This is a genomic window from Streptosporangium sp. NPDC001681 (assembly GCF_040298085.1).
GTDB lineage: Bacteria > Actinomycetota > Actinomycetes > Streptosporangiales > Streptosporangiaceae > Streptosporangium.
Genome location: NZ_JBEOZN010000069.1, coordinates 1 through 50,222, shown reverse-complemented (window position 1 = coordinate 50,222; position 50,222 = coordinate 1). Strand labels below are relative to the sequence as shown.

The 50,222-nt window shown below is 70.3% G+C and carries 45 protein-coding genes and 1 riboswitch; of the genes, 21 read left to right on the top strand and 24 right to left on the bottom strand.

Going from position 1 to position 50,222, the window contains the following annotated elements:
- Positions 1 to 13: 13 nt before the first annotated feature.
- Positions 14 to 1,114, bottom strand: a complete 1,101-nt coding sequence (locus tag ABT130_RS28065; protein ID WP_350960146.1) for a sensor histidine kinase — start codon at positions 1,112 to 1,114, stop codon at positions 14 to 16.
- Between the two features lie 155 nt (positions 1,115 to 1,269).
- On the opposite strand from ABT130_RS28065, the gene ABT130_RS28060 reads away from it, so the two are divergent.
- Both ABT130_RS28060 and ABT130_RS28055 read left to right on the top strand, forming a co-directional pair.
- Positions 1,270 to 1,956 carry an ATP-binding cassette domain-containing protein gene (locus ABT130_RS28060; protein WP_350929042.1) on the top strand — a complete coding sequence of 229 codons (687 nt, stop codon included), beginning with the start codon at positions 1,270 to 1,272 and terminating at the stop codon, positions 1,954 to 1,956.
- A complete protein-coding gene (locus ABT130_RS28055; protein ID WP_350929040.1) occupies positions 1,953 to 2,684 on the top strand; it encodes an ABC transporter permease in 732 nt (243 codons plus the stop codon). The genes ABT130_RS28060 and ABT130_RS28055 overlap by 4 nt, the downstream gene beginning before the upstream one ends.
- Before the next feature lie 42 nt (positions 2,685 to 2,726).
- On the opposite strand, the gene menD is transcribed toward ABT130_RS28055, so the two are convergent.
- Both menD and menB read right to left on the bottom strand, forming a co-directional pair.
- Entirely contained in the window at positions 2,727 to 4,385 is a 1,659-nt protein-coding gene (menD, locus tag ABT130_RS28050; RefSeq protein WP_350929038.1) for a 2-succinyl-5-enolpyruvyl-6-hydroxy-3-cyclohexene-1-carboxylic-acid synthase, read from the bottom strand.
- A 119-nt stretch (positions 4,386 to 4,504) separates the two neighbouring features.
- Positions 4,505 to 5,359 carry a 1,4-dihydroxy-2-naphthoyl-CoA synthase gene (gene menB / locus ABT130_RS28045; RefSeq protein ID WP_350960152.1) on the bottom strand — a complete coding sequence of 285 codons (855 nt, stop codon included), beginning with the start codon at positions 5,357 to 5,359 and terminating at the stop codon, positions 4,505 to 4,507.
- A 116-nt stretch (positions 5,360 to 5,475) separates the two neighbouring features.
- On the opposite strand from menB, the gene ABT130_RS28040 reads away from it, so the two are divergent.
- From ABT130_RS28040 to ABT130_RS28030, 3 genes are all read left to right on the top strand, one after another.
- Positions 5,476 to 6,651 carry an AMP-binding protein gene (locus tag ABT130_RS28040; RefSeq protein ID WP_350960143.1) on the top strand — a complete coding sequence of 392 codons (1,176 nt, stop codon included), beginning with the start codon at positions 5,476 to 5,478 and terminating at the stop codon, positions 6,649 to 6,651.
- Between the two features lie 49 nt (positions 6,652 to 6,700).
- Positions 6,701 to 7,078 carry a hypothetical protein gene (locus ABT130_RS28035; RefSeq protein ID WP_350960140.1) on the top strand — a complete coding sequence of 126 codons (378 nt, stop codon included), beginning with the start codon at positions 6,701 to 6,703 and terminating at the stop codon, positions 7,076 to 7,078.
- A gap of 192 nt (positions 7,079 to 7,270) precedes the next feature.
- A complete protein-coding gene (locus ABT130_RS28030) occupies positions 7,271 to 8,614 on the top strand; it encodes an RNA polymerase sigma factor (protein WP_350929030.1) in 1,344 nt (447 codons plus the stop codon).
- A gap of 123 nt (positions 8,615 to 8,737) precedes the next feature.
- On the opposite strand, the gene ABT130_RS28025 is transcribed toward ABT130_RS28030, so the two are convergent.
- Entirely contained in the window at positions 8,738 to 8,947 is a 210-nt protein-coding gene (locus tag ABT130_RS28025; protein ID WP_350960138.1) for an MbtH family protein, read from the bottom strand.
- 391 nt (positions 8,948 to 9,338) lie between these two features.
- Between ABT130_RS28025 and ABT130_RS28020 the strand changes: the two genes are divergently transcribed.
- The 3 genes from ABT130_RS28020 to ABT130_RS28010 all read left to right on the top strand — a co-directional run bounded on the left by ABT130_RS28020 (position 9,339) and on the right by ABT130_RS28010 (position 12,168).
- A complete protein-coding gene (locus ABT130_RS28020) occupies positions 9,339 to 10,106 on the top strand; it encodes a 2,3-dihydro-2,3-dihydroxybenzoate dehydrogenase (RefSeq protein WP_502992224.1) in 768 nt (255 codons plus the stop codon).
- A gap of 20 nt (positions 10,107 to 10,126) precedes the next feature.
- Complete coding sequence (locus tag ABT130_RS28015; protein WP_350960132.1) at positions 10,127 to 11,293, top strand: isochorismate synthase; 1,167 nt, start codon at positions 10,127 to 10,129, stop codon at positions 11,291 to 11,293.
- Between the two features lie 215 nt (positions 11,294 to 11,508).
- Positions 11,509 to 12,168: an isochorismatase family protein gene (locus ABT130_RS28010; protein WP_350960129.1), complete on the top strand. Its 660-nt coding sequence runs from the start codon at positions 11,509 to 11,511 to the stop codon at positions 12,166 to 12,168.
- Between the two features lie 19 nt (positions 12,169 to 12,187).
- On the opposite strand, the gene ABT130_RS28005 is transcribed toward ABT130_RS28010, so the two are convergent.
- Entirely contained in the window at positions 12,188 to 12,586 is a 399-nt protein-coding gene (locus tag ABT130_RS28005) for a hypothetical protein (protein WP_350960127.1), read from the bottom strand.
- Positions 12,587 to 12,799: 213 nt separating this feature from the next.
- Here ABT130_RS28005 and ABT130_RS28000 point away from each other — a divergent pair, with 213 nt between their 5' ends.
- The gene (locus ABT130_RS28000) at positions 12,800 to 13,387 is read left to right on the top strand and encodes a TetR/AcrR family transcriptional regulator C-terminal domain-containing protein (protein ID WP_350960124.1); all 588 of its coding nucleotides are present in this window, start codon (positions 12,800 to 12,802) and stop codon (positions 13,385 to 13,387) included.
- Between the two features lie 405 nt (positions 13,388 to 13,792).
- On the top strand, positions 13,793 to 13,984 hold the full coding sequence (locus tag ABT130_RS27995; protein WP_350929100.1) for a DUF5999 family protein: 192 nt from the start codon (positions 13,793 to 13,795) through the stop codon (positions 13,982 to 13,984).
- A 17-nt stretch (positions 13,985 to 14,001) separates the two neighbouring features.
- Here ABT130_RS27995 and ABT130_RS27990 read toward each other — a convergent pair whose 3' ends face one another.
- On the bottom strand, positions 14,002 to 14,616 hold the full coding sequence (locus ABT130_RS27990) for an alpha/beta hydrolase family protein (RefSeq protein WP_350960149.1): 615 nt from the start codon (positions 14,614 to 14,616) through the stop codon (positions 14,002 to 14,004).
- A gap of 130 nt (positions 14,617 to 14,746) precedes the next feature.
- Between ABT130_RS27990 and ABT130_RS27985 the strand changes: the two genes are divergently transcribed.
- On the top strand, positions 14,747 to 15,067 hold the full coding sequence (locus ABT130_RS27985; protein WP_350960121.1) for a hypothetical protein: 321 nt from the start codon (positions 14,747 to 14,749) through the stop codon (positions 15,065 to 15,067).
- A gap of 117 nt (positions 15,068 to 15,184) precedes the next feature.
- On the opposite strand, the gene ABT130_RS27980 is transcribed toward ABT130_RS27985, so the two are convergent.
- The 9 genes from ABT130_RS27980 to ABT130_RS27940 form a co-directional block, all read right to left on the bottom strand.
- Positions 15,185 to 15,967: a tetratricopeptide repeat protein gene (locus ABT130_RS27980; protein WP_350929014.1), complete on the bottom strand. Its 783-nt coding sequence runs from the start codon at positions 15,965 to 15,967 to the stop codon at positions 15,185 to 15,187.
- A 115-nt stretch (positions 15,968 to 16,082) separates the two neighbouring features.
- Complete coding sequence (gene gcvP, locus ABT130_RS27975) at positions 16,083 to 18,938, bottom strand: aminomethyl-transferring glycine dehydrogenase (RefSeq protein ID WP_350960118.1); 2,856 nt, start codon at positions 18,936 to 18,938, stop codon at positions 16,083 to 16,085.
- 170 nt (positions 18,939 to 19,108) lie between these two features.
- Positions 19,109 to 19,201: riboswitch (glycine riboswitch) on the bottom strand.
- 15 nt (positions 19,202 to 19,216) lie between these two features.
- Positions 19,217 to 19,837 (bottom strand): MerR family transcriptional regulator, encoded by a 621-nt coding sequence (locus ABT130_RS27970; protein ID WP_350929010.1) that lies wholly within the window; start codon positions 19,835 to 19,837, stop codon positions 19,217 to 19,219.
- Positions 19,838 to 19,981: 144 nt separating this feature from the next.
- Positions 19,982 to 20,452, bottom strand: a complete 471-nt coding sequence (locus ABT130_RS27965; protein ID WP_157594447.1) for a bifunctional nuclease family protein — start codon at positions 20,450 to 20,452, stop codon at positions 19,982 to 19,984.
- A gap of 79 nt (positions 20,453 to 20,531) precedes the next feature.
- Positions 20,532 to 21,182, bottom strand: a complete 651-nt coding sequence (gene ftsR, locus ABT130_RS27960) for a transcriptional regulator FtsR (protein WP_386271103.1) — start codon at positions 21,180 to 21,182, stop codon at positions 20,532 to 20,534.
- Between the two features lie 26 nt (positions 21,183 to 21,208).
- Positions 21,209 to 21,721, bottom strand: coding sequence for a double zinc ribbon and FHA domain-containing protein (locus ABT130_RS27955; RefSeq protein WP_343978377.1), 513 nt, complete (start codon positions 21,719 to 21,721; stop codon positions 21,209 to 21,211).
- 227 nt (positions 21,722 to 21,948) lie between these two features.
- On the bottom strand, positions 21,949 to 24,450 hold the full coding sequence (locus ABT130_RS27950) for a sugar phosphate nucleotidyltransferase (protein ID WP_350960116.1): 2,502 nt from the start codon (positions 24,448 to 24,450) through the stop codon (positions 21,949 to 21,951).
- 3 nt (positions 24,451 to 24,453) lie between these two features.
- Complete coding sequence (gene clsA, locus ABT130_RS27945) at positions 24,454 to 25,050, bottom strand: cardiolipin synthase ClsA (RefSeq protein WP_030915014.1); 597 nt, start codon at positions 25,048 to 25,050, stop codon at positions 24,454 to 24,456.
- Between the two features lie 239 nt (positions 25,051 to 25,289).
- Positions 25,290 to 25,709: a hypothetical protein gene (locus ABT130_RS27940; RefSeq protein WP_350929006.1), complete on the bottom strand. Its 420-nt coding sequence runs from the start codon at positions 25,707 to 25,709 to the stop codon at positions 25,290 to 25,292.
- A 217-nt stretch (positions 25,710 to 25,926) separates the two neighbouring features.
- On the opposite strand from ABT130_RS27940, the gene ABT130_RS27935 reads away from it, so the two are divergent.
- Both ABT130_RS27935 and ABT130_RS27930 read left to right on the top strand, forming a co-directional pair.
- Positions 25,927 to 26,535 carry a class I SAM-dependent methyltransferase gene (locus ABT130_RS27935; RefSeq protein ID WP_350960113.1) on the top strand — a complete coding sequence of 203 codons (609 nt, stop codon included), beginning with the start codon at positions 25,927 to 25,929 and terminating at the stop codon, positions 26,533 to 26,535.
- A gap of 80 nt (positions 26,536 to 26,615) precedes the next feature.
- Positions 26,616 to 27,797 (top strand): acyl-CoA dehydrogenase family protein, encoded by a 1,182-nt coding sequence (locus tag ABT130_RS27930; protein ID WP_350960111.1) that lies wholly within the window; start codon positions 26,616 to 26,618, stop codon positions 27,795 to 27,797.
- 45 nt (positions 27,798 to 27,842) lie between these two features.
- Here ABT130_RS27930 and ABT130_RS27925 read toward each other — a convergent pair whose 3' ends face one another.
- Positions 27,843 to 28,757 (bottom strand): alpha/beta hydrolase, encoded by a 915-nt coding sequence (locus ABT130_RS27925; RefSeq protein ID WP_350960108.1) that lies wholly within the window; start codon positions 28,755 to 28,757, stop codon positions 27,843 to 27,845.
- 407 nt (positions 28,758 to 29,164) lie between these two features.
- Between ABT130_RS27925 and ABT130_RS27920 the strand changes: the two genes are divergently transcribed.
- Both ABT130_RS27920 and ABT130_RS27915 read left to right on the top strand, forming a co-directional pair.
- A complete protein-coding gene (locus tag ABT130_RS27920) occupies positions 29,165 to 30,280 on the top strand; it encodes a globin domain-containing protein (RefSeq protein ID WP_350960106.1) in 1,116 nt (371 codons plus the stop codon).
- Between the two features lie 356 nt (positions 30,281 to 30,636).
- Positions 30,637 to 30,966: a ubiquitin family protein gene (locus ABT130_RS27915; RefSeq protein WP_350928996.1), complete on the top strand. Its 330-nt coding sequence runs from the start codon at positions 30,637 to 30,639 to the stop codon at positions 30,964 to 30,966.
- Between the two features lie 73 nt (positions 30,967 to 31,039).
- Here ABT130_RS27915 and thyX read toward each other — a convergent pair whose 3' ends face one another.
- The 3 genes from thyX to ABT130_RS27900 all read right to left on the bottom strand — a co-directional run bounded on the left by thyX (position 31,040) and on the right by ABT130_RS27900 (position 35,591).
- Positions 31,040 to 31,732, bottom strand: a complete 693-nt coding sequence (gene thyX / locus ABT130_RS27910) for an FAD-dependent thymidylate synthase (RefSeq protein ID WP_350928994.1) — start codon at positions 31,730 to 31,732, stop codon at positions 31,040 to 31,042.
- A 126-nt stretch (positions 31,733 to 31,858) separates the two neighbouring features.
- Positions 31,859 to 33,178 (bottom strand): amidohydrolase, encoded by a 1,320-nt coding sequence (locus ABT130_RS27905; RefSeq protein WP_350960103.1) that lies wholly within the window; start codon positions 33,176 to 33,178, stop codon positions 31,859 to 31,861.
- 271 nt (positions 33,179 to 33,449) lie between these two features.
- Entirely contained in the window at positions 33,450 to 35,591 is a 2,142-nt protein-coding gene (locus ABT130_RS27900; protein WP_350960101.1) for an anthranilate synthase component I, read from the bottom strand.
- A 327-nt stretch (positions 35,592 to 35,918) separates the two neighbouring features.
- Here ABT130_RS27900 and ABT130_RS27895 point away from each other — a divergent pair, with 327 nt between their 5' ends.
- A complete protein-coding gene (locus ABT130_RS27895) occupies positions 35,919 to 37,541 on the top strand; it encodes a CocE/NonD family hydrolase (protein ID WP_350960099.1) in 1,623 nt (540 codons plus the stop codon).
- Between the two features lie 145 nt (positions 37,542 to 37,686).
- The gene (locus ABT130_RS27890; RefSeq protein WP_350960096.1) at positions 37,687 to 38,736 is read left to right on the top strand and encodes a helix-turn-helix transcriptional regulator; all 1,050 of its coding nucleotides are present in this window, start codon (positions 37,687 to 37,689) and stop codon (positions 38,734 to 38,736) included.
- A gap of 16 nt (positions 38,737 to 38,752) precedes the next feature.
- On the opposite strand, the gene ABT130_RS27885 is transcribed toward ABT130_RS27890, so the two are convergent.
- Positions 38,753 to 39,667 (bottom strand): SDR family oxidoreductase, encoded by a 915-nt coding sequence (locus ABT130_RS27885; protein WP_350928984.1) that lies wholly within the window; start codon positions 39,665 to 39,667, stop codon positions 38,753 to 38,755.
- Positions 39,668 to 39,812: 145 nt separating this feature from the next.
- Positions 39,813 to 40,844, bottom strand: a complete 1,032-nt coding sequence (locus ABT130_RS27880) for a LacI family DNA-binding transcriptional regulator (protein WP_350960092.1) — start codon at positions 40,842 to 40,844, stop codon at positions 39,813 to 39,815.
- Positions 40,845 to 41,290: 446 nt separating this feature from the next.
- On the opposite strand from ABT130_RS27880, the gene ABT130_RS27875 reads away from it, so the two are divergent.
- From ABT130_RS27875 to mctP, 4 genes are all read left to right on the top strand, one after another.
- Positions 41,291 to 41,845: a VOC family protein gene (locus tag ABT130_RS27875; protein ID WP_350928980.1), complete on the top strand. Its 555-nt coding sequence runs from the start codon at positions 41,291 to 41,293 to the stop codon at positions 41,843 to 41,845.
- Complete coding sequence (locus ABT130_RS27870) at positions 41,845 to 42,486, top strand: carboxymuconolactone decarboxylase family protein (RefSeq protein WP_350928978.1); 642 nt, start codon at positions 41,845 to 41,847, stop codon at positions 42,484 to 42,486. The genes ABT130_RS27875 and ABT130_RS27870 overlap by 1 nt, the downstream gene beginning before the upstream one ends.
- Before the next feature lie 134 nt (positions 42,487 to 42,620).
- Positions 42,621 to 42,830: a DUF3311 domain-containing protein gene (locus ABT130_RS27865; RefSeq protein ID WP_350928976.1), complete on the top strand. Its 210-nt coding sequence runs from the start codon at positions 42,621 to 42,623 to the stop codon at positions 42,828 to 42,830.
- A 4-nt stretch (positions 42,831 to 42,834) separates the two neighbouring features.
- Positions 42,835 to 44,442 (top strand): monocarboxylate uptake permease MctP, encoded by a 1,608-nt coding sequence (gene mctP / locus ABT130_RS27860; RefSeq protein ID WP_350960089.1) that lies wholly within the window; start codon positions 42,835 to 42,837, stop codon positions 44,440 to 44,442.
- A 56-nt stretch (positions 44,443 to 44,498) separates the two neighbouring features.
- On the opposite strand, the gene ABT130_RS27855 is transcribed toward mctP, so the two are convergent.
- The 3 genes from ABT130_RS27855 to ABT130_RS27845 all read right to left on the bottom strand — a co-directional run bounded on the left by ABT130_RS27855 (position 44,499) and on the right by ABT130_RS27845 (position 50,088).
- On the bottom strand, positions 44,499 to 47,819 hold the full coding sequence (locus ABT130_RS27855; RefSeq protein WP_350960086.1) for a PQQ-dependent sugar dehydrogenase: 3,321 nt from the start codon (positions 47,817 to 47,819) through the stop codon (positions 44,499 to 44,501).
- Positions 47,820 to 47,937: 118 nt separating this feature from the next.
- Positions 47,938 to 49,116, bottom strand: coding sequence for a sugar phosphate isomerase/epimerase family protein (locus ABT130_RS27850; protein WP_350928970.1), 1,179 nt, complete (start codon positions 49,114 to 49,116; stop codon positions 47,938 to 47,940).
- A gap of 621 nt (positions 49,117 to 49,737) precedes the next feature.
- Complete coding sequence (locus tag ABT130_RS27845; protein WP_350960083.1) at positions 49,738 to 50,088, bottom strand: DUF6285 domain-containing protein; 351 nt, start codon at positions 50,086 to 50,088, stop codon at positions 49,738 to 49,740.
- Positions 50,089 to 50,222: the final 134 nt, after the last annotated feature.

Below are 50,222 nucleotides of genomic sequence, written 5' to 3'. Positions count from 1 at the left end.
CGCCGTGGGCGACTCACGCCGGGACCCGCAGGAGGACCCTGAAGCCCTCCGTACCCGGCCTCGCGGCCAGCGACCCGCCGATCAGCTCGGCCCGCTCGCGCATCCCCACCAGCCCGTATCCTCCTCCCGACGACGCCAGCCGGCCCGGCCGGCCACCGGTGTCGCACACCTCCAGCTCACACCAGCCCTCGACGCGGCGCAGCGCCACCGAGACCGCGGCGCCCGGCGCGTGCTTGCGCACGTTCGTCAACGCCTCCTGAGCGGTCCTGGCCACCGCCAGCCGGGCTCCGGCCTCCAGCGAGTCGAGGTTCCCGGTGACCGAGACCGTGCAGGACACCCCGGTCACCGACCGGAACTCCACAGCCAGCCGCTCCAGCCGCTCGGCCAGCGGCAGCTCCTCGCCGCGCAGCGCGTCGAGCGCCCGGCGGGTCTCCTCCAGCCCGGTCCGCGCCAGCCGCACCGCCCGCTCGACCCGGTCGAGCGCCGCCGCCGGATCGTCGCCCCGCTCCAGCAGCAGCCGCGCCCCCTCCAGATGGACGATCTGCGCCGACTGCGAGTGAGCCAGGATGTCGTGGACCTCCCTGGCCAGCCGCGCCCGCTCAGCGAGCACTGCCTCGCCCGCCCGCGCCTCGGCGAGTGCCGCTCCGTGCTCCCTGGTCGTCTTCACATGCCGTAGCAGGAAGACGAAGACCGCGGAGTAGGCGAGCCCGGCGGTGTTGCCCCAGACTTCCCCGGAAGGGATGCCCAGGGCGAAGGAGAGCGCCGTCACGCCGACGAGGTCGGCCGTGACCAGCGTCGCCCCCGGCCAGAAACGAGTCTTGAACGGTGCGACGAAGACGACGACGTACAGGAATCCCATCCCGCTGTAGAGGCTGATCGCGTGCAGGGCAAGCCCCCCGGCCAGGGTGAGGGCGAGCAGCGGGACGTTGCGCCGGAGGTCTTCACCGCACAGCGCCCACAGGCAACAGCCCACGGTGAGAGCGCCGATCGGGATCACCGCGAACAGCCCGGGCGGTCCCACCTCGACGGCGGCGGCCACCGGGCCGAAGAGCAGGTATCCCACCAGCAGGACGGCGAGAAGCCTGCGCACGGGCGGGCTGCGGAGGATGGCCACGACGACAAGCTACCGGTGCCCGCCGGAAGGGACCATGGACCCCAGGGTGGAGATGCCTCCACCCGACCGCACGACGCTCCCCTCCCGGGTGGAGGTTGCCGGCTCCACCTCCGGAACCATGCGCCAGCACCTGCCGACGGGTCATCGTCGAGGCCATGTCAGCAATCAGCGTCACTCATCTCGGGAAGTCGTTCGGTGAGGTGCGCGCCGTGGACGATCTGTCCTTCACCGTGGAGCGAGGAACGCTCACGGCCTTTCTCGGCCCCAACGGGGCGGGCAAGACCACCACCCTGCGCATGATCCTCGGCCTGGTCGCGCCCACCGGCGGCACCGCCACGATCGGCGGCACGGCCTACCGTGACCTGGACCGGCCCGTCGCCACGGTCGGCGCGGTACTGGAGTCGACGGCCTTCCACCCCGGGCTGAGCGCCCGCGCGCACCTGGAGGCGCTCCGCCTCGCCGCGGGACTGGATCCCGCGTGCGTGGCGCACGCGCTGGAGCAGGTCGACCTCACCGCCGCGGCCGACCGCAGGGTACGGGGTTTCTCCCTGGGCATGCGCCAGCGGCTCGCCCTGGCCTCCGCCCTGCTGGGAGACCCGGAGATCCTCATCCTCGACGAGCCCGCCAATGGCCTGGACCCGGCGGGCATGCGCTGGCTGCGGGGCTTCCTGCGGGCCTACACCCATCAGGGCCGCACGGTCCTGGTCTCCACACACGTGCTCGCCGAGATCCGGCAGATCGCCGACCACGTGATCATCCTTACCGCGGGCCGCCTCGCCTGGCAGGGCCCGCTGACCCCGCAGACCGACCTGGAGGAGCTGTACGTGAAGGTGACCGAATGAGCCGCCTGATCCGCGCCGAGCTGTTCAAGGCCCGTGCGAGCCGCGTCACCTGGATCCTCGTCGCCCTGGCGCCCCCGCTGTGCGTGCTCTGGGCGGGGCTGATGGTCGCGCTGGCGGGATCGGGCGGCGCGACGGCGCCGCAGATCGAGAACGTCTACAACATGGCCCAGCAGTCCTATGTCTTCGCCCTGATCCTCGGTGTCCTGGGCATGGCCGGGGAGAACCGCCACCAGACGATCACCTGGCAGTTCCTGGTCACCCCTCGGCGGGAGCGGGTGGTGGGGGCGAAGCTGGCCGCGTACGGGATCGTCGGGCTGCTCGTCGGCGCCGTGTCGGCGCTGGTCACGCTGGCGGCGGGCCTGGTCATGCTCGGCCTGGCCGGTCATCCCGTGTGGACCCCCCGGGTGCCGGTGGTACTGCTCGGCTCGGTGCTCAGCGTCGTCCTGTACGGCCTGCTCGGAGTGGGCCTCGGAGCTCTGGTCCGCAACCAGGTCGCGGCGGTGGCGGTGGCGCTGGTCTGGTTCATGTACGCCGACTACCTGCTCACCATGCTCCTGCCCGGCCTGGGCCGGTGGCTGCCGACCGGGGCGGCCCGCGCCCTGGGCGGCATGCACATGCAGGGCGGTGAGCTGCTGCCCGCCTGGGGGGGCGGGCTGCTGTTCGCCGGCTATGTCGTGGTGATCGTGCTCGCCGCCCGCGCGCTGACGCTCCGCCGCGACATCACCTGACCTCGCCGCACACCGGCACCGGCACCGGCACGGGGGCGGGCGTCAAGACATGACATCGCGGACGGCGGCGTGGGCCGCGTCACGCATCATGCCGTGCAGCGTCGCGTTGGACTCCCGCTCCGTCCGCACCTCGACGATGCGCAGCCCCTCACCGCGCAGCGCCTTCACCAGCTGGCCCGGCTCGTTCACGAAGGTGTACGGCGTGCCGGTGGCGGCTGCCACGTAGCCCAGGTCCACCCCGTGCGCGGTGCCGAAGATCCGCTCGAAGGGGTCGCGGAGCGTGGCCTGGGGAAGCAGCGAGAAGATCCCGCCGCCGTCGTTGTTCACCACGACCAGACAGAGGTCGGGACGGGGCTCGCGAGGGCTGAGGACCAGCCCGTTCTGGTCGTGCAGGAAGGTCAGATCGCCCATCAGGGCGTAGGAGGGACCGTTGTGGGCGAGGGCCGCGCCCATCGCGGCCGACACCACGCCGTCGATTCCCGCCGCTCCCCGGTTGGCCAGGATCCGCAGTCCCCGCCGGGAGCGCATCGCCTGGTCGAGGTCGCGGATCGGCATGGAGGAGCCGGAGAACAGCAGGGACCCGTTGGGCAGCGCGTCCACCAGGTCGCGGGCCAGGCGTGGCTCGCTGAGCCCGGTCCCGTCCAGCACGTCGTCGATCGCGGTCCTGGCCGCCGTCTCGGCGCGGCGCCAGGAGTGCAGCCACGTGTCGTCGCCCGCCGGGATCGGGATCTCCACCACCTGGGCGGCCTGGGTGGCCGAGCGGGTCGGGTCGGGCCAGCGGGTCATGTCGGCGGCGACCACGATGTGCTCGTCCGCGTGCCTCAGCCAGTTGAGCAGCGGCCGTGACAGCCCGGGACGACCCAGGGTGACCACCACGTCCGGCCGGTGCCGGTCGGCGAACTCCGGGGTGCCCAGGAGGAAGTGGTAGGTGGACATCGCGTGGTCGCCGTAGCGGGCGCCGCCGTTGGGCTCCGACAGGACGGGCCACCCGGCCATGCCCGCCGCCGCCACGTATCGGCGCACGTTGGTCGCGCCGTCGCCGACGACGAGCACGCCCCGCCGGGTCGGCGGCAGGTGCAGCGCCACCGACGGGGAGCCCATCCTGGCGCGGATCCACGGCCCTGGCGCGTCGCTCTCCAGGGACTCGCACCAGGAGAGGTCGCCGTCAGGGATCAGTGGTTCCCGGAAGGCCACGTTGAGGTGGACCGGGCCCGGGTCGTACGGGCCCAGCGCGCGCTGGTAGGCGCGACAGGCCAGCGACCGCCAGTAGGCGACCTGCCCCGGCCGTTCCTCGGGCACGCCGACCTCGCTGAACCAGCGGACGGCCGTGCCGTACAGCTTGATCTGGTCGACGGTCTGGCTCGCGCCGGTGTCGCGCAGCTCGGGCGGGCGGTCGGCGGTGAGCACCAGCAGCGGCACCCCCGATTCGTGCGCCTCGATGACGGCCGGATGGAAGTTGGCCGCCGCGGTGCCGGAGGTGCAGATCAGGACGACCGGCCGCTCGCTGCGGCGGGCCAGCCCCACCGCGAGGAAGGAGGCCGAGCGCTCGTCCACCCGCACGTGCAGCCGGATGCGGCTGTCGGCGTGCACGGCCAGGGCGAGCGGCGCCGAGCGCGACCCCGGCGCGAGCACCACGTCCGTGACACCGCAGCGGGCGAGCTCGTCGACCAGCACGGTCGCGAGCGCGGTCGCGGGATTCACCGCATCGCCTCCTTAACTCCGCACCCTGGGGGTAGGTCCATCCCGAGGCGCGCGAAACCGGCCTCGCCTACGCGGGACGGTGCGCCTCGGGACCGAACCCGTTCAGATCTTCGCTGCCCCTAGGGGCGGCGCGGGAACCTGCCGAAGTCGGGGGCGCGCTTCTCCTTGAACGCGTCGCGGCCCTCCTGCGCCTCCTCGCTCATGTAGTAGAGCAGGGTGGCGTCGCCGGCGAACTGCTGCATCCCGGCGGCACCGTCGGTCACCGCGTTCAGCGCGCCCTTGAGCATGCGCAGTGCCAGCGGCGACTTCTCCAGCATCTCCCTGGCCCATCTGACCGTCTCGGCCTCAAGCTCGGCGAGCGGAACGACCGCGTTGACCAGGCCCCAGTTCAGGGCGGTCTGCGCGTCGTACTGGCGGCAGAGATACCAGATCTCGCGAGCCCGCTTCAGGCCCACGGTCTCGGCCAGCAGCCAGGAGCCGTAGCCGCCGTCGAAGGAACCGACCTTGGGACCGGTCTGGCCGAAGACCGCGTTGTCGGCGGCGATGGACAGGTCGCAGCACACGTGCAGCACGTGGCCGCCGCCGATGGCGTAACCGGCGATCATCGCGATGACCGGCTTGGGGCAGCGGCGGATCTGGACCTGCAGGTCCAGAACGTTGAGCCTGCCCACGTGCGGAGTGGACTTGTCGACGTAGCCGTCGTCACCGCGGATCTTCTGGTCGCCGCCGGAGCAGAAGGCCTTGTCGCCCGCACCGGTGAAGATGATCACACCGACCTCGGAGTCCTCCTGAGCGGCGTTGAAGGCCTCCTTGAGCTCGAAGAGCGTGGTCGGACGGAACGCGTTGTGCCGCTCCGGACGGTTGATCGTGATCTTGGCGATGCCCTCGCCGGTCTCGTAGACGATGTCCTCGTACTGACCGGACCTCTTCCAGTCGACCGCACCATCCCGCTCGGGAGTCGTCTCCGCCGCCACCTGCTCGTTCGCGCCCGGCTCGACTCTCTCCGTGCCCACGATTACTTCGCCCCCTCCGCTGCGCCGGGGCCGTCCCCGGCCGTTGTCCGGCTTTCGGCACTAACCTTACGACTGTGATGACCATTCCTGTGCACGAGGAGTGGCTTTCCGTGCAACGAGAACTGCACGCCGTGGTGTCCGCGGCGGGTCCGGAACTGTTCCGGGCCGTCGGCTCGGCACTGGACGGCCAGGGCCCGGCCATCCTGCCTCTCTCCCCCTCCCTGCCCGCCCCCGCACTGCGGGCGACGCTGGAGGCGCTGCGCCCGACCCACGTCGACGGGGTCCGCCGCGAGGACGGCGTCGGCGTGCCCGCCGAGGTGGCGGTGGTCATCGCCACCAGCGGTTCGACCGGCACTCCGAAGGGCGTGCAACTGTCGGCCGAGGCGCTGAGGGCTTCGGCGTCGGCCTCGCTGCGGCGCCTGGACGCCGAGGCGGGCGAGCGCTGGCTCTGCTGCCTGCCCCCCTCCCACGTGTCCGGCCTGCAGGTTCTGGTCAGGTCGCTGCTGGGCGGGACCGAGCCGATCACGCACGAGGGGTTCTCCCCCGAGGCGGTGCTCGCCAGCGGTGCGGACCATGTCTCGCTGGTGCCCACCCAGCTGCGCCGCCTGCTCCACGCGGATCTGTCGGTGTTCAAAACGATCCTGCTCGGCGGTGCCGCCGCTCCCCCCGACCTGCTCGACGCGGCCCGCGCGGCCGGCGCACGGGTGGTCACCACGTACGGCATGAGCGAGACCTGCGGCGGGTGCGTCTACGACGGCGAGCCTCTCGACGGGGTGGGCATCGGCATCGGCGGCGACGGCCGGATCCGCCTGAGCGGGCCGGTGCTGTTCTCCGGCTACCGGCTCCAACGCGGCCTCACCGAGGCCGTGCGCGACGGCGACTGGTTCCTCACCTCGGATCTGGGCACCCTGGACGACGGGCGGCTGCGCGTGCTGGGGCGGGCCGACGACGTCATCAACACCGGGGGCGAGAAGGTCGTCGCCGCGGCGGTGGCCGCCGCGGTGGCCGAGCATCCCGCGATCACCGACGTCGCCGTGGTCGGCCGCCCCGATCCCGAGTGGGGCGAGCGGGTGGTGGCCTTCGTCGTTTCGCAGGCCCCGCCGTCCCTGGCCGAGTTGCGCGCCTTCACCAAGGAGCGGCTACCCGCCTACGCGGCCCCCGCCGAGCTGATCGTAATGACCGAAATACCGCTTTTGGCCAACGGCAAGCCGGACCTGGAAACTCTCCGTTATGGTCGTGACCGGGAACCGTGAAGACGCTGTCACACGTCCAAGGGATAGCCGAAGCAGGAGGACAATCTCGATGAACGTCACCCGGAAGACATGGGTCTCGGCTGGAATCGTGAGCCTGGTCCTGGCCGGTGGCATCTCCGTCACGGCGGCCGCCGCGGCGGGAGGCATCGGGAAGACCGGGAGAACATCAGGCGAGCCGGTGCCGGTCGCTCCGCACGACCCCGCCCCGTCCTCGCCCTGGAGCGGCCCGCCCTCGCAGGTGCCGTCGCCGACGGCACCGCCCCCGTCCTCGGAGGGCTATGTGATCTCCGAGAAGGTCAACCCGGATCCGGAGAAGGTCATCGGCTACTGGACGGAGCACCGCATGGAGGAGGCCGAACCCTTCCCGATGCCCATGGTCGAGGGCCCTCTGGACGTGATCGAGGATTCCTCGGACGTGCCCGAATAGGGCCGTACCAGGCACTCATACGTGGGTGGATCGCCGAGAGGACGGTCCACCCATCATATTTTCCGAGTCAAGTCGGGAACAGAAAGTTCTTGGCTGTGGTTATTGGTACTGGTGCGCCGAGCGGCCCCAGACCGCCCCACCCGACGACTGAAAACCGTAATCAGACGACTCCGTGATGGAGGAGGTGTCCTCATGCCCCCGACCGCCGTGGCGGCCTCATCTGAAGCCCCGACGACCCTCGAACAGCTCATTGACCGAGGGCGAGTTCAGGGCCACCTTTCACTCGCGGAGCTGCGTCACGCCTTCGCCGAGGCGGGCATCAGCCCCACCGAGGGCAGGGCGATCCTGCGAGAGCTCACCGAGGCCGGCGTCAGCCTGGCCGCCGAGAACGAGCCCGTGTCCCCCACTGCCACCGCCAAGGCGGCGAAGACCACCCGCAAGAGCACCGCCCGCAAGGCGAAGCCCGCACCCGCGAAGAAGGCGTCGGCCAAGACCGAGGCCGAGGCCAAGGACAGGGCCAAGGGCAAGGACGCCGCGGCGGAGGCGGACGACGAGTGGAACCCCCCGGAGGAGCCGGAGGCCGAGACGGAGGCCGAGTCGACCCTTGACCTGGACGACCACTCCTCCGTGATGGGCGACTCCGTGCACACCTATCTGAAGTCGATCGGCCGTCGCACCCTGCTCACCGCCGCCCAGGAGGTCGAGCTGGCCAAGCGCATCGAGGCCGGCCTGTACGCCGAGTCCAAGCTGGAGGCCGAGCCGGGCCTGTCCGCGGTCATGCGCGACGACCTGGAGTGGATCGCCGAGGACGGCCGCCGGGCCAAGGACCACATGCTGGAGGCCAACCTCCGCCTGGTCGTCTCCGTGGCGAAGAAGTACACGGACCGGGGCATGGCCCTGCTCGACGTGGTCCAGGAGGGCAACCTCGGCCTGATCCGCGCGGTGGAGAAGTTCGACTACACCAAGGGCTACAAGTTCTCCACCTACGCCATGTGGTGGATCCGCCAGGCCATCCAGCGCGGCTTCGCCGACTCGGCCCGCACCATCAGGCTGCCGGTGCACGTGCTGGAGATGCTCTCCAAGCTGTCGCGCATCGAGCGCGACATGCACCAGCGCCTGGGCCGCGAGCCCACGCCGGACGAGCTTGCCGTGGAGCTGGACAAGACTCCCGACCAGATCGAGGAGCTGCTGCGCACCAGCCGCCAGCCGATCAGCCTCAACGCCACCATCGGCGAGGACGGCGAGACCACCATCGGTGACCTCATCGAGGACATCGACTCGCCAGAGGCCTCGGAGGTCGTCGACCGCCAGCTGCTGGGCGAGCAGTTGCGCGGTGTGCTCGGCAACCTCTCCCCACGGGAAGCCAAGATCATGGCCTTGCGCTTCGGTCTCATCGACGGTAAGCCCCACACTCTCGACGAGATCGGCAAGCACCTCGGCCTGACCCGCGAGCGCATCCGCCAGCTGGAGAAGGAGTCGCTCTCCAAGCTCCGCCACCCCAGCAACACACGCCCGCTGCTCGACTGGGCCAGCTGACCCGCCTCGAAGGGCGCCCCGCGAGACCTCCCGGTCCGTGAGGGCGCCCTTCGCCGTCTCCTGGACCGCCGCGAGGGCCCTCGCGACCCCGAGGATCGCACGGGGCCGCGAAGGGGCCGGAGCTCAGCCGCCCATCGCGCTGACAAGGCTCCTGGGGCGCATGTCGGTCCAGGAGCCTTCGACGTAGGCCAGGCACCCGGCGCGAGAGTCCTCACCGTGGGCGACCTCCCAGCCCCCGGGGACGTCGGCGAACGCGGGCCACAGCGAGTGCTGTCCCTCCGCGTTCACCAGCACCAGGAACGGCGCGCTCTCGTCGTCGAACGGATTGGTCATCGAATACCTCCAGCGGGAACATCCCGGGCAGCCGGCCCGGGGATCGGAATCGTGTGCCCCTCTCAGGGAGGGGAGGCGAGCGACGCGCACGGAGGTCACCTGCCGGATGGACACGTGACGACCGTCGCTCCCCTCCCGGATCCAGGCATCCGGGGGCGCGGATGAAGGATCACTCGGCACTCTCGGAGGAAGACCTGGCCACGGCGCCGAACGAGTGACCGGAGAGACCCCTGAGACAGGTTTTAATTAGGCAAGGCTCACCTAAGATTCCCCTTATTGACGCCGACGTCAAGAGGCATATCATCATGACCAGATCACCTTCCATGCCCACCTGACCTACTCCTGACACACGATGCAAGTAAGGTAAGGCTAACCTAAACATTTTAGTGAGGTGTATGTGACCAACAGGCAAGACCATCCCGGCCTCCCCGGGGCGGTGGCCCTTGTCACGGGCGCCGCGGGAGGCATCGGAGCCGCCGTCGCGACGGCTCTCGCCCGTGCCGGGATGATCGTGGCCGGAGTCGATGTGCGCGACGAGCCCTGGGAGAGCCGGCCAGAGCCGATCGCCCGCCACCTGGCCGACGTCAGGGACCCCGGCCAGGTTGACGCCGTCGTCAGCAGGGTCGAGAACGAACTGGGACCGATCGGCCTCCTGGTCAACGTCGCGGGCGTGCTGCGTACCGGCGCGGTGACCGATCTGAGCACCGATGACTGGGAGCACGTGTTCGCGGTGAACGCCGGCGGGGTCTTCCACGCCGTCCGCGCCGTGACCCGCCGCATGATCCCCCGCGGTCGCGGGACGGTCGTCACCGTGGCCTCCAACGCCGCAGGCGTGCCGCGCGTCGGCATGGCGGCATACGCGGCCTCCAAGGCCGCCGCGGTCATGTTCACCCGATGCGCCGGACTGGAACTCGCCCGCCACGGCATCCGCTGCAACGTGGTCTCGCCCGGATCGACGGACACCGCGATGCAGGCGGGGCTCGACCCCCGCAGCGTGCTTGAGGGAGATCCGTCCTCCTACCGCGTGGGCATTCCGCTGGGCCGGCTGGCCGATCCCTCGGACATCGCCGAGGCGGTGCTGTTCCTCGCCTCGGACCGTGCCCGGCACATCACCATGCAAGACCTGTACGTGGACGGCGGCGCCACGCTCCGGGCATGAGATCCCCCGAAAGGTCAGCTTTGACTATCGCATACGAGGCGGTCAGCGCCACCGAGCTTCTCGACGAGTACCGGCCAGGCTCCTCATCGATCTTCTCCTCCCCCCGGCACACCCTCCTCGCCGGAGGCGTCGCCGCCGTGCTGCCACCCGTGCGCACCCTGCGGGAACTGGCCCAGAGCGTACGCGGACACGGCGACCTGATCCTCGGTGCGGTCCCGTTCGACGACCCCGCCTCGGCGCACCTGGTCACTCCCCTGCGCACCCGCTGGGCCGACCCCTTCCTGCCCGGCGAGCCGCCACGCAGGGAGAGCACCCGGCCATGGCGGATCACCCCCGTCCCCACACCCGCGGGCCACCTGGAAGGCGTCCGGCGGGTACTGGAACTGCTCCGCACCGGATCGGTGGAGAAGGTGGTGCTGGCCAGGTCCCTGGAGCTGACGAGGCCCGAGCCCGCCGACGTCGCCTCGATGGTCCGGCGCCTGGCGGTGCGCGATCCGCACGGCCACGTCTTCGCCATCGACCTGCCGGGCGGACGGACCCTGGTGGGCGCCAGCCCGGAACTACTGGTCTCCAGGGACGGTCCCGCCGTCGTCGCCAACCCGCTGGCCGGCTCGGCCGCGCGCAGCGCCGACCCCGCGGAGGACCGCCGCCGTGCGGCGGCGCTCCTCTGCTCGGCCAAGGACCAGCATGAGCACGCGGTCGTGGTCCAGGCCGTGGCCGCCGCGCTCGCCCCACACTGCCGGGCACTGAGCGTCCCGTCCGAGCCGTCACTGATCTGCACCTCGACCATGTGGCACCTGTCCAGCAGGATCACCGGCCGGCTCGCCGACCCCCGGACCACCGCGCTCGACCTGGCCGTCGCCCTGCACCCGACCCCCGCGGTCTGCGGCACCCCCACCGCCGCGGCGCGCGCCGCGATCACCGGTATCGAACCCTTCGACCGGGGCTTCTACAGCGGCATGGTCGGCTGGTGCGACACCTCGGGCAACGGCGAGTGGGCGGTGGCGATCCGCTGCGCCGAGGTGACCGGCGCGGGCATCCGGCTGTTCGCCGGCGGCGGGATCGTGGCGGGCTCGGTCCCCGAAGAGGAACTGGCCGAAACCTCCGCCAAGTTCCGTACCCTCCTGCACGCCCTCGGCCTGGACCTGGATGCCGACCCCCGCCCCGGAGAGAGACCGGAGACGTGACGGGGGCGACCGGGCCGCCCGGCGCCGGTCATCCGGCCGCGCCGAAACCCCTCCTTCCGAGGCGGGACCGGCCGCAGGTGAGATCCCCGACCGGCTCCCGCTCGCGAAGACCCAGCCGAACCACCACCGCCAAGGCCCACAGGACGTACTCACGCCCCCGGCGACCCCCCGTACACGCCGGGACGCCGAGCACAAGGTAAGAAGGAGAGGCAGCCGTGGCCATACCAACCATCACCCCCTATCCGATGCCCCGTGAGGACGAGATGCCGGTCAACCGCGTCTCCTGGACACCGGACGCCCGCCGGGCGGTGCTGCTCGTCCACGACATGCAGAACTACTTCGTCAACGCGTTCGCGCCGGGAACCTCGCCGATCGTGGAGCTGGTCTCGGCGATCATCGGTCTCCGCGAGACGGCCTGGCAGCTCGGTGTCCCGGTGGTCTACTCGGCCCAGCCGGGCGGACAGACCTCGGCACAGCGTGGTCTGCTGGAGGACTTCTGGGGAGCAGGAGTGGGTGCCGACCCCGGCGCCCAGGAGATCGTCACCGCGCTCGCCCCAGGCCCGGCCGACATCCGGCTCACCAAGTGGCGCTACAGCGCCTTCCACCGCACCCCGCTCCGTGATCTGCTCGCCGAGCAGGGCCGCGACCAGCTCATCGTCACCGGTATCTACGCCCATATCGGCTGCCTGATGACGGCCTGCGATGCCTTCATGGGGGACGTGGAGGTGTTCTTCGTCGCCGACGGGGTGGCCGACTTCTCCGCCGAACACCACAGGATGGCCCAGACCTACGCGGCCGAGCGGTGCGCGGCGGTCCTGGCCGCCGTTCGCGTCCGGCGGCTGCTCACCGCCTCCGCCGCGCACGCCGCCCGCTGAGCCGGGCGGTGCGCCCGGCTCAGCGGGCGGCGGCGACCGGGCGCGGGACCCGGGGGATGCCGGTCAGCCGGTTCTGCTCACGCAGGGTGCGCAGGCGGTCCACCTCGACGGTCCACTCGGCACCCCGAGGGGTGGCCTTGCCCTTGCGGCGGCGGATCCGGTCGTCGTACGACTTGATGCCGAACGTCGCGCGCTGGTTGGCCTCGGCCGCGCGCAGAGCCTCGGTCAGCGCCCTGTCGAAGGCCAGCCCGGCGGCTCGCAGTTCCTGCACGGGAGCCAGGTCGGCCTGCGCCCGGCGCAGGTCGGCCTCGGCCGCGCGCGCCTTCTCCAGAAGCTCGGGGAAGCCCTTCCCGACCTCCTGGTCAGCGTGGTAGCGAACCTCCGCCTCCCGGCTCACGCTCGGTCGGAAAAACGCCATCTTCTGCCCTCTCTCACCGGTCGCCGGGTCGCCTCCGGCAGGTCACCGGTCGTAGCCTACGCCGTTCATCCCCACCTCACGTACTCGGGATCAGCCGTACCGGGAGCCGGCTCGCGGTACCGGGCGTGCGCGGACCGGTGGTGAGCGGAGCGGATCGATCTGCCCGGCGCGCCCTCCTTTACGCAGTAAGGTCACCAGTGACAGGATGCCCCCATGCCTGCCAAGCGACCACCCGTCCCGCTCTCCAGGGAGCGCATCATCGACGCCGCCCTCCACATCGCCGACGGCCAGGGGCTCCGGCGCCTGACCATGCGACGGCTGGGCGACGCGCTCCAGGTGGAGGCGATGGCCATCTACCACCACCTGCCCCGCGGCAAGGACGCCCTCATGGACGCGCTGGCCGAGCATGTCACCACGGTCCACGTCGAGCCCGGCGAGAGCTGGCAGGAGAGCGCGAGGGCCTGGTGCCGGGCGAGCCGCGCCGCACTCAGGGAGCACCCGGGGGTGCTGGCGCTGGCCCTGACCAAGCCCCCGAGGGGCCGGGCCGCGATCGCGATCAGGGAGCAGACCGACCAGCTGGCCGACGCGGGGCTGACCGACGCGGCCGGAGCGGTGCGGGCGCTGAGGGCCTACGTCTTCGGCGCGGTGGCGGTGGAGGTGCAGCAGTCGGGCTGGGCCGAGCCCTCCGGCGACGAGAACGAGCCGTGGCGCCCTCCTTCGCAGGGAGGCGGCAGCCCCGGGGCGGACGCCGATTTCGAGTACGGGCTGGACGCACTCCTGGCCGGCCTGGGCGCGCGGTAACCGGTAGGACGCGGAGGCCCACATCGACGCACGTCAGGAAGTTGTAACCGATCGTTTACCTGACTCGCGGCGTGTCGCGCTTGGCCGAATATCCTTATATGAGGCATGCTGTGTTATAGGTCACATCCCCTGATAAAGCCCTGACGGACTGGCCCTCTATCAGTTCGTAAACAGTCCTAACGGGCTATGTCGCCGAGGTGCGATCGATCGCACACTTGATCTGCTTGATGTGCGAGCCTCGCTCTATCAGGGCTCGCATGGCCATATGTCAACATTCAGATGCTCGTCCCCCGTCATGCGTGGGAACGGAGACCCATCGGTGACGGTGCCCGCCGGATGTCCGATGCCCATCCCGTACCCGGCGTGACCCGGGCGAGCCGACACGAGAGATCCGGAGGCACGCCGATGTGCCCGCACGAGCCGTCCTGTCCGCCCGCTGAGGCGCTGGACCGCGAAGCCGCCCGCACCATGGCGGCCCACCCCGAGCAGGGCTGGAGCCTGCTCTGCAACGGTGTGGTGCTGTTCGAAGACACCGGCGAGCTCCTCCCCGACGGCGCCGTCATCGAGCCACACCGGCCACTGGCCGGCGTCGTCTGACGGCACCCACGCCGAACTCACACGGGCTCACACGGGCCCGGCCGCATCCTCGCGTCGAGCCATTCGGCGACCACCTCGCCCACCCTGGCGGGGTCCTTCCCGAGGTCATGGCCCTGTCCCGGCAGCACGACCAGGCGCGCGGCATCCGCCGCTTCGGGCACGCCGAACGGATCGCGGTCTCCGTTCACCACCAGCACATCCACACCCGCCGCGCGCAGCTCCCCGGCGCGTGACCGCTCCGGCTTGCCCGACGGGTGCAGCGGGAAGGCCAGTGCGACGACCGCGCGGGCCTCGACCCGCCGGGCCGTACGGCAGGCGACCCTGGCCCCGTTGCTCCTCCCGCCCTGCGCGAGCGGCAGCCCCGGGTAGCGCTCGCGCAGGACGGCCACCAGCGTCTCCCACGCCTCGTCCTGTCTGGCCGCCGAGCCCGGCGCGCGGGCACCGCGCATCCGGAACGGCTGGAGCACCCGCGCGACGGTCCCGCCGGCCGCCGTCACGGCGTCCCGCACCGCCAGCAGGTCGGGGGCGTCCACTCCCCCGGCCGAGCCGTGGGTGAGCACCAGCAGGAAGCGCGGGGAGGCCACCTCGTCGATCTCCACCAGCGCCGGGCCGTGCGGGGTCGCGATCTCCAGTGACGGCACGGTCTCCGGGAGGGACACGGGCTCGGAGGGGGACACGGATCTCGTCCTAACGACTGATGCCTGACGGCCGGTGAAGGAGAACAATCGAAGGGTGCAGGACTACCAAGATATCCGCCAGGACATGCGGGCCACTCTCGAGGCCCGCCGTGATCTCGGGCCGGAGTACGAGACCGCCCTCATCGAGTCGTTCGTGTCGCGCCTGGACGCGACCATCACCCAGCGGGTGCGGGCCGAGATGCACGCCGCCGGGGTAGGCGGGACACCGCCGCGCAAGGCCGGGAACTCCTCGATCCCGATCGCGCTCGGCTCGATGGGCATGGGCATCCCGCTGACCGCCATCGCGGCGTCCGAGGCGGGCAGCGCCGGGTTGCTGCTGGCCTGGGGCGGCATCATCGCGATCAACGTCGCCCACGCCCTGAGCCGCCGGCGGGAGCGCGACTGACCGTTCCGGGCCCCGGAAGGAGCGGCGCGGGTTCCCGGAGCGACCGGCGTCCCGCCGGGTGCGCTCCGGTCACACCGGACACCGCCCCCGAAGCCCTGGCATGGACGTCCCAGGGGTTCAGACGTCGCGGCCCCGGCGGAGGCGGACCTCACCGGCGAGGTCGGCGTCGGCGCTGTCGAGGCCGTAGCGCCAAACGCGCTCGGCGTCCTCGCCGCGTCCTCTGAGCGGGAGCGTGCGGGCCAGGAGCTCGATGGCCAGCGCGCCGGTCTCGACGTCGCCGCCCTCCTCGATCGCACCGGAGAACTCGGCGCACGCCAGCTCCAGGTGGGCGATGCCGAGCATCACCCGCAGCCTCGGCACCTCGGCCGCGTCCGGCACCGAGAGCGCCTCCAGCAGCACCTGGGCGGCCTCCCCCGGTTCCCCCTCCTCGATGAGCGTCTCCGCCAGCCGCTGAGCGGCCCGAGGGGCGACCTCCGGGTCGCCGGTGGCCAGTGCGTCACGCAGCGACCGTTCGGCCTCCTCCGCGTCCGTGGCGAGCCTGGCGAGGGCCATGTGCGCCGACGGGACGTAGGCGGGGTGGCCGACGCCCAGCGCGGCCTGCCAGGCGGCGCGGGCCTGGTCGGCCATCCCCTCCCTTTCGAAGCTCCCCGCGAGCAGGCAGGCGGCCTGGGCGGCGAACTCCGGGTGCCCCGTCGCCAGTGCGGTGCGCGCGGCCGCGCGGGAGCCCGGCACGTCTCCGCGCTCCTGGAGCACCACGGCGAGGCCCACCGCCGCCTGTGCCCGATCGGGCTCGCCGGGGTCGGCGGCCAGCTCCGCGAAGATCACGGCGGCGCCGTCGAGGTCGCCGGACTCGGCCAGTCTTCGCGCGGTGTCCAAGGGACGGGTGTCCACCTCAGGCATGCAGGGTCCTTCCCGGATACGGAGACGCCCCGAGCCTAACGACTCGGGGCGCCGTCCGTCCTCCCGCATTCCCTACGGATACGTGGTTCTCGCGAGACGCGGGCCGCGGTGAGGATCAGTCTTCGTACGCCTCCAGGGGAGGGCAGGAGCACACCAGGTTGCGGTCTCCGTAGGCCTGGTCGATGCGGCGGACCGGCGACCAGTACTTGCCCTCGCGCAGCGAGGGCAGCGGGTAGGCCGCCTCGGTGCGGGTGTAAGGGTGCTCCCACTCGTCGGCGACGAGGCTGCCGGCCGTGTGCGGGGCGTTGCGCAGCGGGTTGTCGACCCTGTCGTAGGCGCCGGAGGCGACCTTCTCGATCTCACCGCGAATCGCGATCATGGCCTCGCAGAACCGGTCGAGCTCGGCCAGGTCCTCGCTCTCGGTCGGCTCGATCATCAGCGTGCCGGCCACCGGGAAGGACATGGTCGGCGCGTGGAAACCGTAGTCGACGAGGCGCTTGGCCACGTCGTCGACCGTCACCCCGGTCTCCTTGGTGATCTGGCGCAGATCGATGATGCACTCGTGGGCGACGAGGCCGCCGCGGCCGGTGTAGAGAACCGGGTAGTGGGGATCGAGCCTGCGGGCCAGGTAGTTGGCCGACAGGATGGCCTGCTCGGTGGCCGCCTTCAGCCCGTCGGCACCCATCATCCGGATGTAGGCCCAGGAGATGGGCAGGATGCCCGCGGAGCCGTACGGGGCGGCCGAGACCGGGCCGACCGCCGAGCCGCCGCGCAGCGGGTGACCGGGCAGGTAGTCGGCCAGGTGGGCGCGGACCGCGACCGGGCCGACACCGGGGCCGCCGCCACCGTGCGGGATGCAGAAGGTCTTGTGCAGGTTGAGGTGGGAGACGTCCGCCCCGAACTCGCCCGGCCTGGCCAGGCCGACCAGCGCGTTGAGGTTGGCACCGTCGACGTAGACCTGCCCGCCGGCCTCGTGCACCAGCTCGCAGACATCGACGATCGTCTCCTCGTACACGCCGTGCGTGGACGGGTAGGTCACCATGATCGCGGCAAGCCGGTCGCGGTGCTTTTCGATCTTCGCGACGAGGTCGTCGAGGTCCACGTTGCCGTTGTCGTCGCAGGCGACCACGGCGACGCGCATGCCGGCCATCACGGCGCTGGCGGCGTTGGTACCGTGCGCGGACGAGGGGATCAGGCAGACGTCACGATCCGACTCGCCACGCGCCGTGTGGTAGGCGCGGATCGCCAGGAGGCCGGCGAACTCGCCCTGGGAGCCGGCGTTCGGCTGGATCGACACGGCGTCATAACCGGTGACCTCGGCCAGCCAGCGCTCCAGCTCCCCGATCAGCTCGGCGTAGCCCGCCGCCTGGTCCTCCGGCGCGTACGGGTGCAGCCCGGCGAACTCCGGCCAGGTGATCGGCTCCATCTCGGTGGTCGCGTTGAGCTTCATGGTGCAGGAGCCCAGCGGGATCATCGACCGGTCCAGCGCGACGTCCTTGTCCTGGAGCCTGCGCAGGTAGCGCAGCATGGCCGTCTCGGAGCGGTGGCTGTGGAAGACCGGGTGGGTGAGGTAGTCGCCGACCCGCGCCAGCGCGCCGGGCAGCGCGTCGTGCGCGGCGGCGTCCAGGTCGGCCAGCACGGTGCCGCTGACCTCGAAGGCGGCCAGGACCTGCTCCAGATGGAGAACCTCGGTCCTCTCGTCGCAGGTGACGCCCACATGGTCGGCGTCGACCAGGCGCAGGTTGACGCCGTTCTCCCGGGCCGCGGCGACGACTCCGGCGGCACGCCCGGGCACGCGGGCGAGCACGGTGTCGAAGAAGGTGTCGTGGACCACCTCGACGCCGCCCTGGCGCAGCCCCTCGGCGAGCACGACGGCGTGCCGGTGGATGCGGCGGCCGATCCTGCGCAGGCCCTCGGGGCCGTGGTAGACGGCGTACATGCCGGCGATCACGGCGAGCAGCACCTGCGCGGTGCAGATGTTGCTGGTGGCCTTCTCCCGGCGGATGTGCTGCTCGCGGGTCTGGAGCGCGAGCCGGTAGGCGGGACGTCCCTCGACATCCTGGGAGACGCCGACCAGGCGGCCGGGCAGCTGGCGCTGGAGGCCGTCACGGACCGCCATGTAGGCGGCGTGCGGACCGCCGAAGCCGAGGGGGACGCCGAAGCGCTGCGAGGAGCCGACCGCGATGTCGGCGCCGAGCTCGCCCGGCGCGGCCAGGAGGGTGAGGGCGAGCAGGTCGGCGGCGGCGACCACCTGGGCACCGCACGCGTGGGCGGCGTCGGCGATGGCGCGGAAGTCGCGAATCCTGCCGCTGGCGCCGGGGTACTGCACGAGCACGCCGAAGCAGTCGGGGAGCCCTCCGGTGAAGTCGCTCTCGACCAGCTCGATGCCGAGCGGCTCGGCACGGGTGCGCAACACCGCCTTGGTCTGCGGCAGCGCGTCGGCGTCGACCACGAACACCTTCGACGAGGTGCGGCCCGCGCGGCGGGCCAGGGTCATCGCCTCGGCCGCGGCGGTGGCCTCGTCCAGCAGGGAGGCCCCCGCGACGTCGAGGGCGGTCAGGTCGGAGACGACGGTCTGGAAGTTGATCAGGGCCTCCAGCCGGCCCTGGGAGATCTCCGGCTGGTAGGGCGTGTACGCGGTGTACCAGCCCGGGTTCTCCAGGAGGTTGCGGCGGATGACACCCGGGGTGATCGTGTCGTGGTAGCCCAGGCCGATCATCGAGGTGAGCACGGTGTTACGCCCGGCGAGGACCCGCAGCTCGGCGAGGGCCTCGGACTCCCCTGCCGCCGGGGGCAGACCCAGCCGGGCGAAGGAGCGGATCGCCTCGGGCACGGCCACCGCGACCAGGTCGGCGACGGAGGCGAACCCGACCGCCTCCAGCATGCGGGTCTGGTCGGCGTCGTCGGGCCCGATGTGACGGGTCGCGAACGGCGGAGGGGCGAGTTCGCTGAGCGATGACAGATCGGTCATGAGAAGCCTCTCGGGCGGGGTGGAGACCGGTGCTGGGCGCGGGCATATGCCGGTTCTCCCCCTCTGTCATCACGACGTGGTCGCTACCTGAGAGCTTCACCTGCCCTTGCCGGGAGGCTTGCACCGTCGGTGAGACGCACCTGGCGGGCACGTCTGCTTTCCAGAGTTGCCTCGTCCGTGCGGTACAGGGTGCCTGAGAGATTCCGGGGAGGTTGCTCCTTCGGCGCCCCGATCGCGGTCGGGGTCTCTCCCGCACAGGGTCAATGGCGAGTCCGAGTTTACCCGGTTCGTCGTGCTCTGCGACGACGGGCCAACTCATCGGCCTGATGATCGCCTAAAGGGCCCCCGCCCGACTCCGCGCGTTCGCCGGGAAGATCCGCGAGAGAGCCCTCCACCTCCTGCCACACCCGTCCCAGCGCGATACCGAAGACTCCCTGGCCCCCCTGGAGCAGGTCGATGACCTCGTCCGGCGAGGTGCACTCGTAGACGCTCACCCCGTCGCTCATCAGAGTGATCTGGGCCAGGTCGTTGACGCCCCGCTCCCGCAGGTGCTGCACGGCGATGCGGATCTGCTGGAGGGAGACACCGGTGTCGAGAAGGCGCTTGACAACCTTGAGGACCAGAATGTCACGGAAGCCGTACAGCCGCTGGGAGCCGGAGCCGTGGGCGGCTCTCACGGTGGGCTCGACCAGGCCGGTGCGTGCCCAGTAGTCGAGTTGCCGGTAGGTGATTCCTGCCGCCGAACAGGCCGTCGGCCCCCTGTAGCCGATGTCGGCGGGCACTTTCACCGGTTGCCCGTCGAACAGCAGACCCTCTTCACCCGCGCGCTGACGTGCCGACTGGCGCCGTTCCGGGTCATCCTGGTCGGCGTTTCTACCCTCGCCGCTGCTGACCGCCACGCGGACCTCCGGCTTTCTCTCATCCCACGGCCTGATCTGGGGGTTTACGCACGACCGCAGGTTTCACTTGCACCGTAGGACTGGGGCCAAGTCCAGTCAACGACCCCACCCGGCGCGTCGTGAAGCGTAAATGCACCGAAATTCCTACCCCGCGCGGCCGAAGTCCTCGGGCGTGATCGTGTCAAGGAACTCCCTGAACTTCTCCACCTCGTCCTCCTGGTCGTCAGGGATGATCACCCCTGCCTCCCGTACCACATCCTCACTCGCGAAGATACGTGCACCGGTGCGAAGTGCCAAGGCGATCGAGTCGGAAGGACGCGCGCTCACCTCGACCCCGTTGGAGAACACGAGATCCGCGAAGAAGATGCCGTCGCGTAAAGCGACGATGTTGACAGTGTTCAACCTGACTCCGAGCCCTTCGAGCACGTCCCGGAACAGGTCATGGGTAAGTGGCCGGGGTGGTGGTTCCTCGGCCTGGGCCATGGCGATCGCCGTGGCTTCCGTCATGCCGATCCAGATAGGTAGGTAACGCTCCCCATGCGTCTCTTTCAGCAGGACGATCGGCTGGTTGGAGGGCATTTCAACTCGAACGCCCACGACCTCCATCTGCAACACGGGCTGCTCCGTCTTCGCTGGATTCCGACCGGTTTGTTCAACGTAACACTCGTGGGGGTACGAGTGCCTGGTCAGGCTCTCACCGGCCCAGTGCCCCACGGACTCCGGAACGCAGCAACGAGGCGTGCAATTCCAGCAGGAGACCGGAGATCTCCCTCGCCGTCTCGTCCGCCTGGTCGATCGCGCCGGGGCCGCGACGGCGCAGCAGCGGGGCGACGGCCTGTTCCACCAGCCCCGCCTCGCGTTCCGCGGCGGCCTTGACCGCCCGCAGGTGGCGGGCACGCAGGCCGAAGGCGGCCAGGGCGCCCACACTGCGGGCCACGACCAGTGCCTCGGCGTCGTAGTAGCGGGCCACGGCGGCCAGCAGACCGTAGTCCTCCAGCTCGGTGAGGGTCTCCTCGTCGAGCTCGGCGGCGGCGAGGAACTCCTCGCGGGTGAGGCGGACCTCGGGGGGCGCGTCGTCGGGGACGGCGCGCGGCCGGGCCGCCGGGCGCTCCTCGCGGTCGGCCGCCTCCAGATGATCCTTGATCACGCGCAGCGGCAGGTAGCGATCACGCTGCTCGCTGAGGATGTAGCGGAGCCGCTCGACGTCGGCGTAGGTGAACTTGCGATAGCCGGAGGGACTGCGCTCCGGCTCGATCAGCCCCTCGCCCTCCAGGAAGCGAATCTTGGAGATGCTGACGTCGGGGAACTCGCCCTGCAGGAGAGCGAGCACCTCCCCGATGCTCATGTGCGCACGAGCGGCCTGCGAGCTCATCATCCTCCAGCGGCGCCGCGGGTGAGGAAGACGAGGCGGAACTTACCGATCTGCACCTCGTCCCCGCCGTACAGCGGGACCTCCTCGATGCGCTCACGATTGACGTACGTGCCGTTCAGGCTACCGACGTCGCGGACCGTGAAGACACCGCCGCCGCGCCGGTAGAACTCCACGTGACGGCGCGAGACCGTGATGTCGTCGAGGAAGATGTCGCTCTCGGGGTGGCGGCCCACGGTGGTGAGGTCGCTGTCGAGCAGGAACCGACTGCCGGCGTTGGGGCCGCGCATCGCGACCAGCAACGCGGTGCCGGCGGGCAACTGCTCAACGGCCTGCCGCTCGGCGAGAAGCGTCTCACCGGTCTCCGCCTCATAGGCCTCGATCCCGGAGAGGGAGATCGTCGATGTGCTGTCTCCGGGGGTGTCGGACCTGGTAAGCGGCGACCCGCATCGTGAACAGAAACGGGCATCCTCAGGATTGGCATGACCGCACTGCGTGCAGTAGACGCTCGGCATCGATCGGCTCGGCCTCCTACCGCGAAGACGCGGCAACGGTGCTCAGTGATGCGCGCCTCGCTTCTTCGCTTCTCAAGTGTTTTCTCAGACTGCGAATGCCGCAACATACAGTGATGAGGCGCGAAGGTCAAGGTTGACGCTGAACCGCGGGTACGGTCGGTGACAAAGTTACAGGGGACGCTGCCCCTGGTCCATGGCGCCGCGCGGTATTTGTCGCGCGGGCCGCCTCAACCGCCGGCGGCCTCCTCCACCACCCGCGCCCAGCGCTCGATCAGGGTCTGGGCGGAGTCGACGTCGAACCCCTCGGCCCACAGGTGGGTCACCGCCTCGGTCGGGTCGGGCAGCACCAGGGTCCAGCTGCCGTCCTCCGCGACGACCCGCACCCCGTCGGTGGTGTCGATGCGGTGGTGCTCGGCGGCCTCGATGACCGAGCGCATCACCGCCCCCTTGGCCGCCCACGGAGTCGGCACGGTACGGCGCAGCAGCTTGGCCTCGGGTATCCTGGCGTCGATCTGGCTGAGCGAGAGCCGGGTCCTGGCGACCAGCCCGAGCAGGCGCAGGAACACCGCCAGGCCGTCCACCGTGGGGCCGAACTCGGGCACGATGAAACCACCGCGCCCGTCGGCCGCGAAGATCATCTCCGGACCCCTGGCGGCGGCGGTGAGCGCGTCGATCGCGGTGGACGTCCACTCGGCCTGGACCCCGTGGAACCTGCAGACCTGCTCGGCCACCCGGGTGGTGGTGACCGGCAGTGCCACCCTGCCGCCGCGGCGCTCGGCCGCGACCAGGTCGAGCACCACCAGCAGGGCGCGCTCCTCGCTGATCAGCTGGCCCATCTCGTCCACCAGCGCGACCCGCTCCCCCACCGGGTCGAAGCGCACGCCGAAGGCCGCCCTGGAGGAGCTGACGAGCTCTGACAGGCGCTGCAGGTCACGGCGGCGCTCGGCGAGGGTCTCGGTGGGCGAGGCGTCGTCCAGCCGGTTGTTGACGGTCAGCACGTCCACCCCGACCCGGCCGAGCAGGCTGGGCAGCACCAGCGAGGAGGTGCCTCCCGCGCAGTCGACCACGACCTTCATGTCGGCGTCGCGGACCCCGTTGATGTCGACCAGGCGTAGCAACTCGTGCGTGTAGTCCTCCACCGCCCTGGCGGGGAAGCTCAGCTCGGCGATCTCGCCGGGGAAGGCGCGGCGGAACTCCTGCCGGGAGAAGACCCGGTCCAGCTTGCGCTGGGCCGGCGGCGACAGGTCCGCGCCGTGCTCGTCCATGAAGACGATGTCGACGCTCTGCGGGTCGCCGGGGGTGGTGCGCAGCGCGATGCCGCCTACCGCGTTCTCCCTGGCGGTGTGGAAGCGTGCCACGGGGAGCGGGGACGCCTCCAGGTCGAGCACGTTGATCGCGCTGGCGTTGAGGGCGCTGATCACGGCCCGCTTCAGCGCCCGCGCCGCGCGGGAGGAGTCGCGGGAGGTGATGACCGAGGCGCCCTTCTTCAGGGTGGTGGCGTAGGCGCTGGCGAGCCGCACGCACAGCTCGGGGGTGATCTCCACGTTGACCAGCCCCGAGACCCCCCGGGGGCCGAACAGGTTTCGCTGGGCGCGCGGCTCCCAGATGACGCTGTTGTTGATCACCGCCCCGGCCTCGATGGTCTTGAACGGGTAGATCTTGACGCCGGAGGAGATGTACGCCTCGGCCTCGATGATGCACTCGTCGCCGATGACGGCGCCCTCCTCGACCCTGGCCGCGGTCATCAGGTCGGTGTTCTTGCCGATCACGCAGCCGCGCAGGTGGGCGCTGGGCCCGATGTAGACGTTGTCGTGGACGACCGCACGGTGCAGGAAGGCCCCCTCCCTGACCACCGCGTTGCTGCCCAGCACGGTGTACTCGCGCAGCTCGGCCCCCGCCTCGACCTTGGCGTAGTCGCCGACGTAGAGCGGGCCCTTGAGGATGGCGTCGGTGTCGACCGAGGCTCCCTCGGCCACCCAGACGCCCGGCGAGACCTCGAAGGCGTCGATATCGACCTTGACCCGGCCCGACAGGACGTCGGCCTGGGCCTTGAGGTAGCTCTCGTGGGTGCCGACGTCCTCCCAGTAGCCGTCGGCCACGTAGCCGTACAGCGGGGCTCCGCGCTCCAGCAGCCGGGGGAACACGTCTCCCGACCAGTCGACGGACTCCCCCGCCGCGATCTCGTCGAGGACCTCGGGCTCCATCACGTAGATGCCGGTGTTGACGGTGTCGGAGAAGACCTGGCCCCAGGTGGGCTTCTCCAGGAAGCGCTCCACCCGCCCCTGGTCGTCGACGATGACGATGCCGAACTCCAGCGGGTTGGGAACGCGCTTGAGCCCGATCGTGACCATCGCGCCGTTCTCACGGTGGAAGCGGATCATGTCCGTCAGGTCGATGTCCGTCAGCGCGTCGCCGGAGATGACCAGGAAGCGGTCGTCGCGCAGCCGGTCCGCGGCGTTCTTGACGCTGCCCGCGGTGCCGAGCGGTGTGTCCTCGGTGGCGTAGTACAGGCTCATGCCGAGTTCGTCGCCGTCGCCGAAGTAGTTGCGGACCAGGGCCGCCAGGAACTGCACGGTGACCACCGTCTCGGTGAAACCGTGCCGTTTCAGGAGGCGCAGCACGTGCTCCATGATCGGCCGATTGATCACGGGCAGGAGAGGCTTGGGCTGGTTCGCGGTCATCGGCCGGAGCCGTGTACCCTCCCCGCCCGCCATGACGACGGCCTTCACAGATCACCTCTTAAGGCGTTTGGCCTCGCTTGTCAGCTGACGCACCTGTACCCAATACAGCACTCCGGACCACCAGTACAGACCTGTGCCCCAGATGGCCAGGGACCAGCCGACGATCCGGGCGGGATCGGCGTACCAGGCGTCGTGGTGGGCGAGGAAGAGCAGAGGGAAGGCGTAGAGGAGGTTGGCGGTGGCGGCCTTGCCGAGGAAGTGCACGGGCAACGCCGGGCCGTAGCCGAGGCGGCGCAGGATGAGCGGGATGCCCAGCAACATCACGTCGCGCAGCGGGATGGCCAGCGCCAGCCACCAGGGGATGATCTCGCGCATGGCGAGGCCGAACAGGGTGGCCAGGATGTAGAGCCGGTCGGCCAGCGGGTCGAGCAGGCGGCCGAGCCGGCTGGTCTGGTTCCAGGCGCGGGCGATCTTACCGTCGAGCCAGTCGGAGAACCCCGCCAGCATCAGCAGCGCGACGGCCCAGCCGTCGGCCTTCGGGCCCAGCACCAGCCAGAGGAAGACCGGCACCCCCAGAAGCCTGGCCAGGCTCAACGCGTTGGGAACCGTCCAGATTCGATCTTCGGCTCCCGATGCTTCCGGATTCACCGGTCTGTCTCCCTCCCCGTGCCTGATGCCGACCCTACCCGTGCGGAGCTCACACGGACCGTACGGCCGTCCGGCGGGGGCACGGGCGCCGGGCGTCAGGCGCGGGACCAGGGGGCGCCCAGGGGCGCGACAGGGCCCGGGGAGGAGGCGGGAGGAGTGCGGGGAACCACGCCGCCGCGGCCGCGCGGCGGCGTGGTTCCGATCGACGGCGTCACCCGATCCGGGCGGCGCCGTCCAGATCAGGAGCGGCGCACGGCGGCGCCGGGGGACCAGGCCCAGACGAGCACGGCGACGGTCATCCCGAACAGGGCCAGCCCGCTGGGGACGTGGGTGCCGAGCGCCTCCCAGCTGAAGTGCTGTGCCATCCCGACCAGGAAGAGGCCGACGCTGACCAGCGCCGGCCAGCCGGCACCTCGCCCGGGACGCCAGACCATGGCGGCCACGACGATCTGCAGCAGTGCGATCAGATGCACCACCATCCCGGCCAGTACGTGGGTCTCGGCCAGCGCCTCCCCGCCGCGCACCGCCTGGCCGGCGAACGAGGCGGCGGCGATGAGGCCGGCCGCCTGGGCGACGACCAGGATGCGCAGGCCGTACAGCAGGCCCGCGGAGACCAGGCGATCCTCCGTCGGTTTCCGCGGGGAGATGACCTCCTGCATATTATGTGTCCTTACCTTGGATGACTGGTTCGGAACACATCGTGGCCGCGGGGCATCCATCCGGTCGTCACCCTGGGGGCTGACCTCGCCGTCCGCCTCTTGGCGGATTCTCCGTCCGGTGCGCGTTCACCCCTCGGGGGGCACCGCCTCCCGCGCGGCCGAAAATCGTATCGGATGACGCGCGCGACGCCCCGGCGCACCCCTTACGCTTCACAGCATGACCAATGACACCACGCTCTTTCTTGGGCAGTGGATTCGCTCGCCGGGCACCGTCGGAGCGGTGGCGCCGAGCTCGCGGCGGCTTGCCGAGGCGGTGGCCTCGCCGGTCCCCCACCGGGGGGATCCGGTGATCGTCGAACTCGGCCCGGGCACCGGCGTGTTCACCGCGGAGATCCAGCGCAGGCTGGGAGGCCGGGGGCACCACATGGCCGTCGAGATCAACCCCAGGCTGGCCGATTTCCTCGCCGCCAGGAACCCCGGGGTGGACGTCGTGACCGATGACGCGGCACGGCTGCCTCAGTTGCTGCAGGAGCGTGGTCTCGCCAGGGCCGACGTGATCGTGAGCGGGCTCCCCTGGGCCGCGTTCTCCGAGGAGACACAGGGCCGCCTGCTGGACGCGGTCACCGCGATCATGGGTCCGCACACGGCCTTCACCACCTTCGCCTACAGCTTCGCCAAGCGCCTTCCTCCCGCGCGGCGTTTCAGGAAGCGCCTGATCGACACCTTCGAGGAGGTCGTCGCGGGCCGCACGGTGTGGGGCAACCTACCGCCTGCCTTCGTCTACCACACGCGCAGGCCGCGCCTGGACGCCGTCCAGCAGAACTGATCCCCGCGTCCCGGTGGCACTGGAGGCTTACCGAACTTCGTTCTACGATTGCGCGCGCAACTAGAATGGAGTTGGTCACCGTGGACTTCACACTTCCGGAGAGCGCCCTCGCCGTCCAACGCGGCGTCGGCGACATCTGCGCGCGCTACGACCTGGACTACTGGCAGCGGTGCGAGAGCGAGAAACGCTGGCCGGAGGAGGTCTGGCAGGATCTGGCCAAGGGCGGCTGGCTCGGCCTGGCCGTGCCCGAGGAGTACGGAGGCGGCGGTCAGGGCCTGCTGGAGCTGGCCGTGGCCACCGAGACCCTGTCGGCCTCCGGCTCGGCCGGCGGTTCGGCGTTCACCTACGTGCTCACCCCCGGGTTCGGCGCCATGACCCTGGCCAGGCACGGCAGCCCCTGGCAGCGCGACGAACTGCTGCCCAGGCTGGCCACCGGCGAGCTGGAGACCTGTTTCGCGCTGACCGAGCCCGACGCCGGGTCCAACGCCCTGGGCATCTCCACCTCCGCCCGTCGCGACGGGGCGGAGTTCGTCGTCAACGGCCAGAAGATCTGGATCACCGGCGTGCAGCGCGCCACCTGGATGCTTCTGGTCACCCGGACCATCCCGGCCGCCGAGGCCAAGCCCCGCACCAACGGCCTGACCGTCCTGCTGGTGAACGTCCCCGAGGCCGTCGCGGCCGGCCGGCTCTCCTTCCAGCCGATCCCGAAGATGGGCGCCAACACCACCCCGTCCAACATGGTCTTCATAGACGACCTGCGGGTCCCGGAGAGGAACGTGGTCGGTGAGGTCGACCAGGGCGCGCTGGTGCTGTGGGACATCCTCAACCCCGAGCGCGTCCTGCTGGCCGCCTCCGCGCTCGGCGGCGCCGAGGTGGCGCTGCGGGTGGCCGTGCAGTACGCCAAGGAGCGCGAGGTGTTCGGCCGTCCGATCGGCGCCAACCAGGCCATCGCCTTCCCCCTCGCCCAGGTCAAGGCCAAGATCGAGCTGGCCAGGCTGATGCTGTACAAGGCCGCCTGGCTGTTCGACAGGCAGTTGCCCTGCGGCACCGAGGCCAACATCGCCAAGCTGACCGCCTCCCAGGCGGCCTGGGAGGCGGCCGACCACGCGTTCCAGACGCACGGCGGCATGGCCTACTCGCTGGAGTACCCGGTGGCCCGCCTGCTGGCCGACGCCCGCATCGGCAAGGTCGCCCCCGTCACCGAGGAGCTCCTGCTCAACTACCTGGCCACCCAGGTGCTCGGACTTCCCAGGAGCTTCTGACCTGATCGCCGGGTGCGCCCCGCCCGTCCGGAGCCGGGCGCACCCCTATTGGAAAGCCTCCGCGAGACGGGCCGCGGCGTACTCGCGCGCCTCGGTCGCCTGGTCGAAGAAGCCCGGCAGGCCGAAGAAGCCGTGGATCGCCCCCTCGTACCTCCTGACCTCGACCGGCACCCCGGCCGCGGCCAGCTGGGCGGCGTATTCCTCACCCTCGTCACAGAGCGGGTCGCACTCGGCGATGATCACCGTCGCCGGGGCCAGACCGGCCTTGTCGGCCAGCCGGACGGGAGCCAGCCGGGGGTCGACCGGATCACCGCCGTACTGCGCGACGAACCAGGCCATCTCGTCGGCGCCGAGCCCGAAACCGCCGGCGTAGGCGCGGTAACTCCCGGTGTCCATGGCCACGTCGGCTATCGGGTAGACGAGCAGTTGGTGGGCCAGCCTGAGCCCGGCGTCCCTGGCCTGCCAGGCGGCCACGGCGGCCAGGTTGCCCCCGGCGCTGTCGCCGCAGACCGCGATGCGCTCGGGGTCGACCCCGTAGACGCCGGGGCGGCCGAAGACGTCCCGGACGACGCTCCAGGCGTCGTCGGCCGCCGCGGGGAAGGGGTGGTCGGGGGCGAGCCGGTAGTCGACCGAGATCACGACCGCCCCGTTGCGCACCGCGAGGTCACGGCCGAGGGCGTCGTTGCGGTCGACACTGCCGAAGACCCAGCCTCCACCGTGAAAGTAGACGATCCCCGGGAGGGGACGGTCGTCCTCCTCCGGCCGGTAGACGCGGACCGGCACGCCCGCGACGACGTCATCCCTGACCAGCGGGAGCGGGATGATCGGACCACGTTGCTCGGCGAAGGCGTCGAGGGCCCGCATCGCGACGATCGCCTCGGGGGTGAGTGTGGAGAGCGGGACACCGAGGTCCGTCTGGAAAGTCTTCAGGTAGGCCTCGGCCTGCGGGTGCAACGGCATGGTCGGCACTTTACCCGCCGGGTCCGGTCGACCGCGGGAGGCGTCGAGGTGTCGGTGTCGCCCGGCCGCCACGGCGGAGAGGATCACACCTCCGGCGACCCGAAACTCCGGAATGACGGAAAATCTCTCGAACGGCGGGCCCACCACTCAGAACGAACGTGATTATTATTCGCTTACTTTCCTCGCATCATATTGTTCGGTCACACAAAATAACGCTCTAATTACGGATAGTTAGACTTCCCACCGTATTGTCGAGAAACGGTTGTGACGCCTACCTGGTGATGGAAGACTTAAATTTCGAGTGATCAGGTGAGCCGGGGCTACCGGTCGCTCGTCACCCGGAGCCGTCAGGGAGGTGGATCTGCGTGATCGGACTTTGAGCCGATCAATTAGGGTGGGTTCGTTAAATGTCTTTGAATCCGCGTCTCGTCAAGGAAAGCTTCGCCGTCGTCGAACCTGTCGCGGACAAGGCCGCGGCATACTTCTACGGACGTCTGTTCGCCGAGAGCCCGCACCTGCGGACGATGTTCCCTCCGGCGATGGACGTACAGCGCGACCGCCTGTTCGGCGCGCTGACCAGAATCGTCTGGAGCCTGGACAGTCCCGACAGCCTGGCCTCGTTCCTGAGTCAACTCGGCCGCGACCACCGGAAGTACGGCGTGCTCGCCGAGCACTACACCGCGATCGGCAACGCGCTCCTGGCCACGGTCAGGCGCTTCGCCGCCGAGATCTGGACCCCCGAGATAGAGGCGGCATGGACCGCCGCCTACACCGCCGCCGCCAATCTCATGATCGAATCGGCCAAGTCCGACGCGGGGGGGTCCCCCGCCTGGTGGCTGGCCGAGGTGATCGACCACGAACTCCGCACCCCGGACATCGCGGTGATCACCTTACGGCTCGACCAGGACCTGCCCTACCTGCCCGGCCAGTACGTCAGCGTGCAGACCGCACGCTGGCCACGCGTCTGGCGCACGTTCTCCATCGCGAACGCACCCCGGGACGACAACACGATCCGCCTGCACGTCCGCGCGGTCTCCGGCGGCTGGGTCTCCACCACGCTGGTCCAGCGCACCCGGATCGGAGACAACCTGATGCTGGGGCCCCCGATCGGCACCATGGTTCCCACCGACTCCGGACGCGACATCCTGTGCGTGGCCGGCGGCACCGGCCTGGCACCGATCAAGGCCATCCTGGAGCATGTGATCGGCTCCGGTCGCCGCCCCAACATCCACCTGCTCCACGGCGCCCGCACCGCCGGGGAACTCTACGACCTGACCGACCTGCTCCGGATGGCGTCGGCCTTCCCGTGGCTGCGGGTGCTCCCCGTGGTCTCCGGACAACCGGGGTACGACGGCATGCGGGGCCAGGTGGCCGAGGTGATGGAGCGGTTCCACTCCTGGTCCGACCACGAGGCCTACGTCTGCGGCCCGACCGCCATGGTCAACGAGACGGTCCACCGGCTCCAGCGGGGCGGGATGCCCCTGGCCCACATCCACCGGGACATCGCGCAGGGCGAGCCTTGACCGACAATCAGGATTAATCCCCCAAAGTGATCACGCAAATTCCACAGAGCCCGGCGGGACACGGTATGGCATGGCAGCATGAGGCCCAATCCGAAAGGAGATGGTCATGCACGACTGCCCCCCTCACAGCCCGTGCCCCCCTCTCGACCGCCACCCCCGTTCCCCGCACGTCCCCGCCAGAGCCGTCCATCCGCACGAATCCGCCCCCGGTCCCCTCCACCGGCGGCGGACCCTCCGGTGGGCCCTCCACGGCCAGGGCCACGCCCGCCTCCGGCATGCGGCCACCCCCGGCCGCGGCACCCGCCCCTCGGGCGCACCGGCCATGCCCGCCCCGCACCACACGGCGCTCTGAACCGATGGCCAGACCCGTCACGCTGGTGACCTTCATGCTTCCCGCCCCCCTGCGGCACTGGGCCGGCGAGAGCACCGAGGTCCGCGTCTTCGCCGTCGCCGACCATGAGGACGGCGACCCCACGCTGGGTTCCGCCCTCGACACGCTCCGCCGTACGCACCCGTCCCTGGAGCAGCGGCTCCGCGACGACTACGGGAGCATCCGCCGCCACATCAGCATGTTCGTCTGCGGCGAGAACGCCCGGCATCTCGGCGGCCTCGACTGCACGCTGCCCCCGGGGGCCGAGATCCTCGTCCTGCCCACCCTCTCGCGCCGCCAGGAGACCACGAGCTGACCCGCCCGCGTCCCGGACCACGGTCCATGCGAGACCTCAGAGAGCGGGCCGAAGACCCGGCGGGCGGCAGGACCTAGGGCGCGACCCTGCCGCCGGCCACGAAGGCCTCGTGCGTGAGGGGCATCAGCGCCGCCCAGGCGGCCTCCATCTTCTCCGCCACCATCTCGATCTCACGCTGCGGGAACGAGGGCACCTTGGCCTGCTCGTTCTTGGTGCGCAGGGAGAGGAAGTGCATGAGCGAACGGGCATTGCAGGTGGCGTACATCGAGGAGAACAGCCCGACGGGCAGCACCGCCCTGGCCACCTCGCGGGCGATGCCGGCCTCCAGCATCTCCTGGTAGGCGGCGTAGGACTGCCGGTAGGACGCCTCCATCACCTCGGTAACGACCTTGTGCTGCTCGGCGCTGCCCTCGACGAAGACGTACTTACCCGGCCGGCCTTCCTGAACCAGCTTCCGCTCCATCCCCGGAACATAGAAATTGGGCTGAAGCTCACGATAACGCCCGCTTTCCTCGTTATACGACCATCCAACCCTATGGCGGTGAAATTCACGGAAGACGAAGATCGGCGCGCTGACCAGGAAGGTCATCGAGTTGTGCTCGAAGGGGCTGCCGTGCCGGTCGCGCATCAGGAAGTTGATCAGCCCCTTGGACCGCGCGGGATCCTTGCCGACCTCCTCCAAGGACTGTTCCCCCGCGGTCGAGACCCGCGCCGCCCAGAGCACGTCGGAGTCGGAGGCGCTGTGCTTGACCAACTCCACGGTCACGTCGTCAAGAAAACGTGCCTCTGCCTCATCGCCCGTCAACTGAATCCCCCTCATCGCCTCGCCGGTCGCGCATATCGTAAACCGTAACGGCGTGGGGAGCCCCGCCGCCCCGAAGACGGGCACCGCTCACAGCCGGTAGATCCGGCGGGCGTTGCCTGAGCCGATCATCTGGGCCACCCGGACGGCGTCCGAGGCGCTCCACTCGCCGTCCGCCAGTCGCGCGGCGAGCGCCCCGGCCAGTCCTCGCCGGTAGTGCAGGGCTCCAAGGTGGCAGGTCTCCGCCACGCCGTGGCCGCCGGAGCCGAACAACTGCTTGTGGAACGGTGCCAGTTCGAGCAGTTCCGCCATGACCGCGGCCGAGCCCGTGGCGCTGCGGGTCAGTGCCGCGCCCACGTCGACGTAGACATGCGGGAGCACACCGGCGAGGTAGGCCGCCCGGCGGTGGAACGGGTGACAGTGCAACAGGACGACGGGCACACCCACCGGCTGCACGGCCATGATGAAGCCGGTCATCGGTGCCGGACCCGTACCGTACCGGCCGGGGACCGCGCGGCCTTCGACGGCGTCGGGAGTCCCGAAAGCGCCGGCATCCACGCGACCGCCGTGAACCGCAGGACCGCCGCGACCGGCATGGGCCCCCTGGCGCGCGCCGCCGTAGTGGGGGTGACCGGTGTGGAACTGCAGCGGCCGCCCGTACTCCCTGGCCACGTCGACGGCCGTCCAGAGCAGGTGGCGCAGGAGCACCTGATCGATGAGCCGCTCACCCGGGCAGGCCAGCCGCCGGGTGGCCGCCGCGATCACCGCTCCCCGGCTCGGCCTGGCCGGGTCGAGATGGAGCCCGGATCTGTGGGCCGTGACCGACTTCAGCGCGACGGCGCGGACGGCCCGCGCGGCGAGGCTCTGGGCGAGGGCCGAGATGTAGGAGACCCCCGAGACCGCGGTCCTGGCCACCTCCTCCTCGGCCCACTCGATGTGGACGACCCGCGCGGTGCCGGCGCCACCCGCCCGGCCCATCTCGGCCGGTGGCAGCACCTCGGGCCTGCCGAGGTCATCGTCGAGATCACCGTCGAGATCACTGTCCAGGCCGTCGAAGCGGTCGAATCCGTCGAACAGGAAGGTGGCTATCCCCGCGGCGCCCAGCAGTCGCCGGTTCACCTCGGTGGCGCCCAACTCCGCCCTGCGGGCCAGGTACACGGCCGGCGGCACGTGCGGGGCGAGACCGAGGACGGGCGCGCACCAGCGACGGACCGCGGTGCCGACGGGGGTGTCGAAGTGGGTGGTGCCGGGGGGCGCCGGAGTTCCCGCGTCGCTGAGCAGCGTCTCGAACCGGGCCCTGGTCAGGTCATCACGGCGCACGCCGTGACAGTTCTGGTCGACCAGCGGCGCCAGCAGCGCCTCCCGTACGGCGTCGGGCAGCTCGACGGGCAGCACACCGTCCGACCTCATGCCCGCTCCTCCCCCGGTCGCGGGGGCGGCGGCCAGGTCCGGCCGTCACCCCTGCGGTCCCTACGACGGGGAGAACTCTCTGACTCCTCCGCTTCCCGATGGGAGCGGCTCCTCGCCTCCCTCGGCCGAGGTGGGCGACGGCCAGGCTCTGGCCGTTTCGAACCCGAGAACCGTAGCGGAGAAGCGATTCACCTGCCGGGTGAACCCGGCGATCCCCTCGCTGAACATGATGGTCACCCGAGGTGAGGGCCGGGTTCGAAATACCGCTTCTTTACCCGGACGTGCGGCAGAGCCGGAGAACGTTGGCGATGATCTTCGCTCCCGCGCCTCCCTCCGCGGTGAGGATCGACTCGGGGTGGAACTGTACGGCGAAGCGGCGCCGCTGCACGTCCTCGATCGCCATCACCGCGCCGTCGGGGGTGAGCGCGGTAGCGGTGAAACCGGCGACACCCGGCTGCTTGACGTGGACCGAGTGGTAGCGCGCGGCGGTGAACTCCTCGGGGAGCCCGTCGAGCAGGGCGCTGTCGCCCAGCCGCCGGACCCGGCCACGCTTGCCGTGCTCGGGGTAGGACAGCAACTCCAGCGTGCCGCCCGCCTGCTCCACCATGCCCTGCAGTCCGAGGCAGACGCCGAACACCGGCAGGTCGCGCTCGTAGAGGGCGTCGATCAGGGCGGGGAGCCCGAAGTCGGAGGGCCAGCCGGGGCCCGGCGACAGCACCACCAGGGACGGCGCGATCTCGTCGATCATCGTGACGGGGAAGCCGTGCCGGAGCGTGACGACCTCGGCGCCCTGCTGGCGGAAGTAGTCGGCGAGGGTGTTGACGAAGGAGTCCTCGCAGTCGACGAGCAGGATCTTCATCCCGCTTCCCGGCGGCGCCGCGGCCACCTGGGGCTCGGCCTGCTCCTGCGGGGTCACGCCGACCGCCGCCAGAGCGCCCAGCAGGGCGCTGGCCTTGAGCTCGGTCTCCCGCTCCTCGGAGGCGGGGTCGGAGTCGAACAGCAGCGTGGCCCCGGCTCTGACGGTGGCGACCCCGCCGCGGATCTGCGCGGTGCGCAGGGTCAGGCCGGTGTTCATCGAGCCGTCGAAGCCGATGTAGCCGACCGCTCCGCCGTACCAGCGGCGGGTGGTGGCCTCGTGGTCCTCGATGAACTGCATGGCCCAGGTCTTGGGGGCACCGGTGACGGTGACGGCCCACATGTGGGTGAGGAAGGCGTCGAGCGCGTCGAACTCCGGCCGCAGCCGGCCCTCGATGTGGTCGACGGTGTGGATCAGCCTGGAGTACATCTCGATCTGGCGCCGCCCGATGACCTGGACCGTCCCCGGCACACAGATGCGCGACTTGTCGTTGCGGTCCACGTCCGTGCACATGGTCAGCTCCGACTCCTCCTTGACGCTGGACAGGAGGGTGCGGATCGCGTCGGCGTCCTCGACCGGGTTGCTGCCCCTGGCGATGGTGCCGGAGATGGGGCAGGTCTCGACACGGTCGCCGCTGACCCGGACGTACATCTCCGGGGAGGCGCCGACCAGGTGCTCGCCCTCACCGAGGTTGAACAGGAACTCGTACGGTGCCGGATTGACCTGGCGCAGTTCCCGGTAGAAGGCCGCCGGGTCGGCGCAGGGCGCGTGGAAGACCTGACCGGGAACGACCTCGAACAGGTCGCCCCGGACGAACTTCTCCTTGGCCGCGGCCACCACCTGGGCGTAGGAGCCCTTCTCGGGGTCGGCCGGGAGCTCGGACGGCGCGGGGGGCAGCGGTACGACCTCCCCCTCGCGGGCCAGCCCGTGGGTGGAGAGGCCGTCCACCGTGAACTCGTAGCGGAACTCCTTGCTGGTCTCCCGCTTGCGGTCGATCACCATCACCCGGTCGGGCAGGTGCAGCACGAGGTCGCGCTGGTCGGCGCCCCGCGGCAGGACCTGCCTGATCGGCTCGAACTGGAAGGCCAGGTCGTAGCCGAAGGAGCCGTACAGGCCCAGGTGCTCGTCCTCGCCCTTGAACACGGCGATGACCTCGCGGATCGCGGTGAAGACCGTGGGACGGCGGCTGCGCATCTCCTCGGGGAGGATGTCCTCGGACTCCGCCACGTGCACCTCGACGAAATCGCCTGTCGGCTCCTCGACGGGCTTGCCCGCCGCCAGCAGGCAGGACACGACGGCGGGCAGCACCACCCTGCCGCGGGCGTTCAGCGCGCGGGCGGAGATCCTGCGTCCCCTGGCCACGATCTCCAGGCAGGGATCGACGTAGGCGAGGTGCCATCGGCTGTAGCGGCCGGGATACTCCATCCCGGAGGAGAGCACTCCACCACGGCGCTCGCCGAGCGTCGTGACGACGTCCTCAAGCACCGTCTCCGGCACGTCGGACGCGGTGACCTCGATCCCCACGCCGCCGGCGGTGGTATATCGGCTCGTCTCCACTGCGTTATCGCCCCTTTGATTTCCCTGATGCCCAGAGGGAGCGGACGCAGAGAAGGCCGCCTCCCTGGGCGGCCGTCTGTCTGCTCGCGAATGCGAAACCTGCGCCGCCTAGAAGCGGCGCCACCACCGAAGGGCAACCGGGTATCGCATGTCGCCACAGTACCGGCGACGACCGTGATCATGCAACGTGGCCACGCGACGGCCTCGCCCCCGGGCCTCGAACCGGGGCCGAGCACGAGGATGGCGAGCCTCACAGCGATACACCCTGGCCGTCAGAGCCATGTTCTGTTACCAGTTAGTAGGTATGGAGCGGCGTGAGGAGAGCACATGTCGACGATCACATGGCCGCGGCCGGCCGTGCATCGGGTCGCGATCCAGCGCGACCTGCCGGTACCGATGCCCGACGGGGTCACGCTGCTGGCCGACCGCTACGTTCCGACCTGCGCCGTACGGCCGCCTACGATCCTGATCCGCTCGCCGTACGGAAGGCGCGGCGTGTTCGGGCTGGCCTTCGGCCGCGGCTTCGCGCGGCGCGGATTCCAGGTCGTGATCCAGAGCTGCCGGGGCGGGTTCGGCTCCGGTGGCCTGCTCGACCCGCTCGGCGACGAGCACGACGACGGCCTGGCCACGCTGTCCTGGCTGCGCGGCCAGACCTGGTACGGCGGGAACCTGGCCATGCACGGCCCCTCCTACCTGGGCTACGCCCAGTGGGCGATCGCCCCTTTCGCCGGGCCCGACCTCAAGGCCATGGCCACCTCGGTGACCGCCTCCCAGTTCCGGGACGCCGCCTACGTGGGCGGGGCGTTCGCCCTGGAGTCGTCGCTGATGTGGACCACGCTGACCGCCGCCATCGACGGCCCTCTCGGTGGGGCGGGCGCGCTGCTCGCCCCGCGCAGGACGCGGCGCGCGGCCCTGTCGGGGCGCCCGCTCGGGGAGTTGGACAGGCTGTCCACGGGCAGGGGCATGCCGTTCTTTCAGGATCTGCTGGCCCACCACGCCGAGCCCGCGGCCTACTGGGGCAGGCGTGACTTCTCCGCCTCGGTGGGCGAGGTGGAGGCCGCGGTCACCATGGCCGGCGGCTGGTACGACGTCTTCCTGCCGTGGCAGATCAAGGACTACGCGGCGATGCGGGCCGCGGGGCGGCGCCCGTACCTGACGATCGGCCCCTGGTATCACGCGGACGTGCGGCACAGCCGGGTGGCCAACGCCGAGGCGCTCGCCTGGTTTCGGGCGCACCTGCTCGGCGACCCTTCGGGGCTGCGCGAGCAACCGGTCCGGCTGTACGTGACGGGCGCGAACGAGTGGCGCGACTACCCCGACTGGCCGGTTCCCCGGATGCGGGAGCAGCGCTGGCACCTGCGGCCCGGCTTCGCCCTCTCCCCCGGCGGCTCCGGCGGCTCCGGCGACGCCGAACCCGGCCGTTTCCGCTACGACCCCGCGCACCCGACGCCCGCGCAGGGCGGCCCGGTCCTGCTCGGCAACTCCGAGCCGCGCGACAACCGCAGGCTGGAGGGCCGGCGCGACGTGCTCGTCTACACCGGCCCCGAGCTACGGCGGGACACCGAGATGATCGGCCCGGTCTCCGCCGAACTGTACGTCCGCACCGGCAGCGAGCACTGCGACGTGGTGGTCCGGGTCTGCGACGTGCATCCGGACGGTGCCTCCTACAACGTGTGCGAGGGCGTGCGCCGCCTGGTTCCCGGCGCTCCGGTCGCCGGGGATGACGGGATCCGCCGGGTCGGGGTGGACCTGTGGCCGATCGCCCACAGGTTCCGCCGCGGCCACCGGATCCGCCTGCACGTCGCCGGCGGCGCCTATCCCCGGATCGCCCGCAACCTCGGCACCGGCGAGCCCCTGGGCACGGGCAGCGCGATGGTCACGAACGACTACGAGATCTTCCACGACCCGGCCCACCCGTCCGCGGTCGTGCTCCCCCTCGTCCCGGACTGACCTCGCCCGGCCTCACATCACCCGCCGTCGCGGGCGTGCCGCGGCCAGGCTGGTGACCGCCCGCCTTCAACGGGTTCCGCGACGGGGCCCGGTTCCCTCCGAAAGGCCGGTGAGGATCCCCCGGCCCGCGCACTAGGGTCGGGGGATGCGCGCGGCCAGGTTGATGTCGTTGGTGCTGCTGCTCCAGGCTCGGGGCCGGATGACCGCGATGGAGCTCTCCCGGGAGCTGGAGATCTCCGAGCGGACCGTCCACCGTGACGTGCTCGCCCTGTCGGAGGCCGGCGTGCCGGTCTACGCCGACCGGGGGCGGGGCGGCGGCTACCGGCTGCTGGACGGATACCGCACCCGCCTCACCGGGCTGGACCGCGCCGAGGCCGAGGCGCTGTTCCTGTCGGGCGTGCCCGAGGCGCTGCGGGAGATGGGACTGGGCGAGGTGGCCGCCACGGCGCGGCTGAAGGCCTCGGCCGCGCTCTCCCCCGGCCTGCGGGACGCCCCCGCGACCGCCGCGCAACGCTTCCATCTGGACGCCCCCGGCTGGTTCGCGAGCGAGCGGCCTCCCCCTACCGCACTGGCACCGCTGGCCAGGGCCGTGTGGGGCGACCACCCGGTCACCGCCCGTTACCGGCGCGCCGCCCGTTACCGCCCGGCCGAACAGACCGAACAGACCGAACAGACCGGGCAGACCGGAGGGGCCGGGGCCGCCCGGCGGCGTCTGGAGCCGTACGGGCTGGTGCTGAAGGCGGGAGTCTGGTACCTGGCGACCCGGTCCGCGATCTATCGGGTCGATCGCTTCGACGAGGTCGAGCTCCACCCCGCCCTGCGCTTCGAGCGGGACGGCGCCTTCGACCTGGCCGCGTTCTGGAGCGAGAAGTCGGCACGGTTCGCGAACTCCCTGCTCACCACGGACGTCACCGTGAGGCTCAGCCCCGCCGCCCTTCGCCTGCTCCCCGTCATCGCCGATCGGGCGGCCCTCGACGACGCGCTGGCCTCCGCCGGCGAGCCCGACGGACAGGGGTGGGTCACGCTCCGCCTGCCTGTCGAGTCGCTGGAGGTCGCCTACGGCCAGGTCCTCCGCTTCGGTCCGGAGGCCGAGGTCCTCGACCCGCCCGACCTCCGTACCCGCGTCGCCGGTGCCGCCGCCCGCATGCATGACCTGTACGGCTCCTCGGGCGGCAGCGGCGGGTCAGCCGGGTGACCGCTCCCGGCGCCGGTCAGCGGTAGCCGGTGGCGTCGGCGGGCCTGCCCTTGCTCTCGACCTCCTCGATATAGCGCCAGGCGTCGGGCCTGCTGCCGTCGAGGTCGGTGAAGCCGTACACCTGGGCGAGCCGCCCGCTGGAGGTGGACTGCCCCGACCAGCGCATCCTGTCCTCGTCGGCGGCGAGGGCGACGACCGCGCGCCCGGTGTAGGAGGGCGACTCGGAGATCACGAAGTGCGGCTGCTTCGCCGTGGCGTCCCGCCAGTTCTCCTCGGTGACGCCGAAGTTCTCCAGCATGCTCTCCGAGCGGAGCCAGCCGGGGGTCAGCGAGACCGCGCAGCAGCCGTGCGGGCGCAGCTCGTGCGCCTGGGTGAAGGCCAGGCGGTTCACCGAGAGCTTGGCCAGGTCGTAGAAGGCCGAGAGCCGGTAGTTGGCCAGGTTGTACTCCAGGGTGCCGTCGGTCACCTCGACCACCAGGCCGCCGGGGTTCTCGATCAGCAGCGGCAGGGCGTGATGGCTGGTGATCAGGTGGGTGTCGATCGCCAGCCGGAGGATGCGCAGGCCGTCGTCGAGCGAGTGTTTCCAGACGGGGACGTTCCACTCCGCCAGCGGGTCGGCGCCCCAGATGTCGTTGACGAGGAGATCGAGCCTTCCCCGCTCGCGCCGGATCCGCTCCACCAGGGCGCGCACCCGCTCCGGCTCCAGGTGGTCCACCTCGACCGCGATGCCCTGCCCGCCGGCGCGGGTCACGCGCTCGGCCGTCTCCTCGACGGTCTCCGGCCGGTTCATCTCCGAGCGCCGCCGCCGCGTGCTCCTGCCCGTGCAGTAGACCGTGGCGCCCGCGGCGCCCAGTTCCACCGCGATCCCCCGGCCGGTTCCCCTCGTCGCCCCGGCGACCAGGGCAACCTTTCCTTCCAGCGTCCTGTTCATGGGACGAGCGTGGCGCGAAAACAGGACATCCTCTGTCGTGTTTTCGCCGCCTCGCCGTACGAGATCGTCAGCCGGTGACCAGCACCTCCTCCAGCCTGCCCATGAGGTGCGAGCGCCGGCCCCCGATACCGGTCGACTCTGACCGTCAACGCGGGCCGCGGACGGGGCCGGTGCTGCCGCGCGGGATCAGGGTGGCGGGGCGGTCCTCCACCGAGAGGTCGACCGGTTCTCCGGCGATCAGCGCGAGCAGCTGACGGGCGGCACAGGCTCCGTAGGCGGGGATGTCCCGGGTGAGCGCGGTCAGCGGCGGGCGCACGACCTGTGAGAGCGGGGAGTCGTCCCAGGCGACGATCGACAGGTCGGCCGGAACGTCCAGAACCATCTCCTGCGCCACCGACAACCCGGCCACGGCCATTATGTCGTTGTCGTAGACGATGGCGGTGGGCCGCCGGGGCGAGCTGAGCAGCCGCCTGGTCATCCTGGCCCCCTCCTCGCCGGTGTAATCGGTGTGGACGATCAGATGCTCGACGCGCCCCGGGCCCGCGTCCTGGCACGCCTGAACGAAGGCCTGGTCGCGCAGCGTGGTGTGCACGAGCCTGGGCAGCCCCGCGACCCTGGCGATGCTCCGATGCCCCAGCGCCACCAGATACTCCACGGTCTCCTTGATGGCCAGGCCGTCGTCCGACCAGACCGTGCTCAGCGGACCCGCCTGCGAGGGATGCCCGATCACCACGACCGGCATGTTCAGTGACCGCATCGCCTCCACCCGGGCGTCGTCGAGGTGCAGGTCCACCAGAAAGGCGCCGTCGACGCGCCCCTCCCCCCACCAGCGCCGGTACACCTCGATCTCCTGCGCGTGGTCGGTGACCACCTGCAGCATCAACGCGTAGGACCGGTCCGCGAGCTCGGCCTCGATACCGCTGATCAGCTCCATGAAGAACGGTTCCATGCCCAGGGTGCGGGCCGGGCGGAACAGCGCGAGGCCGATGGTGCGGGCGCGGGCACCGTTGAGGGCGCGCGCCGCGCTGTTGGGCTGCCAGCCGAGCTCCTTGGAGATCGCGAGGATGTTGGCGCGGGTGGCCTCCGAGACCCCTGGCTGCCCGTTGAGCGCGTAGGAGACGGCGCCCTTGGACACGCCGGCACGACGGGCGATGTCAGCGATCGTCGGACGTTTCACAGTTCCCCCTGATGAACCGGTTCTTATTCGGCCAAGGATAGCGGGTCGGCTCACTGGGGAGAGAAAGGGGACGCTCTTGCTTCCACCCCGGCGGGACGAGTCAACCCGCTGCTGCCAGCAGGTTCCATGAACGAACCGGAGCCGGGGGATCAAGGGGCAGCACGCCGGTAACGCGGTGCCGGCACCACCGCCGCCTCACACGTAACCTCCCGGTAACTTGCTCGATTCAGTTCTCGGGCTCCGACATTCAGGATCACTCACGGACAGAGCCGCCTAACCATGAGACAATATCGCCCGCCTTTTAAATTAACCGGTTAATGACAGTTGAAGCCCGTACGGAAAGATCCGGTCGGCGCGCGCTCCCCGGCCCCTCAGGAGTGCGCGCCGTCTGCCCGCCTCCACCCTCCTGTGATAAGTAATGAGTTACTCGAAGAGGCGAGGAGAACATGGCGGACAACAGCGAGTTCGAGCTGCGTGGGATCAACCATCTCGCACTGGTGTGCTCGGACATGAAGCAGACGATCGACTTCTACTCCGGCGTCCTGGGCATGCCCCTGATCAAGACGATCGAGTTGCCGATGGGATGGGGACAGCACTTCTTCTTCGACTGCGGCGGGGGAAACGCACTGGCGTTCTTCTGGTTCCCCGACGCACCCGAGGGGATCCCCGGCGTCTCGGCGCCGAAGAACCTGCCGGACCGGGGCGAGATGCTCTCCGCGGTCGGCTCGATGAACCACATCGCCCTCGATGTCGCCCCGGACAAGATAGAGGAGTACCGCGACAGGCTCATCGCCAAGGGCGTGGACGTCGGGGTGATCCTCAACCACGACGACAGCGAGTTCGGGGTGGCGCCCACCATGGGAGAGGGCGTGTTCGTCAGGTCGATCTACTTCAAGGATCCAGACGGCATCCTGGTGGAGTTCGCCGCCTGGACCAGGGAACTGGGCCTGCCCACCGACGTCCGGCACGAACCGAGAACCGCCGCGGAAAGGACCGTGTGATGCCACGCCTGCGCCAGGTCCCCCGCGCGGAGGCCACGGACCCGCTGACGCTCTTCTTCTACGACCGGCTGTTCGGCCCGGACCGGGACCCGGTGGCCGAACCGGGCACCGCGACCGGCTCCCCCGGCGACTGGTGGACCGTCTTCGCACTGGACCCGGTCATCCTGCGGCACTGCGTGAAGGGCTTCCAGCTGTACCGGGAGAGCAAGATAGACCCGGTGCTGCGCGAGCTCGGCCAGTCGCGGGCCGGCTGGGCCCGGGGCAGCCAGTTCGTCTTCTCACAGCACTGCAAGCAGATGCGGGCGCTGGGGGTGCCCGAGGAGAAGGTCCAGGCGGTCGCGCACTGGCAGGTCAGCCCGCACTTCAACGAGCTGGAGCGGGCCGTGCTGGCCTACACCGACGGCCTGGTGCTCGACGGCGGCCGGGTGCACGACGAGATATTCGCGGTCCTGAAGGCGCACCTGCCGGACGAGCAGATCCTGGAGCTGACCTACATCACCTGCCTTTACGAAATGCACGCGACCATGTCAAGGGCACTCCGCCTGGAGTTCGACGACCGGCCGGAACCCGTCGTCGAAGCGGAGGCCCCCGAGGGGTACGGCGCCCGTGACATCGCCGACGACATCGCCGGGCCCGGCTGACCTACCGTTCGTCGCGCCAACCGTTCCACTCGGCGCTCGATGGCCCGCAAGAAACGTCCAGGTAATTACGCTGCCGGTCAACCGATGGGGATGATCCTGCTCGGGCGTCCCCTCTCCAGCCACAGGAGACCGCGTTGACCACACCGAACGGGGACCGAAGCGATCGCAGCCCGTGGAACTGGCTGCTTATCGTGCCGATCATCCTACCTTTACTTCCATTTCTCTACAATTCCGATGAACCCCGGCTTTTGGGCTTTCCGCTCTTCTACTGGCTCCAGCTCGCCTTCATCGCGGTCGGCGTGACCTGCACCTCGATCGTCTACCAGATGACCAAGCGGCGGTGACCGGATGGACGCACACCTGACCGAGATCATCATCTTCACCGTACTGTTCCTGCTCGTCAGCGGCATGGGGTTCGTGGCGGCGCGCTGGCGCCGCCCGGACAGCCTGGCCAGCCTCGACGAGTGGGGCCTGGGCGGCCGCAGCTTCGGCTCGTGGGTCACCTGGTTCCTGGTCGGCGGCGACCTCTACACCGCCTACACCTTCGTGGCCGTGCCCGCCCTGCTCTGGGGCGCGGGCGCGACGGGCTTCTTCGCGGTGCCCTACACGATCGTGGTCTACCCGATCGTCTTCCTGGTACTGGTCCGCCTCTGGTCGGTCTCGCACGTACACGGCTTCGTGACCCCCGCCGACTTCGTCCGGGCCAGGTTCGGCTCGCCCACGCTGGCGCTGCTGGTCGCGATCACCGGCATCGTCGCGACGATGCCCTACATCGCGCTCCAGCTCGTCGGCATCGAGGCGGTGCTGAAGTCGATGGGCGTGACCGGCCACCTGCCGATCGTCATCGCGTTCGCGATCCTGGCCGCGTACACCTACCAGTCGGGCCTGCGCGCCCCGGCGCTGATCGCGTTCGTCAAGGACACGCTGATCTACATCGTGATCCTGGTCGCGATCATCGCGATCCCCGCCCAGCTGGAGGGTGGCTGGTCGGGGATCTTCGACGCCGCCCAGGCCAAGTTCGACGCCACTCCCGCACCCGGCGACGGCTTCCTGCTCAACGCCAACAACCAGCTGCAGTACGTCACGCTGGCCCTGGGGTCGGCGCTCGCGCTCTTCCTCTACCCGCACAGCATCACCGGCGTGCTCGCTTCCAGGAACCGCGGCGTGATCAAGCGGAACATGTCCGCACTCCCGGCCTACAGCCTGCTGCTCGGCCTGATCGCGCTGCTCGGCTTCATGGCCATCGCGGCCGGGATCAAGCCCATCGGCGCGGACAACAACACGATCGTGCCGCAGCTGTTCGACCGGATGTTCCCCGACTGGTTCACCGGCGTCGCCTACGCCGCGATCGGCATCGGCGCGCTGGTCCCCGCGGCGATCATGTCCATCGCCGCGGCGAACCTGTTCACCCGCAACATCTACAAGGAGTACCTGAAGCCGAACGCCACCGACGCCGACGAGGCCCGGGTTTCCAAGATCACCTCGCTGCTCGTCAAGGTCGGCGCGGTGCTGTGCATCCTGTTCCTGGACACCGGCTTCTCCATCGACCTGCAGCTCATCGGCGGCGTCATCATCCTGCAGACGCTCCCTTCCGTGGCGCTCGGCCTCTACACCCGCTGGTTCCACCGCGGCGGCCTGATCGCCGGATGGGTGGCCGGCATGGGGGCCGGGATGCTCATGCTCTACAACATCGGCAACCCGGTCACCGGCAAGCTGCACTTCGCCGGGTCGGCGTTCCCGCTGGAGAAGCTGGGTCTTGACACCAAGATGACGATCTACGCGGGCATCGTCGCGCTGGCGGTCAACCTGGCCGTCGCCGCACTCGGCACGGTCATCGCGCGTTCCACCAAGATGGCCGAGGGCGATGACGCCACCCTGCCCGACCACTACCTCGCCGACGAGGGCGATCCCAGGATCAAGGACAAGGACAAGGACCTGGACCTCACCGCCCACTGACGTCCCCACGCCGAGCGCGGGGGGAGAGCCGGTCAGGCCCTCCCCCCGCGCCCGCGTCATCCGCCGGCCGGGGCGCGAAGCTGCGCGATCAGCGCCTCCGCGTCTCGGACGAGCACGGCGCGCACCGCGGCGTCGGTCACCTTGCGCGGGTCGCGGGCGTGTTTCCCGAACTGCTCCAGGGACTTGACGGCGTTCTTCGTCTTGCCCTTGTCCGCGTGCTTCCTGGCCTCCTGGAGCTGGTCGTTCAGCGAGCCGCCCGTCACCAGGCCGGCCGCCTTGAAACCGTCGAGGAGCTTCTGAAGGTCGGCGAAGGAGGTCGTGACCTCGAACGCGACGGTCTGTTTCGTGACGTGGCCCGCCTTGTCCTTCGCGGTGACGGTCAGCGTGTTCGCGCCGAGCGCCAGCCGCCACAGGTCGACCGGCCGGCCGGAGGTGACCTGCAGATCACCGATGGCCGCCGTCACGCTCGCCACTCCCGAGGTCGCGTCCGACGCCGAGAAGACGGGGGTGAGGGACGCGGAGTCACCGTGCTTACCGGCCTCCACCCCGCTCACGGACAGGACCGGGGCGGTCTTGTCGATCCGCACCGTGACCTTGCCGACCTGCGAGACGTTGCCCGCGTTGTCGGTCGCCCGGTAGAACACCTCGACGGCACCCTCGGCACTCAGCGTGACCGGGTTGTTGGCGTTCGACCACGTGGTACCGCCGTTGAGCGAGTACTGCCGGCTCGCCACCGTGCCGTTGTCGGTCGCGGTGACCGTCAGCGTGACGTTGCCGGTGTACCAGCCGTTCTCTCCGCCCGGCTGGGCAGGGGCGAGCGTGGCCGACACGGTCGGGGGCGTCTCGTCCCCGACCCCGGCGCCCTGGAAGGTGAACCCGTCGACCTCCACGCCGCCGGTCGAGGTGACGTAGAGCTTCCCGCTGCCGGTCGGGGCACCGGTGAGCGCGGTGTCCACGTTCTGCCAGCCCGCCCCGGCGGGCACGGTCACGGTGGCGAACGGATCCGCCGTCGCCGAGTCCCACCGCAGGGACAGCGTTCCCGCACCGGAGGCGCGGGTCCGCACGCCGGTGATGCCGGCGAAGTTCACCGGGTCGTACGCGATCCAGTCCCCGGCGTCGAACGACGTGATCTTCGCCAGGCCGGACGCGCTCTCGTCCTCCACCCTCGTGACACCGCTGCTCGCGTCCGCGTGCTCGGCCTGCAGTTGCTTGGGGTTGAGGATGAGCGTGGCGTCGCCGAGCGCCCCGGGGATGTCACCGGCGCCGTTGTCCCGGTAGCTCACCACGACGACGCCGAAGATGTTCTCGGTCTCGCCGTGCTCGGGGGCGTCGGCCGGTGTCGGCCACGCGCCTGAGCATCCCGTACCGAGGGTCTCCGGATGCGCGTGCACGTCGTGGCCGAGCCCGAAGGTCCACTGCACCCGGCTGCACACGGGGTTGTCTCCGTCCTCCTTGTCGGAGACCTTGATCTGGAAGGGCACCGCGTCGCCCCAGTCGAAGAAGGCGCCGTTGCCCGGCGTCTGGATGGTCACCTCGGGCGCGGTGTTGCCCACGGTGATCTCGGTCGAGGTGAGCCCGAACCTGCCCTGCGCGTCGGTCACGCGGAGCCGGGCGGCGTACTGCCCGAGCACGGTGTAGGTGTGCGAGACCGTGACGCCGGTGGCGTCGAAGGTCCCGTTGCCGTCGAAGTCCCACTCGTAGCGCAGCGGGCCCGGCTCGGTGTCGGTCGACGACGCCGCGCTGAAGTCGACGGTGAGGGGCGCGGTACTGCTCGACGACGGCTTGGCGACGATCTTCGCCTGCGGGGTCTTGTTCCCCTCTGCGTAGTCGATGCGGTACAGGCCCGCGTCGGGGTTGGCGCGGAAGAAGCCGTCGCCGTAGTCGAGCACGTACAGCGATCCGTCGGGGCCGAACTCGATGTCCATCGGGCTGTCGGTGATCGGCATCGCCGCCGCGGTCAGCGCGCTGTTGGGCAGGAAGTGTTCGAGCTTGGTCACCGGCCCGTCCGGCGCCGTCACGGTGAACGCCGCGAGATAGTCCTGCGAGAACTCGGCGAAGAAGAACTTCTTGTCCCAGTACTCGGGGAACTTCGTCGTCGACGGGTTCGCCGCGTCGTAGTGGTAGACGGGGCCGCCCATCGGCCCCTGCCCGCCCGCCGCCTCGAAGTCGGTGAGCCCGGCCCACTCCGCCGGCTGGTGGGTGTTGTTGTCGCCGTAGTAGAGGTCCGCCGGGGTCGCGGGAGGCAGCGTGTCCAGCCCGGTGTTCCACCGCGAGGTGTTCGCCGGTCCGGCCGCGCAGTCGAACCACGCGCGCGGCGTCGAGGTCGCGAAGTTCCAGTCGTTGTAGTTGAAGTTGTCGCCGGTGCAGTACGGCCAGCCGCTGTTCATCGGCTTGTCGATGGGGGTGACGTTCCACTCGACGTAGCCCAGTGGGCCCCGGGCGGGGTCGGGGGCCCCGGCGTCGGGGCCGTAGTCAGCCCACGACACCGTGCCGGTCACGTCGTCGACGTCCATGCGGAAGGCGTTCCGCACACCCGTCACGAAGATCTCAGGACGGGTCTTGGCCGTTCCCGGCGGGAACAGGTTGCCGGCCGGGACCGTGTAGGAGCCGTCCTCCTGCACGGTGATCCGCAGGATCTTGCCGCGCAGGTCGTTGCTGTTGCCCGCGCCGCGCCGCGCGTCGAGCCCCGGATTCATCCCGGGGGCGTCGTTGTTGGGCGCCATGCCGTTGGCCCCGGGCGTGCCCGCGGGGGTGTTGTCGCCGGTGGCGAGGTAGAGGTTGCCCTCGGCGTCCCAGTCCATGTCGCCCGCGACATGGCAGCACTGCCCGCGCTGCGTCTCGATCTTGATGATGACCTGCTCGGTGGAGAGGTCCAGGGCGTCACCGGTCCATTTGAACCGGGACAGCTGGTTGTAGCCCTTCCACTGGTTCCAGTACGACTCGTCCGCGCCCGCGGGCAGCGAGTTGGGCGCCGACCCGGTGGGGGTCGTCTCCGGGTACGGCGCTGTCATCGTCTTCGGCGCGTAGTAGACGTAGACCCACTTGTTCTGGGCGAAGCCGGGGTCGATCGCGATCGTCTGGAGACCGTCCTCGGAGTTCGCGTAGACGGGGATCGTGTTGATGACCTTGGTGATGCCGGTGTCGCCGTCGGTCAGGCGGATGTCACCGTTGCGGGCGGTGTGCAGGACCCTCCTGTCCGGGAGGACCGCCATGTCGATCGGCTCGCCGACGTTCTTGGTCAGCGTGATCTTCTCGTAGTTCGACCAGTGCGTAGCGGCTTCATGGGCGTGTGCGGGTGCGGGCACGGCGACCAGCACCACCGAGGGGAGCAACAGAGCGGCGAGTGCCCTGCCGACCATCATGCGGGTACGCTTCAATTTCCTGAGCCTCTTCTTCAGGGGGGTGTCAGGACAGGGCGGACCGCCACTCGCGCCGCGGCAACGGCAGCGATCACGTGGCGGTCCGCCGAACCTCTCGGGTTCTTCAAGCGGGGCGTCAGTGGCGCCCGCGGCGCAGGGCGGCCATGTTCTTGTAGCTGAGATCCGCGTACTGCAGCGAGCGGCCCGGCTCCGCCGTTCCTCCGGGTGCGTTGTCCTGCTCGTACATCGGGTTGTGGCGCTTCTCTATGTCCAGCTTGGAGAAGAAGGCGCTGTAGTCGATGTCCCCGGTGCCGAACGGCACCATGTCGTAGCCGTTGGCGGTGGCCTCGTTGGCCTTGCCGTCCTTGGCGTGGAACAGCGGGAAGCGCTTCTCGTTCTGCCGTACCAGCTTCAGGGGGTCGAAGATGTCGGTCTTGGTGGAGCCGTTGCGCGCGGTGTAGGTGTGGTGCTTGAACTGGGCCACGTGCGCCCAGAAGATGTCCATCTCGAGATAGACGTGCCTGCGGCTGGTGATCTTGAGGAAGTACTCCAGCTTCCGGACGCCCGACGAGCGGGTGGGCCGGCCTAGCTCGTCGAGCGGGCCCTCGTCGAGAAGGAAGCCGTACGCCGCGTCGTGGTTGTGCGTGTACAACTTGAGGCCGGCGGCCGAGGCGATCGCGCCGAGGCCGTTCCATTTCTGGGCGGCGACGTCCCAGTCAGCCTTGTAGACGCTGTTGGTCGGGTCGCCGCCGGTGCCCACGTGCTCCATGCCGAGGATGTTGGCGATCTCCAGGGTCCGCTTGAAGCGATCGAGGTCGGCCTCGGTGAGTGGCCAGGAGCCGGGGATGAAGCCGTGGTTGCCCTGTGCCTTGAGCCCGTTGTCGTCGAGCCACCGGCGCAGCAGCCGGGCGCCCTCGACGGTCTCCAGATCGGCCCCGCCCTCGGCGTTCGCGTGCTGGCGGTAGCCCGCGAACTCCACCTGCTTGTAGCCGATCCGGGAGAGCTCCTCGAACACGCGCCGGAAGCCTGCGGGCAGGTTCGTCGCCGGATCGCGGGAGATCACGTCGCGGACGGTGTAGAGGATGATGCCCCGCTTGGCCTCCGGTACCAGCACGTTCTTGTCGCCGTGGCCATGGCCGCGTTCCTGCTCGTCGCCGGGGGACGCGTACGCGGCCGACGCGAGCGGGCCGACCGCCGACATGGCGGCCACCGCGGTGACTCCCGTCGTGGCCGCGAGGAACTGGCGACGGTTCAGCCCGAGCCTGCGGCGCAACGCGCCGGCGACCTCGTCGATCTCTTCTTCGTGTGCGCTCATCTTTTCCTACTTCCGTGTGGGTGGATGGAGTCCCGTGATCCCCGATGCCTCGACCGAGTGACCACCGACCCCTTTCCGCCGCAGGTCCGGCGGCATCGCCCGGCAGGTCATCTCCCCGGGGGGACCTGCCGTGGATGCCGCCGACCGACTCACTTCGCCCTCTCGATGCCGTGCAGAGAACTTGGCGTGGAAGTTACGCGTCTTTTACCCATTTAGGAAGCACTTTTGTCGCGATCCCTTGAACTTTCTGTCGTCCACGACCAAAGTCGCCCTAGCGCACGATCTTGGTCACCAGGCCACGGACGCCCCAACCCCGGGGAGTCTTCCCAGGTAGACCTGGATGTCCGCCCTCCAGGACGGCGAACCGGGCTCCGGTTCGCAGGAACCCGAGCAGGTCGATCCGGCAGGCGCCCACGACCGCTCACATCCACGACATGCGGATCGACCTGCGACGAAGCGTCGCGTAACCCGGTCGGACGAGAGATTTGGTTGAAAGCCTCGCGACTTTCGCCCATAATCGGCAGAAGCATCGGGCGACACGCGGCCGGCGGGCACCTTGCCGACGTGTCGGACCGGGGCACGACCAGACCGAGTTCAGAACCGAGTAGACGAGACGGGCCGTCAGGGGCGGGGCGGGACGTCCGGGGCCGCGGTGTAGCCGGGGTTCGCCACGGCCGGCTTGTCCCGTACGGCCGCCGCCAAGGCGTCGAGAAGATCCGGGCCGTCCAGCCCCTCGCGGATCGCGGCGGCGAGCTCGGCATCCGAGGCGAAGCCGAGCTCGTCGAGGCGCACGCGGTGGGCGGCGTGCTGCGCGGGTCCGAGTTCGAGCTCCCGCTCGATCATGCTCAGCACGTTGACCGCCACCCGGGTGTGGAAACGGACCCGGCCCTCGACGACCGGGAGCACATCGCTCTCCAGAAAGTCACGGACCGCGGCGACGAGCCGAGCCCCGGACGGTATGTCATGGGGCATGCCCTGCGACACCCTCTCTGAGGGCGCGAGGAGCCCCGGCCGTTCGGAACCCTTCCCGGAAAGCACGAAGGCCCCCACCAAAGGTGAGGGCCCTCATGAAAGATTGTCCGGCGGCGACCTACTCTCCCACACCG

Excerpts from the sequence above, each read along its gene's own strand:
- ABT130_RS28040 (WP_350960143.1), top strand. The coding sequence starts at position 5,476 with ATGACCATTCCTGTGCACGAGGAGTGGCTTTCCGTGCAACGAGAACTG.
- ABT130_RS27870 (WP_350928978.1), top strand. The coding sequence starts at position 41,845 with ATGCCACGCCTGCGCCAGGTCCCCCGCGCGGAGGCCACGGACCCGCTG.
- ABT130_RS27940 (WP_350929006.1), bottom strand. The coding sequence starts at position 25,709 with ATGCAGGAGGTCATCTCCCCGCGGAAACCGACGGAGGATCGCCTGGTC.
- ABT130_RS27845 (WP_350960083.1), bottom strand. The coding sequence starts at position 50,088 with ATGCCCCATGACATACCGTCCGGGGCTCGGCTCGTCGCCGCGGTCCGT.
- ftsR (WP_386271103.1), bottom strand. The coding sequence starts at position 21,182 with ATGAGCATCGGGGAGGTGCTCGCTCTCCTGCAGGGCGAGTTCCCCGAC.
- ABT130_RS27915 (WP_350928996.1), top strand. The coding sequence starts at position 30,637 with ATGGCCAGACCCGTCACGCTGGTGACCTTCATGCTTCCCGCCCCCCTG.
- ABT130_RS28025 (WP_350960138.1), bottom strand. The coding sequence starts at position 8,947 with ATGACCAATCCGTTCGACGACGAGAGCGCGCCGTTCCTGGTGCTGGTG.
- ABT130_RS27885 (WP_350928984.1), bottom strand. The coding sequence starts at position 39,667 with ATGAACAGGACGCTGGAAGGAAAGGTTGCCCTGGTCGCCGGGGCGACG.
- ABT130_RS27895 (WP_350960099.1), top strand. The coding sequence starts at position 35,919 with ATGTCGACGATCACATGGCCGCGGCCGGCCGTGCATCGGGTCGCGATC.
- ABT130_RS28035 (WP_350960140.1), top strand. The coding sequence starts at position 6,701 with ATGAACGTCACCCGGAAGACATGGGTCTCGGCTGGAATCGTGAGCCTG.
- mctP (WP_350960089.1), top strand. The coding sequence starts at position 42,835 with ATGGACGCACACCTGACCGAGATCATCATCTTCACCGTACTGTTCCTG.
- ABT130_RS28000 (WP_350960124.1), top strand. The coding sequence starts at position 12,800 with ATGCCTGCCAAGCGACCACCCGTCCCGCTCTCCAGGGAGCGCATCATC.
- ABT130_RS27875 (WP_350928980.1), top strand. The coding sequence starts at position 41,291 with ATGGCGGACAACAGCGAGTTCGAGCTGCGTGGGATCAACCATCTCGCA.
- ABT130_RS28005 (WP_350960127.1), bottom strand. The coding sequence starts at position 12,586 with ATGGCGTTTTTCCGACCGAGCGTGAGCCGGGAGGCGGAGGTTCGCTAC.
- ABT130_RS27935 (WP_350960113.1), top strand. The coding sequence starts at position 25,927 with ATGACCAATGACACCACGCTCTTTCTTGGGCAGTGGATTCGCTCGCCG.
- ABT130_RS27985 (WP_350960121.1), top strand. The coding sequence starts at position 14,747 with ATGCGGGCCACTCTCGAGGCCCGCCGTGATCTCGGGCCGGAGTACGAG.
- ABT130_RS27995 (WP_350929100.1), top strand. The coding sequence starts at position 13,793 with ATGTGCCCGCACGAGCCGTCCTGTCCGCCCGCTGAGGCGCTGGACCGC.
- ABT130_RS28060 (WP_350929042.1), top strand. The coding sequence starts at position 1,270 with ATGTCAGCAATCAGCGTCACTCATCTCGGGAAGTCGTTCGGTGAGGTG.
- ABT130_RS27980 (WP_350929014.1), bottom strand. The coding sequence starts at position 15,967 with ATGCCTGAGGTGGACACCCGTCCCTTGGACACCGCGCGAAGACTGGCC.
- ABT130_RS27905 (WP_350960103.1), bottom strand. The coding sequence starts at position 33,178 with ATGAGGTCGGACGGTGTGCTGCCCGTCGAGCTGCCCGACGCCGTACGG.
- ABT130_RS27920 (WP_350960106.1), top strand. The coding sequence starts at position 29,165 with ATGTCTTTGAATCCGCGTCTCGTCAAGGAAAGCTTCGCCGTCGTCGAA.
- ABT130_RS27850 (WP_350928970.1), bottom strand. The coding sequence starts at position 49,116 with ATGAGCGCACACGAAGAAGAGATCGACGAGGTCGCCGGCGCGTTGCGC.
- ABT130_RS28030 (WP_350929030.1), top strand. The coding sequence starts at position 7,271 with ATGCCCCCGACCGCCGTGGCGGCCTCATCTGAAGCCCCGACGACCCTC.
- gcvP (WP_350960118.1), bottom strand. The coding sequence starts at position 18,938 with ATGACCGATCTGTCATCGCTCAGCGAACTCGCCCCTCCGCCGTTCGCG.
- ABT130_RS27890 (WP_350960096.1), top strand. The coding sequence starts at position 37,687 with ATGCGCGCGGCCAGGTTGATGTCGTTGGTGCTGCTGCTCCAGGCTCGG.
- ABT130_RS28055 (WP_350929040.1), top strand. The coding sequence starts at position 1,953 with ATGAGCCGCCTGATCCGCGCCGAGCTGTTCAAGGCCCGTGCGAGCCGC.
- ABT130_RS27925 (WP_350960108.1), bottom strand. The coding sequence starts at position 28,757 with ATGCCGTTGCACCCGCAGGCCGAGGCCTACCTGAAGACTTTCCAGACG.
- ABT130_RS27955 (WP_343978377.1), bottom strand. The coding sequence starts at position 21,721 with ATGCCGAGCGTCTACTGCACGCAGTGCGGTCATGCCAATCCTGAGGAT.